Below are 54,990 nucleotides of genomic sequence, written 5' to 3' on the forward strand. Positions count from 1 at the left end.
TGCTCGCCACCCGCAAGGTGAGCCTGCACCAGACCGGCTTCCAGGAAATCCTGGGCCTGCTGACCCTGCGCGGCCGGTTGCCGAGCCGCATCGTGCTGGTGGGCGTGCAGCCGGAGCGGCTCGACGACTACGGCGGCGGCCTCACCGCCACCATTTCCGCGCAGATCGCACCGGCCGCGGCCCGCGTCATCAAGGCGCTGCGCGCGGATTTCAACGTCTGGGCCACGCCGCGCGCGGAGGCCCCCGATGGCCTGATCGCCGCCCCCATCGCCCGCGATCCCTACGAAGCCGGCCGCCCCAGCGCCGAGGACGCCTGCCGCATCGGCGATCCGCGCATCCTCACCCGCTCCTGAGCCGCCGCTGGAAAGATACTGACCATGTGTCTCGGCCTGCCCATGCGCATCGATGCCACCGACGGCACCTTCGCCACCTGCTCCGCCGCCGGCCGCAGCGAGACCGTGGACCTGATCCTCGTGCCCGAGGCCGCGGTGGGCGAGCATGTCCTGGTGTTCCAGGGCACCGCCCGCCGCCGCCTGGATGCGGACGAGGCCCGCCTTATCACCGAGGCCCTGGCCGGCGTCGCCGCCGTGATGGCGGGGGATACCGACCCCGCGCTCATCGACCGCGCCTTCGCCGACATCGCCAACCGCGAACCGGAGCTGCCGCCCCATCTCGCCGCCGCCTATGCCGCCGGCCGAAAGGAAGCCTGATGTCGCAGGACACCGCCCCGACCAACACGCCCGCCCCGCTGCACCCGCTGGTGAACCGGCTGCTCACCGAGCGCGCCTACACATGGCTCGCCGCCGCCGAGGACGCCGCCGCCCTCGACGCCCGCGACCACATGGTGCTGTTGCCGGCCCACGGCAAGGCCCACCTGGAAAGCCCGGACATCGCCGTGGTGCTGCCCGAGCTGGTGAAGGCCCTGGGCGGCGAGGCCCGCATCGGCGGCGCGGTGGCCGGGCCGGCGGCGGAAGCCACCTTCCGCGAAGCGCTGAACCTGGCTCTGCCCGCCATCGTGGTGCTGCGCGGCGGGGTGCCGCTGGGCGCCATCTCCCGCATGCGGGACTGGGATGAATATCTCGACCGCCTGGGCGCGCTGATCGGCCCGCCCTCCCCCGTCACGCACTGAACCCGCCGCCCGTCCCGGCCGGGCCGCCCCGGTCCGAACCCGCGCTCCGAAAGGCCGCTCCATGTCGTCCAGTCCGTTCGCGACCCAGGCCCCCTTCGGGTTCGGCCCCGGCAGCCAGCCCACCATCGAGGACGAGGGCCTCGCCTACCTGCCGCTGCCCTCGGGCATGCGCACGTTCGAAGCCCACCTGCCGGAGGTGGCGGACAAGGCCCGCCTCGCCCCCGCCCTGGCGGCGCTCCAGGACATCATCGACGCCCTGCACAACTGGACTCCCGGCGCCAGCCTCACCATCCCGCTGTCCCATCTCGACGCGGAAAACCTGGCGCTGGTGGACGAAACCCTCGGCGAGGGCGAAGTGGCGGTGAAGGTGGCGGCGCCAGGCCGCGCCATGGCCATCCAGGAAGCCACCTTCGCCGGCGTGTGGCGGCTCTCCGGCAGCGAGGGCGCCGACCGGGTGGAGGTGTCCGCCTTCCCCCGCGGCGCCATCCTGCGCGCCCATGACGAGGGCTGGGCCATCGACACCGCGGCCCTGGCGGCGGAGGCCGGCCCCGGCATCTTCAATGCGCCGACCCTGCTGGTGGAGATCGACCACCGCGCCCGCACCCGCCTGCCAGGCGATGCGCCCCACGTCATCAACCTCTCGCTGCTGCCGCATACGCCGGAGGACCTCGCCCTGCTCGACGCCCGGCTGGGCCAGGGCGCCACGGTGGTGCTCTCGCGCGGCTACGGCAACTGCCGCATCGACGCGGCGGCGCTGAAGGGGGTGTGGCGGGTGCGCTTCTACAATTCCACCGACCTGCTGATCCTCGACACCATCGAGGTCTGCGACATCCCCGCGGTCGCCTGCGCGGCGCCGGAGGACATCGCCGATTCCGCCGAGCGGCTGGTGGAAGTGCTGCAGGCCATCGCGTGAGGGCATGATGAACGCCGTCCCCCATGCCCGCTTCGAGGGCTCCTATCTCGGCGACCGCGCCCGCCTCGCCCCCACCGCGCGCCTTGAATGCAAGGTGTGCTGGCACGTCTACGATCCCGCGCAGGGGTGCGAGACCTGGCAGGTGCCGCCCGGCACCGCCTTCAATGACCTGCCCGAGCACTGGCGCTGCCCGGTGTGCGACGGCGCCCGCGACCAGTTCATGGTGCTGGACGGCGGCAGCGTCGGCACTGCCGCCGTGACGGTGGCGCCCACCCCGAGCGAGGCCGCCCTGGCCGCCACCCTCGCCACCGCGCCGGAGCGTTTCGAGGCGGTGTTCCGCGAAATCCATGCCGCGCGCATGAAGGGCGTGCCGTTCGTCAACGGCGCCCTGTCGGTGAAGGCGGTGGGCTTCCGCATCCACGACGGGCGGGTGCTGGGCGTGCTGGTGACGCCCTGGTTCATGAACGTCATCGTGCTGCCGGCGCCGGACGAGGACTGGTCGGGCCTGCCCACCGGCACCCGCGAGATGATCGCGTTTCCCTCGGGCGCCTATGAGTTCCTCTCCGCCGAGCGGCCGGAAACCGGCCCCTACAAGGCCTGTTCCCTGTTCTCCCCCATGTTCGACTTCGCCTCCATGCTGCAGGCGGTGGAGACCGCCCAGGCGGTGATCCCGGCGCTGCTCGATCCCGCCAACCGCGCCGAGGGCAGCCGTGCCGGCGAGATCCGCCGTCGCGCCGAGGACGCCGCCGCCCAGCAGGCCGAGCGCGAGCGCGCCGCCCTGGCCGCGGCGGAGGCCGGCCCCGCCGTCGCGCCGCCCGCCGCGCTGTCGCGCCGAGCCATGATCTTCGGCCCCGGCCTTGCCCCGCGCGAGGACGAGGCGCCGCAGCCCGGCCCGGTGGACACCCAGCCATGACCGGGGCCACCCTCCAGCGCATCGCCATCGTCTGCGATCCCGCGCATGCCGCCGCGCCCTGGCGTGTCGCGCGCACGCTGGGGCCGGACCCGGCGCGCGCCCTGGAGGGCCGCCCCCCCGAAGAGGTGGCGCGGCTGGTGCCGCGCGTGTTCAACCTGTGCGGTGCCGCCCACGGCTTCGCCGCCGCCCGCGCCCTGGGCCTGCCGGCGGTGGCCGATACCCTGGCCATGATGCGCGAGAGCGTGCGCGACCATGCGCTCGCCATCCTCCACGGCTGGCCCACCCTGCTCGACGGCGCCCCGGACCGCGCCGCCCTGCGCGCCCTGGCCCGGCCGGGGGAGGACGGCGCCCGCGCCATCACCACCGCGCTCGTGGGCGCGCCGCTGGCGGACCACGATTTCGGCACCCTGACCGGGGCAGAGCTCGACGCCTGGCTGGTGGCCGGCGACACCGCCACCGCCCGCATCCTCGCCCGCCTGCGCCGCCTGGACCCCGCCGAGGGCCGCGCCGGCCTGCCGGAGCTGGGCGCGGTGGACATCCTGCGCGCGCTGTCGGCGCGACTCGCTCCGGACGCCGGCCCCAGCGGCGAGGCCGCGCCGGCGCACCGCGAGACCGGCGCGCTGGGGCGGGTGGCCGCCACGCCGCTGTTCGCCGGCCTGATCGCCCATGAAGGCCCCAGCCTGTTCGTGCGCCTGCTGGCGCGGCTGGCCGACCTGCTGGCACTGCTGCGGGCGCCGCCCCCGGCCTGGCCGGAGTCCCCGCCCGGGCTCGGCCTGGCGGAGGCGGCGCGCGGACTGCTGGGCCATGCCGCGCGCGTCGAGGCCGGGCGGGTCACGCACTATCGCATCCTCTCCCCCAGCACCTGGAACCTCACCCCCGGCGGCCTGCTGGACCGTGCCTTCGCCGCGCTCTCGCCCTCGCCTGATGCGCCGCTGCTGGCCCGCTTCCTCCTCAGCGCCCTCAACCCGTGCGTGCCGGTCACGCTCGATTTTCAAGGAGCCCGCGCCGATGCATGAGATGGCCCTGTGCGAGAGCCTCAGGAGCGCGCTGGAGGATGCCGCCCGCGCCCAGGCCTTCGCGAAGGTCACCCGGGTGCGGCTCGCCGTCGGCCGCTTCGCTGGGGTGGAGGTGGAGGCGCTGCGCTTCGGCTTCGACGTGGTGATGCGGGGCTCGCTGGCCGAGGGCGCGGAACTGGTGGTTCTGGAGGAGCCCGGCACCGCCTGGTGCTTCAGTTGCGATGCCACCGTGCCCCTCGCCCACCGGCTCGACCCCTGCCCCCGCTGCGGCGGCGAGCGGCTGCTGCCCAACGGCGGCACCGAGATGACCATCAAGGACCTGGAGGTGATGTGATGTGCACGGTGTGCGGCTGCGGCGGCGACGGCGCCACGATTTCCCATCCCCAGGGCCACGAGAGCGGGCACGCTCACGGGACCGGCGGCGCGCATGTGCATACCCATGCGGACGGCACCACCCACAGCCACGCCCACGGTGATCCCCATGGTCATGCCCATGCCCACCCGCATGACCACCCGCAGGGTCATGACCATGGCCGGCACGGGCACACCCACCCGCACGGGCACGCCCACCCGCACGACCACGCCCCCCACGACCACGCCCCCCACGACGGCGGCGGCACGCTGGACTATGGCCAGGGACCCGCCCGGGCCCATGCGCCGGGCTTGTCCCAGGCGCGGATGGTGGAGATCGAAACCGGCATCCTCGCCAAGAACGACGCCTATGCCGACGCCAACCGCGCCCGCCTCGACGCCGGCGGCATCCTGGCGCTGAACCTGCTGTCGGGCCCCGGCGCCGGCAAGACCACGCTGCTGGTGGAAACCCTGAAGACCATCGCCGGGCGCCTGCCCTGCGCCGTGGTCGAAGGCGACCAGCAGACCGACAACGACGCCGCCCGCATCCGCGCCGTGGGCGTGCCGGCGGTGCAGATCAACACCGGCAAGGGCTGCCACCTCGACGCCCACATGGTGGGCCGGGCGCTGGACAAGCTGCCGCTGCCGCAGGGTGGTCTGCTGTTCATTGAGAATGTGGGCAACCTGGTGTGCCCCGCCGCCTTCGACCTCGGGGAAGCCGCCCGCGTCACCCTCATCTCGGTCGCGGAGGGGGACGACAAGCCCCTGAAATATCCCGACATCTTCGAGGGGGCCGAGCTCGTGCTCATCACCAAGGCCGACCTTGCCCCGTATGTGGACGCCGACCTTGCGGCGCTTGAGCGCAACATTGCCCGCGTCAACCCGAAAGCGGAGATCCTGCGCGTGTCGGCGCGGGGCGAGGTGGGCCTGTCGCGCTGGATCGGCTGGCTGGAGCGCCGCCGCGCGACCCGCCTGGAGGCCCTGGCCGCCGCCGCCGAGGCCCGGGCGCGGACCCTTCGCGCCGCCGCCGGCGTGATGCGGCCCGTCCCCCCCGCCGGCGCGGCTGACGGCGCGGGCGCGGTTCGGGAGGCGCAGCGATGAGCCGCCGCCCCGCGCTCCTGGTGGTGGACGACGAGCCACGCTCGGTGGAGGTCATCGCCCGCGTGCTCGACGAGGAGTTCGACGTCTTCACCGCGCTCAACGCCGACGACGCCCGGCGCATCCTGGAGAACGAGTGGATCCAGGTGATCTTCTGCGACCAGCGCATGCCCGGCACCTCCGGCGTCGCCTTGCTCACCGAGGTGCGCGCGCGCTGGCCGGACATCCTGCGCATCATTGTCACCGGCTACAGCGAGCCGGAGGACATGATCGGCGCCATCAACGCCGCCGGCATCTACCAGTTCATTCCCAAGCCCTGGCACCCTGACCAGCTGCTGCTGGCCGCCCGCAACGCCGCCCATCTGTTCGATCTGCAGCGCGAGCACGAGCGGCTGAGCCTGGAAATGAAGCTCACCGCCGCCACCGCCGAGGCGCGGCTCGCCGCCCAGCGCGAGCGGGTGGCGCAGATCTTCCATTTCGACACCCTGATCCGTGCCCCCGGCAGCCCGTTGTCGCTGACCTGCACCCGCGCCGCCCAGGTCGCGACCTTCGACGTGCCGGTGCTCATCCACGGCGAAACCGGCACCGGCAAGGAGCTGCTGGCCCGCGCCATCCATTATTCCAGCCTGCGCTCAGACCGGCCGTTCTTCGCCGTCAATTGCGGGGCTATACCCGACGAGCTGCTGGAATCCGAGCTGTTCGGCCACAAGAAAGGCGCGTTCACCGGCGCCCACGTCACCCGCGTCGGCCTGCTCGACCAGGCCGACGGCGGCACCATCCTCTTGGACGAGATCGGCGACATCTCCCCCGCCTTCCAGGTGAAGCTGCTGCGGTTCCTGCAGGAAGGCGAGATCCGCCCGGTCGGCTCCAACGACTCCAAGCGGGTCAACGTGCGGGTGCTCGCCGCCACCCATCGCGACCTGCATGGGGAGGTGGCGCGCGGGCGGTTCCGCGAGGACCTCTATTACCGCCTCGCCGCCATGGTGCTGACCCTGCCGGCCCTGCGCGAGCGCCCGGGCGACATCGCGGTGCTGGCGCAAAGCCTCCTCGATGCGCTGAGCGCCCAGCACGGCAAGCGCGTCAAGGGCTTCAGCGCCGAGGCCCTGGGCTGCATGGGGGCCTACGGCTGGCCCGGCAACGTACGCGAGCTGCAGAACGAGATCACCCGCATGCTGGTGCTCGCCGACCGCGACGTGCTGGGCGCCGACCTGCTCTCGCCGCACGTGCTGCGGGCCGCCGCCGCCACCGCCGCCCGGGCCGAGCCGGACGCCATCGCCGTGCCCGACGGCGGGCCCCTCAAGGACCGCATCGAGCGGATGGAGGCTTCCATCCTCACCGAGACCCTGGTGCGCTGCCGCTGGAACAAGAGCCGCGCCGCCGAGGAACTCGGCCTGTCGCGGGTGGGCCTGCGCGCCAAGCTCGACCGCTACGGCATTTCCCGAGACCACACCTTCGCCAGCGCGCACTGACACCGGACAGGAGAGCCCCCATGTGCCTCGGCATTCCAGGACGGATCGTCGCCGTCGCCGATGAAGACGCCATGCTGTGCGTGGTGGATGTCTCCGGCGTGCGTCGCGCCGTGGACGTGGTGTGCGTGGCGCCGCCCGGCGCGCCCCTGGCCGATCTGGTGGGCGCCTGGGTGCTGGTGCACGTCGGCTTCGCCATGAGCATCATCGACGAGGCGGAGGCCGCCGCCACCTTGAAGGTGCTCACCGAAATCGGCGAGGCGGCGGCGGAAATGGAGGCGCTCGCCACCGGCAGCGTCGACCTCCTTGCCTCCCAGCCGGCCCGGTAGGAGAGCCCCCATGCGCTTCGTCGACGAATTCCGCGATCCCGTCCTCGCCAAGGCCCTGGTGCAGGAGATCGAGACCCTCTCCGCCCGGCTGGAGCGCGGGCGCGACCGGCCGCTCGCCATCATGGAGGTGTGCGGCGGCCACACCCACGCCATCTTCCGCTACGGGCTGGAAGGGCTGCTGCCGGACCTGGTGGAATTCGTGCACGGCCCCGGCTGCCCGGTGTGCGTGCTGCCCATGGGGCGGGTGGACGATTGCGTTGCCATTGCCGAACAGCCGGGCGTGATCCTGGCCACCTTCGGCGATGCCATGCGGGTTCCGGGATCGAAAAAGAGCCTGCTTCAGGCCAAGGCCGACGGCGCCGACGTGCGCATGGTCTATTCGCCCCTCGACGCGCTCGCTCTGGCCCGGCGCAACCGCGACCGGCAGGTGGTGTTCTTCGGCCTGGGGTTCGAGACCACCATGCCCTCCACCGCGTTGACGGTGCTGCGCGCGGCGCGCGAGGGGGTGGAGAACTTCTCCCTGTTCTGCAACCACATCACCATCATCCCGACGCTGCGGGCGCTGCTGTCCCAGGATGATTTCGGCATCGACGGCTTCATCGGCCCCGGCCATGTCTCCATGGTCATCGGCACCGCGCCCTACCGCTTCATCGCCGAAGAGTTCGGCAAGCCGCTGGTGGTGGCCGGGTTCGAGCCCATCGACCTGCTGCAATCGCTGCTGATGGTGCTGCGGCAGATCGAGGCGGGACAGGCGAAAATCGAGAACCAGTACGCCCGCGTGGTGCCGGAGCACGGCAACCCCGCGGCGCTGGAGGCGGTCCGCGCCGTCTACACGCCGCGCGCCACGTTCGAGTGGCGCGGCCTCGGCTCCATCGCCGGGTCCGGGGTGCGGCTCGCCGACGCCTACGCCGCCTTCGACGCGGAGCGGCGGTTCGCCGTGCCCGACGTGAAGGTGGCGGACCCGGCCCAGTGTCGCTGCGGCGAGGTGCTCACCGGCGCGGCCAAGCCCTGGGCCTGCCCCGAGTTCGGCAAGGGCTGCACGCCGGAAACCCCGCTCGGCGCCCTCATGGTGTCGTCGGAGGGTTCGTGCGCCGCCTATTACCAATATGGCGGCCTGCGGGGAGAGGCGGCATGAGCGCCCCTCCCGGCCCGGCCCGCCGCGCGCTGGCGGCCAAGACCATCACCCTCGCCCACGGCGGCGGCGGCAGCGCCATGCGCGACCTGATCGACGACGTGTTCCTGTCCGCCTTCTCCGGCGACGGCCGCGCCGCGCCCGAGGACCAGGCGCGGTTCGAGCTTTCGGCGCTGGCGGCGCGGGGCGACCGGCTCGCCTTCACCACCGACAGCTTCGTGGTGGACCCGCTGGTGTTCCCCGGCGGCGACATCGGCACCCTGGCGGTCTGCGGCACCGTGAACGACCTGGCGGTGGGCGGCGCCGAGCCGGTGGCCCTGTCGTGCGCCGTCATCATCGAGGAGGGGCTGGAGGTGGAGACCCTGCGCCGGGTGGTCGCCTCCATGGCCCGCACCGCGCGCGAGGCGGGGGTCGCCATCGCCACCGGCGACACCAAGGTGGTGGCACGCGGCGCCTGCGACAAGCTGTTCATCACCACCACCGGCATCGGCGTGGTGCGGGCCGGGCTCGACGTGGGCATCGCCAAGGCGCGCCCCGGCGACGTGCTGCTGGTCAACGGCCTGCTGGGCGACCATGGCGCCGCCATCCTCAACGCCCGCGGCGACCTCGCCCTGGAGACCGCCATCGCAAGCGACTGCGCCCCGCTCAACGGCCTCATCGCCGCGCTCATCGCCGCCGCCCCCGGCATCCGCATGATGCGCGACGCCACCCGCGGCGGCCTCGCGGCGGTGGTGAACGAGCTGGCGGAGGCGAGCGCGGTGGGCATCGCGCTCGACGAACTGGCGCTGCCCATGCGGGCGGAGGTGCGGGGCTTCTGCGAAATTCTCGGCCTCGATCCGCTCTATCTCGCCAACGAGGGCAAGATCCTGGCGGTGGTGCCGCCGGACCAGGCGGGCGCGGCGCTGGCCGCCCTGCGCGCCCATCCCCTCGGCCGGGAGGCCGCCATCGTCGGCACGGTCGCCGCCGGGCGTCCCGGCCGCGTCACCCTTCGCACCCGCTTCGGCGGCGAGCGCATCGTCGATATGCTGGTTGGCGACCAGTTGCCCCGGATCTGTTGACCCCTTTCCAGAAGCAGAACAGCACTCAAAGGAGCCCGTCCATGCGTCATCTCTCCCGCACCGCCGTGGCGGCGGCGATCCTCACCGGCCTGCCCACCCTCGCCTTCGCCCACACCGGGGTCGGCGCCACCCACGGCTTCGCGCACGGCTTCGCCCATCCGCTGGGCGGCCTCGACCACCTGCTGGCGATGGTGACCGTGGGCATCTTCGCCTGGCAGCTCGGCGGCCGCGCTATCTGGGCCGTGCCGGCCACCTTCGTCGCCCTGATGGCGGTGGGCGGCGCGCTCGGCATTTCCGGCGTGGACGTACCGTTCGTGGAACTGGGCATCGGCCTGTCGGTGGTGGTGCTGGGCGCGGTGGTGGCGTTCGGCCTCAAGGCGCCGCTGGCGGTGGCCATGGCCGTGGTGGGCTTCTTCGCCATTTTCCACGGCCACGCCCACGGCGCGGAAATGCCGGCGGACGCCTCGGGCCTGGCCTATGGACTGGGCTTCATGAGCGCCACGGCCCTGCTGCACCTGGCGGGCCTCGGCCTTGGCATGGCCATCGGCCGCTTCGGCGAGACCCACGGCGAAAAGTATGTGCGCGGCGCCGGCGCGGCGGTGGCCGTGGCCGGACTGGCCCTGGTCGGCGGCCTGATCTGACGATCCCCCCTGCGACGCCCGCCCCGCGTGAAGCACGCCGGGCGGGCGTTGCCGTTTCCGGTCCCCGCGCGGCGCCCCGGAGGCCGCCCCGGCGCTACGGCACCGCCCCCGCCGCGAAGCGCCGGCCCCGGCCTCACACCACCGCCATCTCCTCCAGCGCCATCAGCGATTCCGGCAGCACCTGGCCACCGTCGATCACCAGGGTCTGGCCGGTGATGTAGCCGGCCTCCTCGGAGGCGAAGAACAAGGCGGCGTTGGCGATGTCGTCCACCCCGCCCAGCCGCTTCAGCGGGATCGAGCCTTCCATCTTCGCCAGGTAGTCGGCGCCGAGGCCGTCCAGCCCCTCGGTCCTGATGTTGCCCGGCATCACCGCGTTGACGGTGATGCCCCACGGCGCCAGCTCGATGCAGGCGGTGCGCACGAAGCCAAGCTGGCCGGCCTTCGAGGCGCCGTAATGGGCCCAGCCGGGATAGCCGGTGAGGGGGCCGGTGATGGAGCTGGTCACCACGATCCGCCCCCACCGGGCCGCTTTCATGGCCGGCATCACCGCCGCCACCGACAGGAACGTGCCCTTGAGATTGACGCTCATGACGGCGTCGAAATCGGCTGCGGTCATCACGTCCAGCTTGGCGGCGGGGAAAATGCCGGCATTGGCGCACAGCACGTCGATGCGGCCATAGCGATCGAGCGCCGCCTGGGCGAACGCCGCGCACTGCTCCGGGTCCGACACGTCGGCGGCGAAGCCCGAGGCGTTGGGACCGATGGCGGCGGCGGTGGCCTGCGCCTCCGCAAGCGAGCGGGACACCACCAGCACATTGAGGCCGGCCGCGCCAAAGCGCCGGGCGATGCCCTTGCCGATCCCCTTGCTGCCGCCGGTGACGATGACCGTGCGACCCGCGAGCGCCTTCAACATGACGTGCTCCTGTTCCTGGTTGCGTTTTGTGCAGATCCGCCGCATGGCGCGAAAGTCGGCAAAAGCAGCTTGCCCGGCAAAAAAGATGTTGTAAAGCCCACGCCATGGCGCTTAGCATCCAACATAGTTCAACAAGAGTCCCACATTCGAGCACCACCACCGACCGCCCGGAGGCCCCGGCGCGGCAGCGGGAGAGGCATGGCTCAGGGACCCCCTTCCAGACGCGCGAGCAGCCAGAGGCACACTCCATGACGATCAATCGGCGGTCGGTTCTCAAGGGCATGGCAGCGGGGGGCCTCGCCCTCGCCGGCGGGCCTTTCCTCAATCCCGGCAAGGCCTTCGCGGCCCGGGACAAGGAGCTGAACATCCTGTGCTGGGAGGGCTACAATTCGGCCCAGGTGCTGGACCCGTTCCGCAAGTCCACCGGCGCCACGGTGAAGGCGGAGAGCCTCACCAACGATCCCACCATGATCAACCGCCTCCGGGCGGGCGAGACCAATGTGTGGGACCTCATCAACGTGAACAATCCCTGGGCCCGCAAGGTCATGTTCCCGGAGAAGCTGATCAAGCCGCTCCCACGCGCGACCTTCGAGCCCTATTTCGACAAGATGCTGCCCCAGTTCAAGCCGCCCTATAAATGGGCAATGGACGACAGCGGCAAGGACCTGCTGGGCATGGTCCAGCGCTTCGGCCCCTATTCCTTCGTGGTGAACACCAAGAAGATCCCCCGCAAGACCGCCGAGGAGGTGGGCTGGGACCTGTTCAACGATCCCAAGCTGGCCGGCCGGTACGGCATTCTGGAGTCGGATGACTGGAACGTGTTCGGCCTGTTCGTGGTGGCCGGTATCGACCCGTTCAAGATTCACACGCCGGCCGAAATGGCCAAGTTCGAGGAGACCGCCAAGCGCGTGTTCAAGGGGGCCAAGCTCATCGGCGATGCCGCCGCCATGAACCAGGCCCTCATCTCCGGCGAGATCGACCTTCACCTCACCGGCGGCACCTATTCCGTCTCCCCGGCCCGCGCCGACGGTTATCCGGAAATGCGCGGCATCACCCCGCTCAAGGGCCCCATGGCCGGCGGCAAGGGCGGCATCGCCTGGATCGAGGTGACCTCCCTGGTCAACAATCCCCAGCTCTCGCCGCTGGCGGAGACCTTCCTGAAATACGTGCAGCAGCCGGACGTCGCGCACACCGTGGCGTTCGCCGAGGGCACCTTCAACCCGGTCGCCCAGATGGGCAATCCGGACTGCTTCAAGCTGTTCACAAAGGCCGAGCTGGAGGCCATCCAGTGGGACAGCCTGGACGAGGAGATGGCGCGCTCGGTGGAATACGACATCGTGCCCGACTACGACCGCGCCCTCGACATCATGACCGCCGCAAAGCGCGTGCGCGGCTGAGCCGAACACCCTCCTCCACACCAGGCCCTGCCCTGTTCTCCCGCGCGGGGACGGGGCGGGGCGCCGACGGCGCGGGCGTCCTTCCAGTTCCAGCCCCGCCGCCGGCCCAGGCACGGATGACACACATGAGCGAGACGACGGTGAGCGCCACCAAGGACAGAAAGCCCATCCTTCAGCTCGTGGGCGTGCGCAAGACATTCAACGACTTCGCCGCCGTGGAGAAGATCGACCTCGACATCCTCGAAGGGGAATTCTTCACCATCGTCGGCCCCTCCGGCTCCGGCAAGACCACCATGCTGCGCATGCTGGCCGGCATGGAGGCGCCGAGCGAGGGCAACATCACCCTGCACGGCGAGCGCATCAACGACGTGCCCGCCAACAAGCGCCCCACCTGCCTGGTGTTCCAGTCGCTGGCCCTGTTCCCCCACATGAGCGTCGGTCAGAACATCGAGTTCCCCTTGAAGATCAAGGGCGTGGATGCCGCGAGCCGAAAGGCGCGGGCGCTGGAGCTGATGGCCGTGGTGCGCCTGCCGGCGAACTATTACGGCAAGAACGTCATGAAATGCTCCGGCGGCGAGCGCCAGCGCGTGGCCCTGGCCCGGGCGCTGGCCTATGACCCCGAAGTGCTGTTCTTCGACGAACCACTCTCCGCTATCGACTACAAGCTCAAGAAGGTGCTTGAGAAAGAACTCAAGGACCTGCACCGGGAGACCGGCAAGACCTTCATCTACATCACCCATTCCCTGGAGGAGGCGATGGTGATGTCGGACCGCATCGGCGTCATGCGCGCCGGCCGCCTGGTGCAGGTGGGCACCCCGGAAGAAATCTATGCCGCCCCCGTGGACCGCTTCGTGTCCGAGTTCGTGGGCGAGGTGAACGTGATCGAGATGACGCGCGAGGGCGAGGGCTGGCGCGGCGTGGACGTGCCCGGCGCCTTCCGTGCCGCTGCCCCCGACGGCCTCCCCCAGGCCGCCTCCGCCTTCGTCGTCATCCGCCCCGAATACCTGCGCTTCCTGAAGGACGGCGAGCATGCCGACAACGTCCTGGAAGGCGTGGTCTACAATGAATATTCCCTGGGCTCGCGCATCCAGTACCAGGTGCGGGTGGGCGACAAGGTGATGCTGGTGGAGCTCTCCCGCGCCAATGCCCTCGGCACCGCCGCAAACCGCAACGTCCGGCTCGGCTGGGACGTGGCCGACGCCATCTCGGTGAAGGCATGAGCGCCATGAGCGAGGCCACCCTCTCCGCCGCCGCCCCGGCCGGCCCCGCGCGGGCGGCGCCCGGCGCCCGGTTCGCCGCGCTGTGGGCCGCCGCCGGCGCCCGCTGTGCCCTGCCCGTCATCGTGCTGCTGGCGGCCGGCTTCCTGGCGCCGCTGGTGGCCATCCTCGCCTATTCGTTCGCGCCGCCGCGCTCGTTCGACGTGTTCCGCGCCTTCACCCTGGCCAATTACGCCGAGCTGTTTTCCCCCGGCAACACGGTGTGGCTGTCGTTCGCCTGGTCGGTGGGCTTCGCGCTTCTCACCTGCGCGCTGCTGGCGGTGGTGGCCTATCCCATCGCCTATGGCCTAGCGTTCGTGTTCGGGCGCTGGTCGTCGCTGGTGTCGGTGCTGTTCGTGTTCCCGCTGTTCGTGTCGGAGAACGTGCGGCTCTATGGCTGGGTGCTGTTCTTCATCAAGAACGGCGTGCTCGACGGAAGCCTGAAATGGCTGGGGCTGGAGGGCGCGCCGACACTGCTCTACACCCCGGGCATGATCCTCGCCGGCATGGTCTACACCTACCTGCCGTTCATGCTGTTTCCGCTCACGCTGGGCCTGTCCATGGTGCCGCGCGACCTCATCGACGCCGCCCGCGACCTCGGCGCCAACCGCTTCCAGATCTGGCGCGACGTGGAAGTGCCGCTGGCCATGCCGGGCATCCTCATCGGCATGCTGCTCACCTTCGTGCTGGCCATCGGCGCGGTATCGGAGGCCAAGATTCTCGGCGGGCAATCGGTGATCGTCATCTCCCACGACATCGAGATCGCCTTCACCTATGCCCAGAACTGGCCGCTCGGCTCGGCGCTGGCGGTGCTGGTGACGGCCTTCATCGGCGCCCTCACCCTGGCCGTGTTCGCGCGGCTCGACCTCGACCGGCTGCTGGGGAGGCGCTGATGGAACAGGACAAGCTCAGGTCCCGCGTGCTCATCGCCGGCTGGACCGCGTTCGTGGTGCTGCTGGTCTATCTGCCCATCGCCTGCGTGGCGCTGGCGAGCGTCACCAAGGCCCGCTACTTCGCCTTCCCAGTCCGCGCCTTCTCCACCGAATGGTGGAGCAAGACACTGGATTCCATCGAGATTTCCATGATCGTGCAAAACTCGCTGCTGGTGGCGGCGACGGTCACGGCGCTGTCGGTGGTCATCGCCTTCTTCGGCGCCCTCGCCTTCGCCCGCTATGAGTGGCGGGGCCGCAGGCTCTATCAAAAGCTCATCCTGCTGCCGGTGTTCTTCCCCCAGCCGGTGCTGGGGCTGGCGCTGCTGCTGGCCTATTCGGCGCTGGGCATCACCACATCCTGGATGACCGCCGTGTTCGCCCACATGGTGTGGATCGTGCCGGTGGTCACCCTGGTCATCGCCATCAAGGTCTATGGCTTCGACCCGAGCCTGGAGGAAGCCGCCTTCGACCTCGGCGCCTCCCGGCTGCAGGTGATGCGCGAGGTGACCCTGCCGCTGCTGTGGCCAGGCATCTGGTCGGGCGCCCTGTTCGCCTTCCTTTTGTCCTGGGGCAACTTCCCGCTTTCGCTCTACACCGCCGGCGCCGATTCCACCGTGCCGAAATGGCTGTATGCGAAGATGGTGGCGGGCTACACGCCCATGGTGCCGGCGCTTGGCACCATGGCGACGCTGGCGGCGGCGGTGCTGCTGCTGGGCGGCGGCCTCGCCGGCCTCATTCTCAGGAGGGCACGGGCGGCATGACCACCGACGACCTGACCCCGCCGCCGGACGCGCCCGAGGCCGAACCGGCCCGCCTCTCCAAGAAGGCCCGGCACGAGCGCATCGTGCGCGAGCTGATGGCCTCCTCCACCCTGCGGGTGTCGGAGCTGGCGGCCGAGCTCGGCGTCTCCACCGAGACCATCCGGCGCGACCTGTTCGAGCTCGGCGAGAAAGGCCTCATCAACCGCACCTATGGCGGCGCGGTGCGCCCGCTGGGCACTGAGCCCGCCGTCAGCGAGCGCCATCAGCTGATGGTGGCGGAGCGCGAGGCCATCGCCGCCGCCACGGCAAGGCTCATCAAGCCCAACGAGGTGGTGGCCATCGGCGCCGGCGCCACCACCACCCATGTGGCGCGGCGGATGGCGGCGGAGTGCCGCGACATCACCGTCATCACCCACTCGTTCTCGGTGGCCACCGTGCTGGCGGCCAATCCCACCATCGCCGTGCTCATGTGCCCCGGCCGCTACAACGGCCGCGAGGGCATGATGGTGGGCGCGGAAACCTGCGAGTTCCTGCAGGCCTACAACGCCAACTGGGCCATTCTCGGAGCCAGCGGCATCACCGCCGAGGGCCTGTGCGAGGCCGAGGCCGCCGCCGCCTCGGTCTACAAGGCGATGATGCTGCGCGCGGTGGAGACCATCGTCGTCGCCGACCACACCAAGTTTTCCCAGCAGGCGCTGGCGATCTGGGGCCGCTGGCACGACATCCAGCACCTCGTCACCGACCAGCCGCCCCCCCTTGCCATCGCCCGGGCCATGGAGCGGGCGCGGGTGGAGGTGGTGATCGCCCGCAAGCGAGGCGACCAATGACCGAGCACCCGCGCAACGGCTGGAAGACCCGCCACCGCTCCTTGTACTACGCCACCGCGCCGGAACCGGACGACCCGGACCTCGCCCCCGCCACCACCGCCCTGCTCGTCATCGACGTGCAGAACACCTATCTGGAGCGCCCCGCGCGCGAGCGCCTGGCGCCCGGGGAACAGGCCCATTTCGATGCCTGGACCCCGTTCCACGCCCGCATGAGGGAGGTGGTGATCCCCAACATCGCCACCGCCCTCGCCACGTTCCGGGCCCGCGGCATGGAGGTGCTGCACGCCCGCATCGCCTGCGCCACCGGCGATGGGCGCGAGCGCTCGCTCAGCCAGAAGAAGCCCGGCTTCAACAACCTGCTGCTGCCGAAGGACGCGCCCGCCAGCCAGATCGTCGGCGCGGTGGCCCCGCAAGGCGACGAGATCGTGGTGACCAAGACCACGGATTCCGCCCTCACCGGCACCAACCTGCGGCTCATCCTGCACAATCTCGGCATCCGCACGGTGGTGTGCGCCGGCATCTTCACCGACCAGTGCGTCGCCTCCACGGTGCGCAGCCTAGCCGACGAGAGCTTCGACGTGGTGGTGCTGGAGGATTGCTGCGCCGCCGCCAGCATGGCCCTGCACACGGCCGAGCTCGAAATCATCAACATGATCTATTGCAACGTGATGGAGCTGGAAGAGTTCAAGGCGTTGCTGGACCGGCAGCCGCAAGAGGGGGTGGAATGCTCTACGACGACGATTTCCTGAAGCGGCTCGAAGACGGCGTGCGCGGCGCCCTGCCCCGATGGGGGCTCGGGTCCGACGCCGACGTGAAACTGCTCACCATCTCCGAGAACGCCACCTTCCGCGTCACCGACAGGGCGGCCGGCCCGCTGGTGTTCCGCGTCCACCGGCCCGGTTATCACAGCCGCGCGGAGATCGCCTCCGAGCTGGCCTGGATCGCCGCGCTCCGGGCGGACGAGGTGATCACCACCCCGCGCCCCATTCCGCTGGCCGATGGCGGGCTGATCGCCGACATCGCCGACGCCGGCACCACCCGCCATGTGGTGGCCTTCGAGTTCCTCCAGGGCCGCGAACCGGCGGAGGGGGAGGACCTGGTGGGCTGGTTCCGCCAGCTCGGCGCCATCCACGCCCGGCTCCACGCCCACGCCCGGGGCTGGACCCGGCCGGAGGGCTTCACCCGCAAGGTCTGGAACTTCGACACCACCCTCGGCGACACCCCCCATTGGGGCGACTTCCGCGCCAGCCTGGGCCTCGACGCCGAGGGCCGCGCCCTGCTGGAGCGCACCGCGGCGCTGCTCAAGGAGAGGCTGTGGCCGCTCTCGCAGCCCGACAGCTTCGGCCTGGTGCATGCCGACCTGCGGCTCGCCAACCTGCTGGTGGACGGCGACGCACTGGCGCTGATCGACTTCGACGACTGCGGCTTCTCCTGGTTCCTGTTCGATTTCGCGGCGGCGATCTCGTTCCTGGAGCACGAGTCCTATGTCCCGGCGCTGAAGGCAGCCTGGATGGAGGGCTACCGCGCCGAAGCGCCGCTGCCGGCGGATGCCTCCAGCCAGCTCGACCTGTTCGTGATGCTGCGGCGCATCCAGCTCACCGCCTGGGTCGCCTCCCATGCCGAGACGCCCACCGGCCAGGCCATGGGCCTGCCCTACACCGAAGGCACGCTGGCCCTGGCCGATGCCTTCCTCGCCCGCCACGGCTGATCGGCCCGCACGGCCGGCCCCCTCGACAGAATAGGTGCACCCATGGGCCAGACGGCTCGCGCGAAACAGCAGATCCTCGCCCTCAACGCGTTCGCCGCGGACAACGGCGCCGCCCTCGCCGACGATGTGGCGGCGCTGGTGGCCCGCCGGCGCCAGAGCTTCGGCGCCACCTCCGTGCTGTTCTACGAGCAGCCGCTTCACGTGGTGGCCGCCAGGGGAGCGGAGATCTTCACCGCCGACGGGCGCGCCTATCTCGACCTCTACAACAACGTGCCCTCGGTGGGCCATTGCCATCCCAAGGTGGTGGAAGCGGTGGCCCGCCAGATGGGGCGCTACAACACCCACACCCGCTACCTGTTCGACGAGGTGCACGATTATGCCGAGCGGCTGCTGGCCCATTTCCCGGCGCCGCTCACCAACGTCGCCTTCACCTGCACCGGCTCGGAGAGCAACGACCTCGCCCTGCGGCTGATCCGTGGCGCCACCGGGGGCCTGGGCATCGTCGTCACCGAGACCGCCTACCACGGCAACACCACCGCCGTGACCGAGGTGTCGCCCTCCTCCTACAAGAGCGGAGCGCCGCCGGCGCATGTTCGCACCGTGCCGCCGCCCCATTCCCGCCACTATGCCGGCGACGTGGGGGCCGGCTTCGCCGCCGCCGTCACCGCCGCCGCCCAGGCCATGGCGGCGGACGGCATCCCCTTCGCCGGCCTGCTGGTGGACACCATCTTCTCGTCCGACGGGGTCTACGCCGATCCGCCCGGCTTCCTGGCCCCGGCCTTCGACGCGGTGCGGGCGCTGGGCGGCATGGTGATCGCCGACGAGGTGCAGCCGGGCTTCGCCCGCACCGGCACCCACATGTGGGGCTTCGCCCGCCATGGGGTGGTGCCGGACGTGGTGACCATGGGCAAGCCCATGGGCAACGGCTTTCCCATGGGCGGGGTGGTGACCCGGCCGGAACTGCTGGCGCGGTTCGCCGATGCGTTCGGCTATTTCAACACTTTCGGCGGCAACCCGGTGGCGAGCGCCGCGGGGCTCGCCGTGCTCGACGCCATCGCCGAGGACGGGCTGATGGAGAAGGCCCGGACCGTCGGCGCCCACATCGTCGCGCGGCTCGGCGCCGCCCGCGGGCGCTGCCCGGCCCTGGGGGAGGTGCGCGGGGCCGGGCTCTACCTCGGGGTCGAGATCGTCTCGCCCGGCGACGGCGCGGCCGACCCGGCGGGTGCCACGGCCCTCATCAACCGGCTGCGGGACAAGGGCATTCTCATCGGCGCCGCCGGTCCTCTCGGCCATGTGCTGAAGGTGCGCCCGCCTTTGTGCCTGACGATCGACCAGGCCGACCGCTTCGCCGACGCCATGGAAGTGATCCTCTCGGCGTGAGGCCCGGCGGCGGCGCCTTTCCTGTGGCGTCCGGGCGCCGCTGCCGTGACAGCGCCGCAACCCTGGGCTAAGGCCGTGCCCCCGCACTCAAGCGTCGAGGAGCCCACATGGCCGTCCCAGCCCGAGGTGATACCGAAGCGATCGCCCGCATCATCGCCGGCGAGATCAGCGCCCGCCCGGCGCAGGTGAACGCCGCGGTGGGCCTGCTGGATGAAGGCGCCACCGTGCCCTTCATCGCCCGCTATCGCAAGGAGGTCACCGGCGGCCTGGACGACACCCAGCTGCGCACCCTGGAGGAGCGCCTTGCCTACCTGCGCGAGCTGGAAGCGCGCCGGGCCACCGTGCTCGCCTCCATCGAGGGCCAAGGCAAGCTCTCCGACGCGCTGCGCGCCAAGATCGTCGCCGTTGCCACCAAGGCCGAGCTTGAAGACCTCTACCTGCCCTACAAGCCCAAGCGCCGCACCAAGGCCGAGATCGCCCGCGAGAAGGGGCTGGGGCCGCTGGCCGAGACCCTGCTCGCCGACCGCCGGGCGGTGCCGGCCGAGCTCGCCGCCCGCTTCCTGAACGAACAGGTTGCCGATGTGAAGGCCGCCCTCGACGGCGCCCGCGACATCCTGGTGGAGACCTTCGCCGAGAATGCCGAGCTGGTGGGCCGCCTGCGCAGCCACATGAAGACCAGCGCCGTGCTGAAGGCCAAGGTGGCCGAGGGCAAGGAGGAGGCGGGCGCCAAGTTCCGCGACTATTTCGACCACGCCGAGAAGTGGGCCACCGCCCCCAGCCACCGCGTGCTGGCCATGCTGCGCGGCCGCAACGAGGAGATGCTCACCCTCGACCTGGTGGTGGACGAAGACGCCACCGCCCCGGTCAAGCCGGTGGAGCGCATCGTCGCCGAAGCCTATGAGATTCCCCTGGCGAACGGCGGCCCGGCCGATGCCTTCCTGCTGGACGTGGCGCGCTGGGCCTGGCGCGTGAAGCTCTCGCTTCACCTCACCATCGACCTCATGGGCGAGCTGCGGGACAAGGCGGAAGAGGAAGCGATCCGCGTTTTCGCCCGCAACCTCAAGGACCTGCTGCTGGCGGCCCCGGCCGGATCGCGGGCCACCATGGGGCTCGACCCCGGCATCCGCACCGGCGTGAAGGTGGCGGTGGTGGACGGCACCGGCAAAGTGCTGGCGACCAGCACGGTCTATCCGTTCCAGCCGCGCAACGACGTGCAGGGCGCCAGCGCCGAGCTGGCCCACCTCATCCGCAAGCATAGCGTGGAGCTGATCGCCATCGGCAACGGCACCGCCAGCCGCGAGACCGACAAGCTCGCCGCCGACCTGCTGGCGGCGCTGCCGGCGGATGCGGCGGGCCGAAAGCCCATCAAGGTGGTGGTGAGCGAGGCCGGCGCCTCGGTCTATTCCGCCTCCGCCACCGCCGCCGCCGAGATGCCGGACCTCGACGTGTCGCTGCGCGGCGCCGTCTCCATCGCCCGCCGCCTGCAGGACCCGCTGGCGGAGCTGGTGAAGATCGAGCCCAAGTCCATCGGCGTCGGCCAGTACCAGCACGACGTGGACCAGGCGCGCCTCGCCAAGGCCCTCGACGCGGTGGTGGAGGATGCGGTGAACGCCGTGGGCGTGGACCTCAACACCGCCTCTGCCTCCCTGCTGGCGCGGGTGTCGGGCCTTGGCGCGTCGCTGGCGGAAGCCATCGTCGCCCATCGCAACACGGTCGGCGCCTTCAAGACCCGCAAGGAGCTGCTGAAGGTGTCCCGGCTCGGCCCGCGCACCTTCGAGCTGGCGGCGGGCTTCCTGCGCATTCCCGACGGCGCCGAGCCGCTCGACGCCTCGGCGGTGCACCCGGAAGCCTATGCGGTGGCCAAGAAGATCGTTGCCGCCTGCGGCCGCGACGTGCGCGCGCTGATGGGCGACACGGCGGCGCTGAAGGCGCTGGACCCGCGCACCTTCGTGGACGAACGGTTCGGCCTGCCCACCGTGCGCGACATTCTGTCGGAGCTGGAAAAGCCCGGCCGCGACCCGCGCCCGGCGTTCAAGACCGCCACCTTCGCCGAGGGGGTGCACGAGATGAGCGACCTCAAGCCCGGCATGGTGCTGGAAGGCACCGTGACCAACGTGGCCGCCTTCGGCGCCTTCGTGGATATCGGCGTACACCAGGATGGGCTGGTCCACGTCTCGGCGCTGGCCGACCGCTTCGTCAAGGACCCCCACGAGGTGGTCAAGGCCGGCGACGTGGTGAAGGTGCGGGTGGTGGACGTGGACGTGAAGCGCAAGCGCATCGCCCTCTCCATGCGCAAGGACGATGCGGGCGCACGCCCCGCCGGCAGCAGCGGCGATGGCAGGGCGCGCGACGGCGCCCCCTCTGGCACCGGCACCCGCGATCCGCGCCACGGCGGTCGCGACCCGGGCAAAGGCCAGGGGGCGGGCCAAGGATCCGGCCAAGGATCCGGCAAGGGATCCGGCAAGGGATCGAGCCAGGGCGCATTCGGCGCCGCATTGGCCGAAGCCATGCGCCGCAAGGACAAGTGACCGGCCGACGCCGGACCCAAGCCGACGCCGGACCCAAGCCGACGCTGGACCAAGGCCGGGACCGGTGACGGGCCAACAGCCGTGACGGGCAAGGGATCAGTCGGAGACACGATCCCGTCACAGGCGAGGGCACTCCGGGACGGAGCCGCTGAGCGGCGACAAACGCCAACCCGCCCCTGCCGGCAGCTGCCGGCGGGGCCTCGGCCCCATCCCCTCCCGCCGGCGCGGCACTGCGCGCTGGCGGTGGCCCGGGCTCAGCGGCCGGCGACGACCTTGACCGTCCGCGGCACGAGACGCGTCAGCACCCGGCGGCCGCGCGGCGGCTCCTCGCCATCGCTCATGAGCATCACGGCGAACCCCATCTGCACGCTGCCGAAGGTGACGCCCAGACCGAACGTGAGCAGCACCAGCGCCAACGCACCGTCCTGGGACGTGCGCAGCAGCGTGCCGAGACTGGCGACATCGAACGCCACCAGGGCGCCGACGAACAGCACCGCCAGCGACACCCCAACCGCCGCGTGAACAACCAGGAACCTGACGAGAAAAGGCATCGTCCCTTCCCCTCGAAACGCACGCCCGGCGGGACCTCGACCGCCGCTTTCCCAAGGCCGGGCGCAACTGGAGCTCATATCGTCTCACGTGCGCGGCCCGCGATGCAAGCGCCGGCTCTCCCCGGCGGCCGGTCCCGCCCGTCCCCGATCGGCCACCACGGGCCTTTACGGCGCCGGCCTTCCGGCGGAAGCTTCACATGGCGCTCCGCGCCGGTCATCGACCGTGCCGGGCCGCCTAAGAACGGGGCTTGATCCGGCGCAAGGCGCGGCCGGCGCGCTGGGCCAAGTCTGGAGGACACGCGCGAAGCCGCCCCGGAAGGCGGGACGCGCAAGCGGAAACCGAGGAGAAACGTCATGGGTGCGCTCAGCAACTCGAACCGCCTGGTCGTGGTGGCCGATGGCGCCAAGGCGCTGCTGCTGGCTGATTCGGGCATCGCCCCGCAGCCCAGGCTGGCGGTGGTCGAGACCTTCGCGGAGCCCCACGCCAGCACCGCGGCGCAGGGCACCGACCGGCCCGGCCGCGTGCACGAATCGGCCGGCGTGTCGCGCAGCGCCGTGGAGACGACGGACCTGCACACCGAGGCCGAGACCGCATTCCTGAAGCGGCTGGCGCAGCGGGTGGATGCGCTCGCCGGCGCCGGGGACGTGCGCCGCCTGCTGCTGGTGGCGCCCCCCAAGGCCCTTGGCGTCCTGCGCGAGGCCCTCGGCGCACAGGCCAGGGCCCTCGTGGTCGGCGAGGTGGCGAAGGATCTGGTGAAGCTGCCGGTGGACGAGATCGCCCAGCACATCGCAAAGTGACGGCGGGGCCAAGCCCAGGTCGCATGCGCCGCGCCGGCGGGCGCGGCGCCCAGCTGGAGCCTGTGCCGTGACATCAAGTTCATTCCTTTCCCCGTTTGGCGGGGCCGTGCTGCGGCTCGCCGCCTGCGTGGCCCTGGTCACGGTGGTCGCCGCCATCGGCGGCGCCGTGACCGCGCCCGCCATTCCCGGCTGGTACGCGGGACTCGCCAAGCCCGCCTGGACACCGCCCAACGCCGTCTTCCCCGCGGCCTGGACCCTGCTCTACCTGCTGATGGCGCTCGCCCTGTGGCGGCTGTGGAGCCGCCCGCCGGCCGTGCCCGGACGGCGGGCAGCGCTCGGCCTCTTCCTGCTCCAGCTCGCGCTCAATGCCCTGTGGTCGCCGGTGTTCTTCGGCCTTCACGCGCCGGCGGCCGGCTTCGCGGTCATCCTGGCGCTGGCGGCCGCCCTCGCCCTGGCCCTCCACGCCGCGTGGCGGGTGGACACCCTCGCCGGGGTGCTGCTGGTGCCGTATCTTCTTTGGGTATGCTACGCCGCCAGCCTCAACGGAGCGATCGTCGTCCTCAATTGACGCGGCGCCGCGTCCGGCACGCGGGGAGCGAACGCAGGCCGCGGCCGGCGCCACCAGCGCCGGAGCGTGGACAAGAATGAAATGCGTGCCGGAAAAACCGGTGCGCGAAGGAGACGCCGCCATGCTGCACTGGTCGATCTACCTCTTCATTCCGCTCGCCCTCGCCGCCGTCGCCGGTGTTCTGGTGCTGGGCCTCATCACCTTCGCCACCGGCGGCTCCCCCCGCCGCACCCAGCGGCTGATGCGTCTGCGCGTGCTGTTCCAGCTTATCGCCGTGGTGCTGGTGGCCGCCACCGCGCTGGCGCTCCATGGCTGAGCCGCGTCCCGCTCCGCCACCTTCCCCATCCTGACGAGGAAAGCAGACCGTCCATGGTGAAACTGAACAAGATTTACACCCGCACCGGCGACGACGGCACCACCGGGCTCGGCACCGGCGCCCGGGTGGCGAAATACGACCTGCGGGTCGCGGCCTACGGCTCCGTGGACGAGACCAATGCCGCCCTCGGCATCGCCCGGCTGCATCTGGCGGGGGAGCCGGCCCTGGATGTCATCCTGAACCGCGTCCAGAACGACCTGTTCGACCTTGGCGCCGACCTGTGCACCCCCGCCGCCGACAACGAGGCGCCCGGCGCCGCCCTGCGCATCGTGCCGGCCCAGGTGGAGCGGCTGGAACAGGACATCGACGCGCTCAACGGCGCGCTCGCCCCCCTCACCTCGTTCGTGCTGCCGGGCGGCTCGCCGGCCGCCGCCCACCTGCACCTCGCCCGCACCATCTGCCGGCGCGCCGAGCGCGAGATGGTGGCGCTGTCCCACAGCGCGGACGAGGCCGTGGGCGCGCCCGCCATCCACTACATGAACCGCCTCTCGGACCTGCTGTTCGTGGCGAGCCGCTACGCCAACGGGCGCGGCGCCGGCGACGTCTTGTGGGTGCCGGGCGGCGGGCGCTGAAGCCGCGCACGCCTGGCCGGCTCATGACGGGCCAGGCGCCGCCTTGCCCCGGTTCCCCCCATCGCCGCGGTGCGGTAGGCTCGCCAGCCTGCCCGGCAGGCCGCCCCCGCGCCGAGGCCCGCCATGTTCGTGCCCATCGCCGACATCAACCCGCTGGAGCATGTGCGCCGGCCCTATGTGACCTATGCCCTCATCGCCCTCAACGTGGCGGTGTACGCCCTGCTGCAGCAGGGTTTTTCCGGGGCGCCGGTGGAAGCCGGGCTGATCTCGTTCGGCGCCATTCCGGCGGTGGTCTGCGGCGCCGCGGTGCTGCCCGAGGGCTATCTGGCGCCACCGCCCGACCTGACCCTGGCGACCTACATGTTCCTGCATGGAAGCTGGCTGCATCTCGCCGGCAACATGGCGTTCCTGTGGGTGTTCGCCGACAACGTGGAGGATGCCATGGGCCACCTGCGCTTCCTCGCCTTCTACCTGTTGTGCGGGGTGGCGGCCGGCCTCGCCCACGTGCTGGCGCAGCCGCACTCGGAAGCGCCGCTGGTGGGGGCCTCGGGCGCGGTGGCCGGGGTCATCGCCGCCTATCTGGTGCTGCACCCGAACATCCGGCTGTGGGCGCTGGTGTTCCTGAAGCTGCCGCTGCGGGTGCCGGCCTATCTGGTGATCGGCGCCTGGCTGGCGGTGCAGATCTGGCAGGCGGTGGCGGCCGGGGACCAGGACACCGCCTGGTGGGCCCACCTGGGCGGCTTCGCGGCGGGCGCGGCGCTGGTGACGGTGATGCGCCGGCCCGGTGTCGCCCTGCTCGACCCGGATCCGTCCGGGGTGCCGTCCGTCCCGTGCGAGCGCCGGCGCGACCACTGAACCTTTGCGCGCGTGCCGCAACGATTTCGCGAGCGTTGACAGGTTTTCGGCCCCCTCCTACGTTGCCGGCCCCAAGGTTTGCTGCATCGCAGGGAACCCGAGGGAAGGGGAGCATCCGGCGCGGCTCGCGCGCGTCCGGACTTCCATGTCGTCAGACGGGGAGCACGCCTTTATGAAGATCCTGGTGCCCGTGAAGCGGGTGGTGGACTACAACGTCAAGGTGCGGGTGAAGTCGGACGGCTCGGGCGTCGAGCTGGCCAACATCAAGATGTCGATGAATCCGTTCGACGAAATCGCGGTGGAAGAGGCGCTGCGCCTCAAGGAAGCCGGCAAGGCGACCGAGGTGGTGGCGGTGTCCATCGGCCCGGCCCAGGCTTCCGAGACCCTGCGCACCGCGCTCGCCATGGGCGCCGACCGCGGCATCCTGGTGAAGACCGACGCCGTGGTGGAGCCGCTCGCCGTCGCCAAGATCCTGAAGGGCGTGGTGGGCGAGGAAGCTCCCGGCCTCGTGATCCTCGGCAAGCAGGCCATCGACGACGACGCCAACCAGACCGGGCAGATGCTCGCCGCGCTGCTGGGCTGGCCGCAGGGCACGTTCGCGTCCAAGGTGGTCGTGGAAGACGGCGGTTTCGCCATCACCCGCGAGATCGACGGCGGCCTGCAGACCATCAAGCTGAAGGGCCCGGCCATCGTCACCACCGACCTGCGCCTCAACGAGCCGCGCTATGCCTCGCTGCCCAACATCATGAAGGCCAAGAAGAAGCCCATCGCCGACAAGACCCCGGCGGACTACGGCGTCGACGTGGCGCCGCGCCTCCAGGTGCTCAAGACCGCGGAGCCGGCCGGCCGCAAGGCGGGCGTGAAGGTGGCCTCGGTGGCCGAACTGGTGGCGAAGCTCAAGGACGAGGCGGGGGTGATCTGATGGCGACTTTGCTTCTGGCGGAACACGACAATTCCACCCTCAACGGCGTCACCGCCAAGGCCCTGACCGCCGCCGCCGCGCTCGGCGCGCCGGTGGACGTGCTGGTGGCCGGCAAGGACGCCAAGGCGGTGGCCGAGGCCGCCGCCAAGCTCGAAGGCGTCAACAAGGTGCTGCTCGCCGACGATGCGCTCTATGCCCATCGCCTGGCCGAGCCGCTGGCGGCGCTGATCGTCTCGCTGGCGGGGGGCTACGACGCCATCGTCGGCCCCTCCACGGCGGCGGCGAAGAATGTCCTGCCCCGCGTCGCGGCCCTGCTCGACGTGATGCAGGTCTCCGACATCATCAAGGTGGAGTCCGCCGACACGTTCGAGCGTCCCATCTACGCCGGCAACGCCATCCAGACCGTGAAGTCGACCGACCCCAAGAAGGTCATCACGGTGCGCACCGCCTCCTTCGCCGCCACCGCAGAGGGCGGCGCGGCGCCGGTGGAGAGCGTGGCGGTGGCGGCCGACCCGGCCCTCACCACCTTCGTGGAGGAAGCCATCGCCGCCTCCGACCGGCCCGAGCTGACCGCCGCCAAGATCATCGTATCGGGCGGCCGCGCGGTCGGCTCGCGCGAGCGGTTCGCCGAGCTGATCGAGCCCCTGGCGGACGAGCTGGGCGCCGCCGTCGGCGCCTCGCGCGCCGCCGTGGACGCCGGCTACGCGCCGAACGACTGGCAGGTGGGCCAGACCGGCAAGGTGGTGGCTCCCGAGCTGTATATCGCGCTCGGCATTTCCGGCGCCATCCAGCACCTGGCGGGCATGAAGGACTCCAAGGTCATCGTCGCTGTCAACAAGGACGAGGAGGCGCCCATCTTCCAGGTCGCCGACTACGGTCTCGTGGGTGACATCAACGTGGTGGTACCAGAGCTCAAGGCCGAGATCGCCAAGCTCAAGGGCTGACGCCCGGCACGCCGGCCGCTCCCGCGAGCGGCCGGTCCCGGCGGCGCGCGGGAGCTTGCGCATCCGCGCCTGCCGGTGGACATCACGACCGCCGCGGGGCCCCTGCCCCCGGCCCTCCTCATCCGGGCGCCGCTCCCCGGCCCCCCAAGGCGAAACGAGAGAATCATGCCGATCGAGATCAAGAAGGTCGGGGTTATCGGCGCGGGCCAGATGGGCAACGGCATCGCCCACGTGTCCGCCCTGGCCGGCTACGACGTCTTCCTCAACGACGTCGACCCCGAGCGCATCAAGGCCGGCATCGCCACCATCAACGGCAACATGGCGCGGCAGGTCTCGAAGGGCCATATCACCGAGGACGCGCGCCAGGCCGCCATCGCCCGCATCCACGCCGCCCCCACCACCGAGGACCTGCTTCCCGCCGACCTGGTGATCGAATCGGCCACCGAGCGGGAAGAGGTGAAGCACAAGATCTTCAGCGGCCTGTGCAAGGTGCTGCGGCCGGAAACGCTGCTCGCCTCCAACACCTCCTCCATCTCCATCACCCGCCTCGCCGCCGCCACCGACCGGCCCGAGCGCTTCATCGGCGTTCACTTCATGAACCCGGTGCCGATCATGGAGCTGGTGGAGCTGGTGCGCGGCATCGCCACCGACGACGCCACCTTCGAGCTGGCCAAGGGCTTCGTCTCCAGCCTGCACAAGACCTATGCGGTGGCCGAGGACTTCCCGGCCTTCATCGTCAACCGCATCCTGCTGCCGATGATCAACGAGGCCATCTACACGCTGTACGAAGGCGTGGGCTCGGTGGATGCCATCGACAAGGCCATGCGGCTCGGCGCCAACCACCCCATGGGCCCGCTGCAGCTCGCCGACTTCATCGGCCTCGACACCTGCCTCGCCATCATGCAGGTGCTGCACGAGGGGCTCGCCGATTCCAAGTATCGCCCGTGCCCGCTGCTGGTGAAGTATGTCGAGGCCGGCTGGCTCGGCCGCAAGACCCAGCGGGGCTTCTACGACTATCGCGGCGAAAAGCCGGTGCCCACGCGCTGAACCGAACGCCCTCACCGTTCCCGAAGGCCCGGCCCGCGCGCCGGGCCTTTGCATGCGCGCCGGGTCGTCCCGCCCCCGGCGGCTTCACCGGAGCGGCGCGGTCATGCTCCGGAAGGCTCCGCCTCCGGCGCCACCGCCGGCAGTTCCACCCGCTGCACCAGCCCGCCGCCGGGCCGGTTCACCAGGGTGAGCCGGCCGCCGTGGCGGCCGATGATCTCGTTGGCGATGGCCAGCCCCAGGCCAGCGCCGGGGATCTTCGCCTGGCGCGCCGGATCGACCCGGAAGAACGGCTCGAACACCTGCCCCATCAGGGCCTCGGGAATGCCCGGCCCGTCATCCTCGATGCTCAGCACCGCCCGCGCGCCGCCCCCCTTCCCGCACAGGGGGGCACCGACCGGCCGGCCGGTGCCTTTAGACCCCCCGCCCCTGGCATCGAGCAGCACCGCCACCCGCGCCCCACCGCCATGGGTGGCGGCATTGACCACGAGGTTGCGCACCGCCCGCTTCAGCGACAGCGGCCGGCCGGGCACGGTGGCCGGCTCGGCCTTCAGCAGCACCGCCGGCCGGCCGGCCTCGGCCAGCTCCGCCACCACCTCCGCCACCAACAGGTCGAGGCGCACCGGCTGGCCGGGTCCCGCCTCCACCTCCTCGCGCACCAGGCGGATGGCGCTGTCGGCGATGCGATCGAGCTCGGCGAGATCGGACAGCCATTGCGCCCGCTCCTCGTCGTCGGCGATGAACTCGGCGCGCAGGCGCATGCGGGTCAGCGGGGTGCGCAGGTCGTGGGCGGCCCCGGCGACGATGCGCATGCGGCTGTCCATGGCCGCCTTCAGCCGCGCCGACAGCCGGTTGATGGCGGCGGCGGCGGCCCGCACCTCCGCCGGCCCCTCCTCCGGCAGCACCGGCGGCTCGCCATCCGGCCCGATCTGCGCCGCCACATCCTCGATCAGGGAAAGCGGCTTCATGATGCGCCGCATCACCACCACCACCACCAGGGTGATGCCTGCCACCATCAGGATGAACCAGGTGGCGAGGGAGAGCTTCCAGCCAGGAGGCCCGGGAGCGCCCGGCGGCGGCAACGGGCCACGGAAGCCGCTCCGCATGACCAGCCATCGGCCATCGGGGAGCTCAGCCGCCGCCAGCGGCGGCCCGCCCTCCCGCGGGCTCACCACCCGCACCGGGAACGGCTTGCCGAGCCGCGCCAGCGCCTCCCCCAGCTGCCGGGTGGCGAACGCATTGATCTCGCCCTCCGGCGGCAGCGCGCGCAGCCCCGCCGCGGCCCCGCCGACCAGCTCCCCATCCAAGCCGGCCCGCGCCGCCAGATCGGCCGCGAACGCCATCTGCGCCGCGGCGTCGTCGGCCATGTCCGGCGGCGGGCCGGGGGGCGCGGCGATGAAGAAGGAGGCCACGTTGGCGAACGCCACCACCAGCACCATCGCCACCACCAGCACCGCCGTGACCTGGGCGCGCAGGGTCTTCACGACGCCTCCTCCAGTTCCACCCGCACCGCGAGCTGGTAGCCGCCATTCCGCAGCGTCTTGAGGATCTGGTAATTGCCCTGGTCGCCGAGCTTGCGGCGCAGGCGGCTCACCAGCACATCCACCGAGCGGTCGAACGGGCCCGCCTCGCGGCCCTTGGTGATGTCGAGCAGCTGGTCGCGGGAGAGAATGCGCCCCGGCCGCTCCAGGAACGCCATCAGCAGATCGAATTCGGCGCCGGTGAGGGCCACCTCGCCCCCGTCCGCCGCGGTGACGCGCCGCAGGTCCGGCTCGGCGCGGAAGCTGGCGAAGCGGAAGGCGCGCGGCGCCGACGGCTCCGGCTCGCTCGGCGCGCTCCGCCGCAGCACGGCGCGGATGCGCGCCACCAGCTCGCGCGGGTTGAAGGGCTTGCCGAGATAATCGTCGGCGCCGATCTCGAGGCCGATGATCCGGTCCACATCCTCCTTCAGCGCCGTGAGCAGGATGACCGGCACCGCCGAGGTGCCGCGCAGATCCCGGCACAGGTCGAGGCCGGAGGCATCGGGCAGCATCAGGTCGAGCACCACGAGGTCGATCCGCTGGGTGGCGAGCTTCTCGCCCATCTCCCGCCCATCCCCGGCGGTGGTGACGCGAAAGCCCTGGCCCACGAGGTAGCGGCCCAGCAGCTTGCGGATTTCCTGGTCGTCATCGACGACGAGAATATGGGCACCACTCTCCACGGGTCTCATGCTCCTGCCTCCCCGCGACCATAGCCACGCCACCCGTGCGCCGGCACCGTCCCGTGCAACAGTCCTTTGCCAGGCCCGCCAGGGCAACATTGGGTTACAAATCCGGGCGCGGCAGACACCTTGGGATACCGGCAGACCTTCGGCGGCAACAGGAGCGAGCGACAGTCGGCCCATCGCAATGAACGAGAGGCGATCGAGATGACGCTTCGAAGCGCACGGGTCCTGCTGCTGGCCGGCGTGGCGGTTTGCCTGGTGGGCGCCGCCGCCGCGCAGAGCAGCTCCGGCAAGACCCAGGATCGCCTGCCCATGTCCGCCTCCGGCCCGATGCGGATGGCGGCCCTGGAAGCGCCTTTTGCCGCGCCGCCGATGCCCGGCCCCGGTGGCCCGCGCCTCGCTTCGGGCGACCTGCGCCCGGAGCCGCCGCGCGGCCCCCCCTCCTTCGACCGCCCCCGCGATCACCGCGCGGGTCCTCCCGGCCGGCGGCCCGATCCGCTCGGCTTCGCCCGGGCCCTCGCCAGCGCCGAAACCGCCATCGGCATCCGCGCCGACCAGCTCGACGCCTGGCGCGATTTCACCGACGCGCTCCAGGCGAGCGCCCCGCCGCCACCTCCGCCACCGCCGCCACCTCCGGGCGGCCCGGCGCCCGCCGTCGCCCCGGCGACCTCGCCGGCGGCGTTCGCCGCCATCGAGACCCTCGCCGACACCCTGCAGGCGCAGGGCCGCGCCGGCGAACGCCTCGCCCGATCAACCGCCGCGCTGAAGGCCAAGCTGTCCCCCCAGCAGCTGGAGCGCGTAGCCCGTCTGGGACCGTCCCTGTTGCCGCCGCCTCTTGGGGGCCGGTTCCTCCCTCCACCCCCGCCGCCGCCCCCCGGCGGCGGGGGACCGGAGGACGAAGACTGAGATCGCCGCCCGGGGGAACACATCCCCGGGCGGCTCCCGGAAGGAAGGGATTCTCGCCGCCCTGATCGTCCCTTCCTCGCGGCGGGTGGGCTTCGGCACACCCGCCGCCCTCCTTCATCTGGCGCATTCATCTGGCGCAGCCGCCATCCGCCCATGGCCCGAAAGGCGTTCCCCCGCCCGGGCCCCGGCGCGCCGTCACATCGCCTGCACCGGCAGGCTTCGGCACAGGAAGGGATTCTCGCCGCCCTGATCGTCCCTTCCTGCGGCGGGTGCGCTTCGGCGCACCCGCCGTCTCCTATCCGCGATCCGGATGCCCACCCCCGGGCCGCCTGACGCCCGCCGGGTCCGGCATCCCCGGCAGGAAGCTGCCGCCCTCCTCGGCCAGGAAGGCCTGAAGCGCCCGCCCCGCCGGCAGCAGCCGCTTTTCCCGCGCCCGCACCACCAGCCATTGCCGCATCACCGGCAGGCCGGCCACGCTCAGCACCGAGAGGCGCCCGTCGGCCACCTCCGCCGCCACCGTGTGGGCGGAGATGAACGAGAGGCCGAGCCCAGCCATGACCGCCTGCTTGATGGTCTCGTTCGAGCCGATCTCCATGGCGATGGGCGGCGGCGGCGCTCCCGCCGCGTCGAACACCCGTTCCATCAGGATGCGGGTGCCCGAGCCCTGCTCGCGCACCAGGAACGGCTCCCGCGCCAGGTCGTGGGGTGACAGGCCCCGCCGCCGCACCAGCCGGTGCTCGGGCGGCGCGATCACCACATGGGGATGATCGCCGATCACTTCGGTCTCGGCGTCCAGCTCGGCCGGCGGGCGGCCCATCACAGCCAGGTCGAAATCGAGGCTCTCCAGCCCGGCGATGATCTCCGAGCGGTTGCCGATGGCGAGCTTCAGCTCGATGCCGGGATGGCGCCTGCGGAACGCGGCCAGCGCCATGGGCGCGAAATACTTGGCCGTGGACACCACCCCCACCACCACCGAGCCGGCGTCCGGGCTCTTCAGCGCCGCGATCGCCCGTTCGGCGTCGGCCAGCGCCTGGGAGACACGCTGCGACGCAGCAATCAGCTCACGTCCCGCGGCGGTCGGTCGCAGCTTGCCGGCGATGCGCTCGAACACCGGCACCCCCAGCCCATCCTCAAGCGCCTTCATGCGGGCGGTCACCGCCGGTGGGCTCAAACCCAGCTCCTGCGCGGCTTTCGCATAGGAGCCGGAGGCCGCGGCGAGGGCCACGAGGCGCAACTGCTTCAAGGTCCAGTGCACCGCCATATTCAATTTTCCTGAATACGTTGTTCAGCTCATTCAACTTTACCTAAATCCGGACCTCATGCAACTTTCGTCCAACAAAACAGGAGGGCCGCCATCATGGGTGCCGACGCCGCCATCGGGCAGATCAAAGACTCCAAGAAGAGGTACGCCGCCGGCGTCCTGAAGTACGCCCAGATGGGCTACTGGGACGGTGACTACCAGCCCAAGGACACCGATGTCCTCGCCTTGTTCCGCATCACCCCGCAAGAGGGCGTGGACCCCATCGAGGCCGCCGCCGCCGTCGCCGGCGAAAGCTCCACCGCCACCTGGACCGTGGTGTGGACCGACCGCCTCACCGCCGCCGACACCTACCGCGCCAAGGCCTACAAGGTGGAGCCGGTGCCGGGCCAGCCGGGCCAGTATTTCTGCTGGGTGGCCTACGACCTCGACCTGTTCGAGGAAGGCTCCATCGCCAACCTCACCGCCTCCATCATCGGCAACGTGTTCTCGTTCAAGCCGCTGAAGGCCGCGCGCCTGGAAGACATGCGGTTGCCGGTGGCTTATGTGAAGACGTTCCGCGGCCCGCCCACCGGCATCGTGGTGGAGCGCGAGCGCCTCGACAAATTCGGCCGCCCGCTGCTGGGCGCCACCACCAAGCCGAAGCTCGGCCTGTCCGGCAAAAACTATGGCCGCGTGGTGTACGAGGGCCTGAAGGGTGGCCTCGACTTCGTGAAGGACGACGAGAACATCAACTCGCAACCGTTCATGCACTGGCGCGACCGTTTCCTCTACTGCATGGAGGCCGTCAACAAGGCCCAGGCCGAGACCGGGGAGGTGAAGGGGCACTATCTCAACATCACCGCCGGCACCATGGAGGAGATGTATCGCCGCGCCGACTTCGCCCGCGAGCTCGGCTCCTGCATCGTGATGGTGGACCTGATCGTCGGCTGGACCGCGATCCAGTCCATCTCCAACTGGTGCCGCGAGAATGACATGGTGCTGCACATGCACCGCGCCGGCCACGGCACCTACACCCGCCAGAAGAACCACGGCATCTCGTTCCGCGTGATCGCCAAGTGGCTGCGCCTGGCCGGCGTCGACCACCTGCACACCGGCACCGCGGTCGGCAAGCTGGAAGGCGACCCGATGACGGTCCAGGGCTACTACAACGTGTGCCGCGAGACCACCACGCGCACCGATTTGACCCGCGGCCTGTTCTTCGACCAGGACTGGGCCGGCCTGCGCAAGGTGATGCCAGTGGCCTCCGGCGGCATCCACGCCGGGCAGATGCACCAGCTCATCGACCTGTTCGGCGAAGACGTGGTGCTGCAGTTCGGCGGCGGCACCATCGGCCATCCAGACGGCATCCAGGCCGGCGCCATCGCCAACCGGGTCGCGCTCGAAACCATGATCCTCGCCCGCAACGAGGGCCGGGACATCAAGAAGGAAGGGCCGGAAATCCTGATCGACGCCGCCAAGTGGTGCGCGCCGCTCAAGGCCGCCCTCGATACCTGGGGCGAGGTGAGCTTCAACTACGCCTCCACCGACACGTCCGACTACGTGCCCACCGCCTCCGTGGCCTGAGGAGAAGACCCATGCGCATCACCCAAGGCACCTTCTCCTTCCTGCCGGACCTCACCGACACGCAGATCAAGGCCCAGGTCCAGTATTGCCTGGAACAGGGCTGGGCGGTCTCGGTGGAGCACACTGACGACCCGCACCCGCGGAACAACTACTGGGAGATGTGGGGCCTGCCCATGTTCGACCTGCGCGACTCCGCCGGCGTGTTCGGCGAGGTCAAGGCCTGCCGCGCCGCCTTCCCCGATGCCTATGTCCGGGTGAATGCCTTCGACTCCAGCCGGGGCTGGGAAACGGTGCGCCTGTCGTTCCTGGTGCAGCGCCCGGCCAAGGAAGAGGGCTTCCGCCTCGACCGCACCGAGGACGCGGGCCGCAACCAACGCTACGCCATGCGCCACCGCGCCCAGTTCGAGGCCCGCTGACCGCCGCGACCTGCCCGCCACCGGCGGGCAGGTCTCCCGAGCCGGCGCCCCCGCGCGAGAGCGAGAGCCCCACCCCTTCACCCGCGCGGCTGTTCCCACCGCGCAACTCCACCGAGGATCGAGCCATGCTTGACGTCCCCCTTTCCGCACCGACCGCCGAGTTGCCGGCAAGGGATGCCGATGGCACGCTCGACCTCGGCCTTCTTTTCACCGAGAGTGAGGTGCCCGAGTTCCTGGCCGAGCTCGAAAGCGATCTCATCGGCCTCAAGCCGGTGAAGCGCCGCATCCGCGAAATCGCAGCCCATCTCGTCATCGGCCGGGCCCGCGAGGCGCTCGGCCTGACCTCCGGGGCACCCACCCTGCACATGGCCTTCACCGGCAATCCCGGCACCGGCAAGACCACGGTCGCGCTCAAGATGGCGCGCATCCTGCACCGGCTGGGCTATGTGCGGCGCGGCCACCTGGTCTCGGTCACCCGCGACGACCTGGTGGGCCAGTACATCGGCCACACCGCGCCCAAGACCAAGGACATCCTGAAGAAGGCCATGGGCGGCGTGCTGTTCATCGATGAGGCCTATTATCTCTACCGGCCCGAGAACGAACGGGACTACGGCCAGGAGGCCATCGAGATCCTGCTTCAGGTGATGGAGAACCAGCGCGACGACCTGGTGGTGATCCTGGCCGGCTACAAGGACCGCATGGACCGCTTCTTCGAGAGCAACCCCGGCTTCCGCTCGCGCATCGCCCACCACATCGACTTCCCCGACTATGAGGATGACGAGCTGGTGTCCATCGCCCGGTCCATGGCCGCGGCCGCCGACTACCAGTTCAGCCCGGAGGCGGAACGGGCCCTGGCGGAATATGTGAGCGTCCGCCGCACCCAGCCCAATTTCGCCAACGCCCGCTCCATCCGCAACGCCTTCGACCGCATGCGCCTGCGCCAGTCGCTGCGCCTGTTCGACACCGGCGGCCTCGCCGACCGCGCGGCGCTGGAAACCCTCACCGAAGGCGACGTGCGCGCCAGCCGCGTGTTCGCGGGCGGTATCGACGCGCCGCGCCCCGCCACCACAGTGTAAGACCAAAGTTCGAGCCACCGCTTAAAACCGAATGTAAACAAAGCGATGACGGCCCGCCGAACGGGCCGCGGGGCAACGACCCTCAGGGAGATAACGCCATGTTGGAGCCGAACGCCGATCATCATGCCGCCCCCGGCATCACGCTGGCTGCCGCCCTGGACGAATGGGCCGGCGCCGAGCGCGGGCGGCAGCAGGTGGCCTTGACCCTCACTGCGCTGGCGCAAGGCGCCGTGGCCCTTGCCGCCAGGATCGCCGAGGGGCCGCTTGGCGGCGACTTCGCCGCCACCCTCTCCTCCGGCGAGGCCGGCGAGGGCCAGAAGGCTCTGGACGTGATCGCCAACGACCTCGTCATCGGCGCCCTCGCCACCGCTCCCGTCGCCGCCGTGGCCTCGGAGGAGAACGAGGCGCCGGTGGTGCTGGCCGCCGACGCGCCGCTGCTGGTGGCCATCGACCCGCTGGACGGCTCCTCCAACATCGACACCGACCTGTCGGTGGGCACCATCTTCTCGGTGTTCCGCCGCCCCGAGGGCGTGTCCGGGGCCGATGCCGCCGCCTTCTTCCAGAGCGGACGCGACCAGCTCGCCGCCGGCTACGTCATCTACGGCCCCCATGTGGCGCTGATGCTGACGGTGGGCGCCGGCACCTGGCACTTCGCGCTGGACCGCACCGGCACCTTCCGCCTCGCCGACCCCGCCACCCGGGTGAAGGAAGGCACCGCCGAGTTCGCCATCAACATGTCGAACTACCACCATTGGGACGAGCCGGTTCGGTCCTATGTGGACGATTGCCTCGCGGGCCGGAAGGGCCCGCGCGAGCGCGAGTTCAACATGCGCTGGGTCGCCTCCATGGTGGCCGACGCCCATCGCATCTTCCGGCGGGGCGGCATCTACCTGTATCCCGGCGACAGCCGCAAGGGCTACCACCAGGGCCGCCTGCGCCTGCTCTACGAGGCGTTCCCCGTCGCCTTCCTGATGGAGCAGGCCGGCGGCGCCGCCACCGATGGCCAAGCCGCCATCCTCGATCGCACCGCCAACGCCGTGCACCAGCGCGTGCCGTTCATCTTCGGCGCCCGGGACGAGGTGGGCCGCGTCGCCCGCTACCACGTGTCGTCCGCCAGCCACGGCGAGCGCTCTCCCCTGTTCGCACGGCGCGGCCTGTTCATCTGATTTTCGCTCGGGGCTCAAAATGTCGGTCAAGCATCCCATCATCGTCGTCACCGGCTCGTCGGGCGCGGGCACGACCTCGGTCAAGCGCACCTTCGAGCAGATCTTCCACCGCGAGGGCGTGAAGGCGGCCTATGTGGAGGGCGACGCCTTCCACCGGTACGACCGCTTCGAAATGCGCGAGCTGATGGCCGCTGAGGCGGCCAAGGGCAACAAGCACTTCAGCCACTTCTCCCCCGACACCAACCTGCTCGGCGAGCTGGCGACGCTGTTCAAGGACTACGGCGCCACCGGCTCCGGCCGCGCCCGGCACTATGTGCACGACGCTGGCGAGGCCAAGGCCTACGGCACCGAGCCCGGCCGCTTTACCCCCTGGGAGGACGTGGAGGGCGGCACCGACCTGCTGTTCTACGAAGGCCTGCACGGCGCGGTGGTGACCGACGACATCAACCTCGCCCAGCACGCGGACCTGAAGATCGGCGTGGTGCCGGTGATCAATCTGGAGTGGATCCAGAAGATCCACCGCGACAAGGCCACCCGCGGCTATTCCACCGAGGATGTGACCGACACCATCCTGCGCCGCATGCCGGACTATGTCCGCTATATCTGCCCGCAGTTCACGGAAACCGACATCAACTTCCAGCGGGTGCCCACGGTGGACACCTCCAACCCGTTCATCGCGCGCTGGATTCCGACGCCCGATGAATCCATGGTGGTGATCCGCTTCCGCGACCCGCACGGCATCGACTTCCCGTACCTGCTGTCGATGATCCACAACAGCTTCATGTCGCGGGCCAATTCCATCGTCATCCCCGGCAACAAGCAGGATCTCGCCATGCAGCTCCTGCTGACCCCGCTCATCATGAAGCTCATCGAGCGCAAGCGCCGGGCCGAGTGAGACCCGCGCCCCGGCGCACCCGCCCGACGCGGGGCCGCCCCGCCGGCGCGACACCGACATCGCAGCCCGCCCGACGCCGGGCCGGCCGCGGCACCCGCTCCCGCGCGTGGGGGAGGCAGGGGGAGGATGGCACGTTCCATGAGCCCTGGGACGCGTGGCAACCATCCTCCCCCGCGTCTCGTCCCGGCGGCGACGGGCGGCGACCTTGTCCCGCCCCGTCCGGGCGGGCCTCCGGCGGAGGGCCGGTGCCACCCCCCGAAACCGGCGATACCTAACCATAACGGCCAACCATAACGGCACCCCAATGGCCCGCCTTGCCCCCTCTCCCGCCGCAAAGCGGGCGAACGCCGCGAGGAGGGCGAGGTGATGAAGGGAGAGACAGGATGACCGCTCACGCCGTGCTGACCGAACCGGCCCTCGACCGTTCCCCCGGCTCCCTCGCCTGGCCCGTGACCGCCGCCGTGCGGGCGCTGGCCATGGACGGGGTGGAGCAGGCCAAATCGGGCCACCCCGGCGCCCCGCTGGGCATGGCGGAGATCGCCGCCGTGCTGTGGCGCGAGCACCTGCGGCACAATCCCGCCGACCCCGCCTGGCCCGACCGCGACCGCTTCGTGCTGTCCAACGGGCACGGCTCCATGCTGCTCTATGCGCTGCTGCACCTCACCGGCTACGACCTGCCCATCGCCGAGCTGAAGCGCTTCCGCCAGCTCCATGCCAGGACGCCCGGCCATCCCGAGGTGGGCATGACCCCCGGCATCGAGACCACCACCGGGCCGCTCGGCCAGGGGCTGGCCAATGCGGTGGGCATGGCGCTGGCCGAAAAGACGCTGGCGGCGCAGTTCAACCGCCCCGGCCTCGCCATCGTCGATCACCGCACCTTCGTGTTCCTGGGCGACGGCTGCCTCATGGAGGGCATCAGCCACGAGGTGTGCTCGCTGGCCGGCCGGCTCGGCCTCGGCAAGCTGGTGGCCTTCTATGACGACAACGGCATCTCCATCGACGGCAAGGTGGAGGAATGGTTCCCCGACGACACCCCCGCCCGCTTCGAAGCCTATGGCTGGCAGGTGCTGCGGAACGTGGACGGCCACGACCCCAGGGCCATCGGCGCCGCCGTCGCGGCCGCCCTCGAAGAGACCGGCAAGCCCAGCCTCATCTGCTGCAAGACCGTGATCGGCCGCGGCGCGCCCACCAAGCAGGGCCACCAGGACACCCACGGCGCCCCGCTCGGACCCGAGGAGATCGCCCGCACCCGCGCCGCCATGGGCTGGAGCCACGCCCCGTTCGAGGTGCCGGACGAGGTCTACGCCGCCTGGGACGCCCGCAAGGCCGGCGCCGCCCGCCAGCAGGCCTGGGAGGCGCGCATGGACGCCTATGCCCGCGCCTACCCGGCGGAGGCGGCCGAATTCCGCCGCCGCCTCGCTGGCGACCTCTCGGCCGCGTTCGAGCCCGCCTTCGCCGCCGCCCTCGCCGCAGCGGTGGAGAAGAAGGAAACCATCGCCACCCGCAAGGCCAGCCAGCAGGCGCTGGCGGCGCTCGCCCCCGTGGTGCCGGAATTCCTGGGCGGTTCGGCGGACCTCGCCCACTCCAACCTCACCACCTATCCCGGCGCCACCCCGGTGACGCGCAACCCGGCCGGCAACCAGGTGCTCTACGGGGTGCGCGAGTTCGGCATGTCGGCCATCGCCAACGGCATCGCCCTGCACGGCGGCTTCATCCCCTTTGTCGCCACCTTCCTGGTGTTCTCCGACTATGCCCGCAACGCCATGCGCATGAGCGCGCTGATGGGCCAGCGGGTGATCTACATCCTCACCCACGATTCCATCGGCCTCGGCGAGGACGGCCCCACCCACCAGCCGGTCGAGCACGTGGAGAGCCTGCGCCTCATCCCCAATCTCGACGTCTGGCGGCCCGCCGACACGGTGGAGACGCTTGAGGCCTGGCATGCCGCGCTCACCCGCAGGGATGGCCCCACGGCACTGATCCTGTCGCGCCAGAACCTGCCGGTGCCGGCGCGCGACACCGCGCAGGTCGCCGCCATCGCCGACGGCGGCTATGTGCTGCGCGAGAGCGCGGAGCCGGCGCGGGCGGTGCTGGTGGCCACCGGCTCCGAGGTCAAGCTGGCGCTGGCGGCGGCCGACACGCTCGCCGCCGAGGGCATCGCCACCCGCGTGGTCTCCATGCCCTGCCGCGAGCGGTTCGAGGCGCTGTCCGCCACCGCCCGCGCCGCCGTGTTCCCGGCTGGAACGCCCATCGTCGCGGTGGAGGCGGGCGTGACCCGGGGCTGGCGCGGCCTGGGAACCTCGGGCATTACCGCCATCGGCATCGACCGCTTCGGCGAATCCGCGCCGGAAAAGGACCTGTGGCCCCTGTTCGGCTTCACCCCCGAGACGGTCGCCGCGGCCGTGCGGACCGCCATCGCCTGAGCGCGAAAGCCCGTCCCGTTCATCCGCCCGCCGCCCGCCCCTGGGCGGTCGGGGCGACCGATACACGCGAACCCTCAAGGAGAGGATGATGGCCCTCGTGTCCATGCGCCAGCTGCTCGACCACGCGGCGGAGCATTCCTACGGCCTGCCGGCTTTCAACGTGAACAACATGGAGCAGGTGAAGGCGATCATGGAGGCGGCCCGCGCCACCTCCTCGCCGGTGATCCTGCAGGGCTCGGCCGGCGCGCGCAAATATGCCGGCGAGCCGTTCCTGCGCCACCTCATCGCCGCCGCCGTCGAGGCCTATCCGGAGATCCCGGTGGTGATGCACCAGGACCACGGCGCCTCCCCCGCCGTCTGCCTCGCCGCCATCAAGTCGGGCTTCTCCTCGGTGATGATGGACGGTTCGCTGAAGAGCGACGGCAAGACCCCGGCCGACTACGACTACAATGTCGCCGTCACCGCCAAGGTGGTGGAATTCGCCCACGCGGTGGGCGTCTCGGTGGAAGGCGAGCTCGGCTGCCTGGGCTCGCTGGAAACCGGCAAGGGCGAGGCCGAGGACGGCCACGGCGCCGAGGAGGCCCTCGACCATTCCAAGCTGCTGACCGACCCGGACGAGGCCGCCCAGTTCGTCAAGGCGACCCAGTGCGACGCCCTCGCCATCGCCATCGGCACCTCCCACGGCGCCTACAAGTTCACCCGCAAGCCCACCGGCGACATCCTGGCCATCGACCGGGTGAAGGCCATCCACCAGCGCATTCCCACCACGCACCTCGTGATGCACGGCTCGTCCTCGGTGCCCCAGGAACTGCTGGAGGAGATCCGCGCCCATGGCGGCGACATCAAGGAAACCTATGGCGTGCCGGTGGAGGAGATCCAGGAGGGCATCCGCTACGGCGTGCGCAAGGTGAACATCGACACCGACATTCGCCTCGCCATGACCGCCGCCATCCGCCGCGTGGCCAACAAGAACAGATCCGAGTTCGACCCGCGCAAGTTCCTCGCCGCCGCCATGGATGAGGCCAGGAAGGTGTGCATCGCGCGCTTCGAGGCGTTCGGCTCGGCCGGCCAGGCGGAGAAGGTGCGCCCCATCGAGCTCGACGACATGGCCCGGCGCTACGCCTCCGGCAGCCTCGCGCAGACCGTGCACTGACGCGGCCGGCGCGCGGCCGGGGCCCGGGGGCCGACCTCCCCCTGGGCCCCGGTCGGCGGGGCCACACGCAGGTTTCATCGCCGCGCGGCGCGCCCCGACGTGGAGAACCGGCCCGAGGCCGGGTATGAAGACCGAAGTTCGAAGACCATCAGGAGGCTGCCATGGCCCGCGCCCATCCCATCATTGCCCCGTCCATTCTGTCGGCGGACTTCACCCGCCTCGGCGCCGAAGTGGACGCGGTGCTCGCCGGCGGCGCCGAGTGGATCCATTTCGACGTGATGGACAACCATTACGTGCCGAACCTCACCATCGGCCCGCTGGTGCTGCAGTCCCTGCGCAAGGCCACCCCCGCCTTCATCGACGTGCACCTGATGGTGAAGCCGGTGGACGGCATGATCGAGGCGTTCGCGGCCGCCGGCGCCAACCTCATCTCGTTCCACCCGGAGGCGAGCGAGCATGTGGACCGCTCGCTCCAGCTCATCCGCTCCAAGGGCGTCAAGGCCGGCCTGGTGCTCAATCCGGCGACCCCGCTCTCGGTGCTCGACTACACCCTCGATGCACTCGACCTGGTGCTGGTGATGTCGGTGAACCCCGGCTTCGGCGGCCAGGCCTTCATCCCCAGCGCCCTCGACAAGCTGAAGGCGATCCGCGAACGCATCGATGCCAGCGGGCGCGACATCCGCCTGGAGATCGACGGCGGCGTGAAGGTGGACAATATCGGCGCCATCGCGGCGGCGGGGGCGGACACCTTCGTCGCCGGCAGCGCCATCTTCGGCGCCAAGGACTATGCCGCCACCATCGCCGCCATGAAACGGGAGATCACCGCCGCCACCGGCACCGCCGCGGCGGCCTGATCGCCCCCGGCGCTCCCCTTGCCCGGCCGTCGCTCTCTCCGTAGGCGGCCGGGCGGCCCTCTCCCCATCGGGGAGAGGGCATCTTGCGTCCATGGCCCGCCGCGTCAGGCGATCTTGCGCGCCGCGGCGGCGTGCATCGAACCAGTCTCGCGCGCCCGCACATGCCAGGAGAGCGCCTCCTCGATAACATGGGGCGTATGCCCGCCACGCGCGACGGCGCGGGCGAAATAGTCCTCCATCTCGGCGCGGAAGCTCGGGTGCACGCATTTGTCGATGATGACGCGCGCGCGCTCGCGTGGCGCCAGCTCGCGCAGATCGGCGAGGCCCACCTCGGTGATGAGGATGTCCACGTCGTGCTCGGTGTGGTCCACGTGGCTGACCATCGGCACCACCGAGGACAGCGCGCCGCCCTTGGCGATGGACTTGGTGACGAACACCGACAGATAGGCATTGCGCGCGAAATCGCCCGAGCCGCCGATGCCATTCATCATGTGGGTGCCGCCCACGTGGGTGGAGTTCACATTGCCGTAGATGTCGAACTCCAGCGCCGTGTTGATGCCGATGAGGCCGAGCCGGCGGATGATCTCCGGATGATTGGAAATCTCCTGCGGCCGCAGGATGAGGCGCGACTTGTAGTCGGTGATGTGCGGCATCACCTGGTCGTGCTTGGCCTTCGACAGGGTGATGGACGATCCGGAGGCGAAGTTGAGCTTGCCGGCGTCGAACAAATCAAAGGTCGAGTCCTGGAGCACCTCGGAATACATGGTCAGGTCATGGAACGGGCTCTCGATGAAGCCGTGCATGACCGCGTTGGCGATGGTGCCGATGCCGGCCTGGAGCGGCTGCAGGCGCTCGGTGAGGCGGCCGATTTTCACCTCGTGCTTCAGGAAGTCCATGAGGTGAGCGGCGATGGCCGCGGTCTCATGGTCGGGCGGCAGCACGTTGGAGGCTGAATCCAGCTTCTCGGTGATGACGATGGCGGCGATCTTCTCCGGCGGGATCGGGATGAAGGGCAGGCCCACCCGGCTCTCGGGCGTCACCACCGGGATCGGCTCGCGGAACGGCCGGCGGGTGGGGATGTAGATGTCGTGCAGGCCTTCCAGTTCGGCCGGCTGGGTCAGGTTGATCTCGACGATCACCTTCTCCGCCAGGATGGCGAAAGTGGCCGAGTTGCCCACCGAGGTGGTGGGCACGATGCCGCCGGATGCGGTGATACCCACCGCCTCGATCACCGCCACGTCGATGGGGCCGAGCTGGTTGGTGCGCAGGTGCTCCACCGTCTCGGACAGGTGCTGGTCGACGAACATCACCTCGCCGGCGTTGATGGCCTTGCGCAGCGCCGGGTCGGACTGAAACGGGATGCGGCGTGACAAGAGGTGGGCTTCCGCCATCTGCTTGTCCAGGTCATTGCCCAGCGAGGCGCCGGTGATGAGGGTGATCTTCAGCGGCTCGTCGCGGCCGTGCGCCACCTTGGCCCGGGCGGCGAGCGCCATGGGAACGGCCTTGGCCTCGCCGGCGCGGGTGAACCCGCTCATGCCGACGATCATCCCGTCCTGGATATGGCTGGCCGCCTCCTCGGCGGACACGATCTTGTCACGCAGGGAGGCGAGGCGGATACGATCTTGAGGCATGGCGGCGTTCCCCCGAGGGTTTCCTCAGCACACTCTATCCCGCCGCGCATAGCGAGCGCGCGGGCGTCCTCGGAATTCGACTAAAGGCAGGATGCCGATCAAACCGTGAGGCAGATGGGCAGGCCGAAAATGTCGCGCTCGGGCGGGTCGGGAAAGCGCAAAGCCTTGCCATATGCCACTCTTTTGGCGCTCCAGGCGCACGCGCACGCATCGATGAGGTCGTCGAGCCCCGCTTGCAGCGCAAGGGCGCTTTGCGCTGCAAGCGCATCCACGGGTATCCCCTGGGACGCGAGACGGCCGATCCGCAGGTCGAGGCCGGGCGGATAGGGGCGGCTCCTCGCCGTCTTGGGCTCCCTCAGCGCCGCCCGTCCGTTCATGGCCCAGAACGCCACCTCGGGATGGCATTCATGGAGATGGGGCAGCGGGTCCGGCCGGCCGCGCAGCAGGGTGTCCGCCTCTACGATCTTCGCGAACAGGTGGAAGCACGGCTTGGCCACCGCCTTCGGCGGATCGGAGGTGGCGCGCGCCACGGCGCGGGCGGCGCCATAGCGGTGCCCTCGTCCGCGCCCGGAGCCAGGCCCACCATCACCACCGCCCGCGCCGACATAGAGAACACCGAAGATTGACGCCCGCCCAGCGGCGGACGGACCAGCCACACGGGGGGCGCGCCCGCGCGGCCCCACCCGCTCCGGCAGGCCAATGGGAATGTCGATGGCGACCAGGGGATGGGGCCGCGGCGCGAGCAGGTCGCCCAGACGGTGGACGCGGCTGAGCGCCAGTCCCGCCGCGCCGTCCTGGCGGGCGCAGATCCAGCCGCCGCGACAGCCATCCAAGCCGACGAAGGACGCGCGGACCTCCGCCACGACCTCTCAGTCCTCGCCGGCCCGGGCCTGGGGCAAAGGAATGGTCGAGGGCTGCGGAACGGGCGCCGAATAATATTTGCGCCGCGGCACCGAGCCGGTGACCTCGACCGGGCCGCCCTTGCCCGGGGCATAGGACATGGGCCCCGGCGCACGCATGCCTTCCGGCCCCACCTGCCAGCCGGGGGGAAGCTGGTTCGGGCCGGGACGGGCCGCCGGCGCCCGCGCCGGCTGGGGCCGCGGCACCTGAGCCTGGGGCACCGGCGGGAGGGGTGGCGGCTCGGGCGGGGGAAGCGGCATCGACTGCACCTGCGGCGGAGGCGGCGGCGGCTCGTAGACCGCCGGCGGCTCCACCGCCTGCGGGCGGGGCGGTGCCGGTTCCGGCGCGGGTGCAGAGAACGGTGCGAACAGCGCCGGGGCGGGCGCGGGCGGCGGCGGCTCGGGCGCGACGGCGGGCGGCGCCGGCGGCAACGGCTGGCCCAGCGCCGCCATGGCCGGGGCCGGCATGGGCTTGGGCGCCGGCTTGCAGATGGTGCGGCCCTTGGCGTGGCGCATCAGGTCCACGTGGATATGGTCATAGTGGAACACGTTGGACCCGGGCGCGAGCACGGTGGTGAAGCGCTCGCACGCCCCCGCCTGCACCTGCAGCAGGAAACCGCGTTCCTCCGGCTTGCCCTTCCAGCCGTCCTTGACCGTGATCCAGCGCCCATCGGCGGTGCGGAAGGCGCCCACGTCCAGCGCGTTGCCGAACGCATGCTCGGAAATCTTCGGATTGGCCTGGCCATTGTTCATGTTGCGGCAGGAATAGGAGGACATCTGGCGGATCGCCACCACCGGCTGGCCCAGCCAGGCCTCGGCGGCGGGCTCCACCACCTCCTTCACCCAGGAATCGACCTCGTGGATCACCGGGCAGGCGAGCCGCGCGGAAGGCTCCACCACCACGTTGCCCTCGGCCAAAGCGTGCACCCGGAAGGGATATTCCATGCCGCACGCGCCGTCGCCATTGATGGCCGACAACGGCTCCATGAACGCCGAGGGCACCACGCCCTTCGCCGCCAGGCACTGCTCTTCAGCCTCCGTGCGCCAGGGGTCCCGCCCGCTGTCGCCGAAACGACAGCCGGACAGGAGCACAGCACAGGCAAGTGGAGCAATGAGATACCAGTGAACGCCGCGCATCATGGGCGGCACAGTGGCCGAGCGGCCGTTGCGGAGAAGTTAAGGCGGCCACGTTTTTACCAGCAGGGACACCACGGGCGCCCGCCCGATCCGCGCGCTACCCCTGGCCCGAGGGGTCGGCCACCGCCGTGGCGGGGGCCTCGGCCTCCGCGCCGGACGCGGGCGCCGGCGAGGGGCGCGGCGCCTCCGGCCCGGACGGCCGCGCCTCCACCGCCGACTGCAGCTGCAGCGCAAGGCTGCGCAACTCCTCCGGCACGTCTTCCTGAATGTAGCCCTCGAACAGCTGCCGCAGCTCGCGACCGAGAAGATCTTGCCGCGCGGAAATGTCGCGTCGATGGGGAATGCGCATACCGCCGGTCTCTTTCTGGTCCTGCCTGGTCATGGCGAAAGGCAATCTGAAAAGGGCTGAAACGCCGCAACATGGGGAATAGCCGCGCCTGCGAGAGCAAGCGCGGCCGAAGTGGCAGGCCTCCGCGCCGCAGATCCGGCCAAAGGCTCGGCCGCCGCGCGGGTTGGATCGACGCGGCGCACCGCGCCTGCGTCACGCCACCGGCGGCGGGCGCCACGGTGTGACACCCTCCCGCCGGAGTTTCAATTCGTGAAGACCCGCATCCCGGGCCTCCTCTGCCGCCTGCGCCGGCTCAGTCCCGGTACAGGCGACTTGAACCGTCGACCATCGGTTCCACGTCCACGCCCGGCGGCGCATCCGCAGCCGTGGAGCCGACATCGCGCGCCGCCTCCCCGTCGTCGCCCCGCACGGGAGTGGCGTCGGAGAAGGCGGCGGTGACACGGCGCAGCATGGCCCGCTCTTCGTCCGCCATCCGCACCCGCCGCGGACGCCGCACCACGAAACGGGGAAAGTCGCGCGCGCACTCCTGCGGCGAGAACTCAAGCGCGTCATAGCCGCGGGGCATATCCCCTTCCACGCCCCCGGCCGGGGGGAGAGGGGCAAGGGCCGGCGCGACCGGGGCGGACGCTCCCATCCGGGATTGCGATCCTGTCATGGCTTCCTCCGTGCTGGTGATCGAAACCTTAACGCCCGATCGCCGCCCTGGTTCCCCACCGCGCGCCGTCACCCGCCCACCGCCGGCAACCGCCCGGCCGCCGGGGAACCATCCGGCGGCCAGACGGTTCTCGAAATCGAGCGGTCGCGCAAGATCAGCCGGCTCCGAAGACGAGGCCTTGGAGATGATCATCCTTCCTGAAGCCCGTTCCGGCTGCGTCCGACCACAGAGTTTCAGACATCCACCGCTCAAGACCAGGAGGATTCCATGCTGAGCTGGGCCATCACCTTTCTCGTCGTCGCCCTCATCGCCGCCGTTCTTGGGTTCGGCGGCATCGCCGGGACGGCGATCGAGATGGCGAAACTCGTCTTCTTCGTCGCCATCATCCTGTTCGTGGCGTCGGCCGTGATCGGCCTGCTGCGCCGGGGGCGCGGGCCGACGCTGCCCTGAGCCGCAGCCAGGGGGCGCCCTCCGGCCGCGGCAACAAAAAAGGGCGCTCACCGAGCGCCCTTTCGTCATCCGCCCATCACGCCCGGATCAGGGGCACTGCACCCGGTAGCGGTTGCCGTAGGCATCGCGCGCCCAGCACGCCTTGGGGGTGGTCTCGGCACCGATGATGGCGCCGGTGCCGGCGCCGATCAGGCCGCCCACCAGGGCGCCGGTGCCCGTGCCGGTCGCCGCCGCGCCAATGGCCGCGCCCGCGCCACCGCCGAGCAGGGCGCCGCCGACGGCGCGATCCTGGCGGGAATACTCACTGCACCCCGTGAGGGCGAGCGCCAGGGCGCCCACGATGAGAGCCGCTTTCATTGTCTTCTCCTTGTCCGTGATCCCGCCTTGGAAGGCCGAGTCATCCAGTCGAAGCCTATAAAGACCCCGCCCTCCCGGCTCCAGCGGCCGATGAGCGAAGTTGAGCCCGGTTCAGAACAGGGCTCGACGCAACGGCATATAGCATATCGCCGGCCGCGCCGCCCACAGGCCGCGCGGGTGCCGTGGCGCATCGAGGACAACCGGCCAGCCGCCCGGGCGTTCCGGCCCGTTCTTCACCGGCTACCGTCTCCTGCGCCGTTCAGTGGGCGAGCTGTGTCTTCACCAGCCGGCTGTAAAGCCCCCCGGCCGTCAGCAACTCCTGGTGCCCACCCTGCTCCACGACGCCGGCGCCGGTCACCACCACGATACGGTCGGCATGGCGCACGGTGGACAGGCGGTGGGCGATGACGAGGGTGGTGCGGCCCCTGGCCAGCACCGCCAGCGCCTGCTGGATCTCCCATTCCGTTTCCGCGTCGAGGGCGGAGGTGGCCTCGTCGAGGATGAGGATCGGCGGGTCCTTCAGGAACATGCGGGCGATGGCGAGGCGCTGCTTCTGGCCGCCGGAGAGCTTCACCCCGCGCTCGCCGACCACCGTGTCGAGGCCGGCGGGCAGGCTGGCGATCAGGTCGTCGAGCCGGGCGCGGGCGGCGGCGGCGCGGATCTCCGCCGCGCTGGCCTCCAGCCGGCCATAGGCGATGTTCTCGCGGATGGTGCCCGCGAACAGGAAGACATCCTGCTGGACGATGCCGATGGAGCGGCGCAGCGAGGCCAGCGTCACGTCGCGCACGTCCTGTCCGTCGATGGTGACGCGGCCGGCGGTGGCCTCGTAGAAGCGCGGCAGCAGCGCGCACAAGGTGGTCTTGCCGGCGCCCGAAGGGCCCACGAAGGCCACCGTCTCGCCGGCGGCCACCTGCAGCGACAGATCCTTCAGCACCGGCCGGCCGGGCGTGTAGCCGAAGCTGACGTCCTCATAGCGGATTTCGCCGCGCACCTTGCCGCCGTCGGCAAGGTCGCGCGCGCCGGGCCGGTCGGCGATCTCGGGCCGGGTGGCCAGGAACTCCAGGTAGGAGCGGAAGCCGGCGATGCCCTTGGGATAGATCTCCACCACCGCCGCGATCTTCTCCAGCGGCCGGAAGAACACCCCCACCAGCAGCAGGAACGACACGAAGCCGCCGTTGGAGAGCTCGCCGCGGATGACGAACCAGGTGCCCGCCAGCATCACCACCACCTGGGTGAGGCGCATGCCGAGATAGCTCAGGGACATGTTGCCCGCCATCAGCCGGTAGGCGGCGAGCTTGGTGGCGCGGTAGCCGTCGTTGGCATCGGCGAACAGGCGCCGCTCGTGGTCCTCGTTGGCAAACGCCTGCACCACGCGGATGCCGCCCACATTCTCCTCGATGCGCGCGTTGAAGGCGCCCACCTTGTGGAACAGCTCGCGGAAATTCTGCGTCATCTCCCGCCCGTAATGGGTGGTGGCGAAGGCCACCAGGGGCACGATCGCCCCGGTGACGAGGGCGAGCGGCACATTCACCGTCAGCATCAGCACGAAGGCGCCGATAAAGGTCATCACCGCCAGGAACACATCTTCCGGGCCGTGATGGGCGATCTCCCCCACCTCCTCCAGATTGGTGGTGAGCCGCCCCACCAGGTGGCCGGTCTTGTGGCTGTCGAAGAAGGAGAAGGACAGCTTCTGCACGTGGTCGAACGCCCGCCGGCGCATGTCGGTCTCAATGTTGATGCCAAGCATGTGCCCCCAATAGGTCACCACCGCCATCAGCGCCGTGTTGAGCACGTAGATGGCCAGCAGCCCCAGGGCGGCGAGCAGGATCAGGTTCCAGTCCTGGGCCGGCAGCAGGTGATCCACGAACACGGCCACCGCCATGGGAAACGCCAGCTCCAGCACGCCGGACAGGATGGCGCAGGAAAAATCCAGCAGGAACAAGCCTCTGTACGGAGCATAATAGGAAAAGAACTGGCGCAGGACGGTCATGTCGAACAGGTTCTCTCAAGCCAGGGCGAGAGGATGCCATTGCATCCGTCCCGTGAAGAAGCGCCCGCGCGGCGCGGCATCACTCGCCGACATCCACCCCCGCATGGCCAAGGCGCCAATAGGCGGCGATCATGCAGCGGGTCTTGTCGATGCCGGAACGCGGTGGCACGAGCGCCCGCAGGCGCCGGGCGGTGGCCTGCTCGCAGCCGGCGAACACCCGGCCGGCGGCGGGATCGTCGGGAAACGCCACCGCATCGATCGCGCGGTCCAGCAGCCGGGTGGTGCCGGCCGGCGCCCCGCCCCGGTGCAGCCAGCGCAGGTCCACACTGGCGGGCGAGGCCAGCGCCTGCTCCTCGGCCGGATCGGCCACCTCGATGCGCACCACCGCCCGCGCCCCGGCCGGCAGTTCCTCCAGCAGGCGCGCGATGGCCGGCAGCGCCGTCTCGTCGCCGGCATAGAGCTGCCAGGGCGCCGGTTCCGGCGCCGCGCCGCCGGGACCGAGCAGGCCCACCCGGTCGCCCGGCGCGGCGGCGCGCGCCCAGCGGGCGCCGGGGCCCTCGTGCAGGGCCACGTCGAGAGCGATCTCGCCGCGCACGGTGTCGACGGCGCGCACGGTGTAGACCCGCGGCACCAGGGCATCCGCCCCCTGCGGCCACACCATGCGCCCCTCGGCATCCGCATGAGGCCACACCGGCGCCCGGCCGGCCGGTGGAATGAGCACCCGCGCGTGCAGCCCGCCGCGCGCGAAATGGGCGGCATCGCCCGCCAGCACCACGCGGCGCAGGCGCGGCGTCACCTGGAACGCGCCGGCCACAACCATCTCGCGGAAGAAGGGCAGGTCGCGGGCCCCGGCGGCATCGCCGGTCCAGGCGAACGCGGGATGCTCCGGCGCCAGGGCCGCCAGCGCCTCGGCCACCGCCATCTTGCCCCAGCCGAGGGCTGCCGCCGAGGGCGCGGCGCACCCCACCGCCAGCGTCCGCGCCGCCACCGCGAGGGTGAGAACGCCGAGGCGCGGATGCCGCACCACCGCGCCGGCGGGCGTCGTCTCCACGGCGCCGCCGAGACGCGCCACCAGCGCCGGCAGCAGGCCGGCGGGATCGGCGAGCGAGAGGCGGGCCTCGGCGCACAAGATATCAGCCACGGCTCGGCCCTCCCCTTTGCAGCAGCCAGATGAGATAGGGCCCGCCCACCAGGGCGGCGAAGAAGCCGACCGGAATCTGGTAGGGATAGGCCACGTTGCGCCCGAGCCAGTCGGCGAGCATCACCAGATCCGCGCCGATCGCCGCCGCCGCGAACAGGAACACCGGCCCGCCAACGAAGCCCAGCAGCCGCGCCAGGTGCGGCGCCAGCAGGCCGGCGAGGCTCAGCGGCCCCACCACGAAGGTGGCCGCCGCCGTCATCAGCGCCGCCAGCAGCGACAGCAGCAGCCGGCTCGCGGCCACCGGCACGCCCAATGCCCGCGCCACCGGCGCGCCCAGGGGCAGGATATCGATCCAGCGCCCGAGCAGCGGCAGCGGCGCCAGCAGCGCCAGCGCACACAGCGCCAGCCCCGCCGCCTCCGCCATCTCCACCTTGTCGGTGGAGCCGGCGAGCCAGCCCAGCAGCAGGAAGGTGTTCCAGCCCCCGGCGGCGAACACCGCCGACAGCACCGCGAGGCACATGCAGCCGAGCGCCACGCCCGCCAGCAGCATCCTGTCCGGCCCGAACCCGGCACGGGCGCCGAGGGCCAGGATGAACACCAGGGCGCACAGCGCACCGATGCCACTCGCGGCCAGCAGCACGCCAGAGCCCGGCGCATCGAACACCAGCAGCGCGGCGGCGATGCCCACCCCCGCCCCGGCGCTCACGCCCAGCACCTCCGGCCCGGCCAGCGGATTGCCGGTGAGACGCTGCATCAGCCCGCCGGCGGTGCCCAGCAGCGCCCCCGCCGCCCCGGCCGCCAGCGTCCGCGGCGCGCGGAAGGCCAGCAGGTCGGCCATGAGATCGCCGCCGGCGAACGACCAGCCCTGTGGCCCGGCCCCGAGCGTCAGCGTGACGGCGGCAAGCCCGGCGCCGGCACCGGCCAGCAGCGCCAGCGCCCGCCCCGGCCGCGCCAGCCGCCGCCCCGCCGCCGGAGTCGCCTCCGCCGGCGGGGCATGGGGCGTGGCCCGTGGCAGCAGCCACAGCAGCAGTGGCCCACCGAGCAATCCCACCATCGCCCCGGTGGGGATGAGATCACCCCGCGCGCCGGCGGTGGCCTGCACCACGCCATCGGCCAGGGCCAGCAGTACCGCGCCCATGAGCGGCGCCTTCAGCAGCAGCGCGTGCGGCGTGCGCGCCCCGGCCAGCCGCGCGAACGCCGGCGCCGCCAGCCCGACGAAGCCGATGACGCCCACTTCCGAAATCACGCTGACCGCCAGCCACACCGCCACGCCGATGACGAGGCCGCGCAGCGCCGTGAGCGCCACGCCAAGGCTGCGCGCCGCCGCGTCGTCGAGGGCCAGCACCGCCAGCGGCCGCAGCAGCACGGCGGCAGCGGCGGCGCCCAGGGCCAGCCGGCCGCCGATGGAGAGCGCGCTGTTCCAGCTCTGCTGGTGCAGCGAGCCGGCGCCCCAGATGAACACCGAGAGCACATATTCGCCCCGCGCCAGCACCAGCGCCGCGCTGGCCGCCCCAGCCATGAGCGACACCGTCATGCCCGCCACCACCACGGTGATGGGATCGAGCCCGCGCCGCGCGCTCATGGCCAGCACCAGCGCCACCGCCGCCGCCCCGCCGGCCAGCGCGACCCCTTCCCGCGACCAGGCGAGCAGCCCCGGCGCGAACGCCAGCGCCAGGGTCAAGGCAAGCTGGGCGCCGGAGGCGATGCCGAGGGTGGAGGGATCGGCGATGGGATTGCGCAGCACCCGCTGCAGCAGCGCCCCCGCAAGGCCCAGCGCCGCCCCCGCCAGCAGCGCCGTGGCGATGCGCGGCAGCAGGCTGTGCCAGAACAGCGCCTCCCGCAGCAGCCGCGCGGTCTCGAGGTCGCCGGCGATCTCCAGACGCCGGGCGAGCACCACCGCCAGCAGCGCCACCGCCAGGCCGGCGAGGCCCAGCCAGAGGCCGGCGGCCCGGCGCGGCGGCGTGGCGAACCAGGACATCTCAGCCAAGGCCCGCCCCCGTGGGATGCAGCAGCGCGGCGCTCAGCAGCCGCGCGAAGCGGGCCGCCGTGGGCAGGCCACCGAACGGGTTCATGGAGCCGAGGGTGACCACCCGCCCGTCGCGCACATTGGGCAGCGCCTGCCACAACCGGCTTTGCGGCAGCAGGCGCCGGGCATCGGGCGGCACCGGCGGCAGGACCACGATCTGCGCCGCCCCGAACCCCGCCAGCGCCTCCAGCCCCACCGGCGCCGAGGCGGCATAGGAGGTGCCGTCCTGCCATGCATTGGCGAGCCCGAGGCGCGCCAGCACCTCGCCGAACATGCTGTCCGACCCGAACACCCGGAAATGGCGGGCATCGCCCAGGTTGATGACCAGCACCGGCCGCGCCGGCCACGCCTTCAGCGCGGCGCCGCAGCGCTCCAGCACCTCCCGGGTGTCGGCAAGAAGCGCGGTGGCGGCCGCCGGCCGTCCCACCGCCGCGGCAAGGCGCACGGCGGCGCCCTCCGCGCGGGCGAAGGGCCGGCCGCCGCGCTCGTAGATGGAGATGGTCTCCACCGGCGCGATCCGGCGCAGCTTGGGATCGGCGGCGCTGTAGTAATTGGAATTGAAGATGAGATCCGGCCGCGCCCGGAGCAGAGCCTCGAAATTGGGCGCGCCACGCAGGCCGATGTCAACGACGCTGGCGGGAACCGGCGGCTCCACCGCCACCTGGCGGAACAGCACCAGTTCCGCCGCCGCCACCGGCACGATGCCCATGGCCAGGAGGGTTTCGAGAAGGGCCCAGTCCAGCGTCGCCACCCGCGGCCCCTCATCCGCCCGCCCGCCCGCCGGCATCGCAGCGGCGAGCAGGCCGGCGCCGAGCAGGGCGCGGCGGGTGAGAACCGGCACCGGCCGGCGCATCCCCGCGCTCACAGCACGAACCCCAGCGGCGCGCCGGACACCGGATGGGGCAGGATGCCCATGTCGAGGTCGTAGATGGCCTTCAGGGTGTCGCCGGCCATGATGTCGCCCGCGGCCCCGCGCGCCACCAGCCGCCCGGCCCTGAGCGCCACCAGCTCATGGCAGGTGCGGGCGGCGAGATTGATGTCGTGCAGCACCACCACCACCGTCATGTCGCCGCCCTCGCCCACCAGCGCCCGCACCAGGGTGAGCACCTCCATCTGGTGGGCGATGTCGAGGGCGGAGGTGGGCTCGTCCAGCAGCAGGCAGCGCGTGCCCTGGGCCAGCATCAGCGCCAGCCAGGCCCGCTGCCGCTCGCCACCGGAAAGGGTATCCACCAGCCGCCCGGCGAACGCCTCGAGCCCGGTGCGGCGGAGCGCCGCCTCCACCGCCGCCGCGTCCGCCGCGCCGAAGCGGCCGAGGGCGCCATGCCAGGGATAGCGGCCGAGGGCCACCAGCTCGCGCACGCTCATGCCCTGGGTGGCCGGCGTGAACTGCGGCATGTAGGCCACCTTGCGGGCGAAGGCCCGCCCGCTCCATTCCGCCAGGGGGCGCCCCTCGAACCGCGCCGCGCCGGCGTCCGGCACCACCTGGCGGGCGAGGATCTTCATCAAGGTGCTCTTGCCCGACCCGTTGGGGCCGATGAGGCCATAGACGCGGCCGGCCTCCAGCTCCAGCGTCAGCGGCGCCAGGATCTGCCGCGCGCCGATGCGCACGGCGAGCCCCTCCAGCGCCCAGAGCGGCGGAGGGGCGCCGGCCGCGCCGATCACCATTTGTAGGTCACCTGGGCGACCACGGTGCGGCCGTCGCCATAATAGCAGCCGAAGTAGCCACAGCTCGCCACATAGGTTTCGTTGGCGATGTTGTTGACGTTGATCTGGGCCTTGAACGCGCCCTTCTCGTAATGCACCGCGGCGTCGAGCAGCGTGTTGGCGTCGAGGAACACGTCGTTGTTGTCGAGGGCGTAGCGCGAGCCGACGTAGCGCACGCCGCCGCCGAGCCCGAAGCCGGTGAGCGCGCCGCTCTTGAAGGTGTAGTCGAGCCAGACATTGGCCATGTTCTGCGGCACGTTGCCGGGGCGGTTGCCGGCATATTGGCCCTGCGTGATCTCGGCATCCATGTAGGTATAGTTGGCGATGAGGTTCAGCCCCTCGGCAAGGCTTGCGGTG

At 71.2% G+C, this 54,990-nt stretch carries 57 protein-coding genes (2 of these 57 cut by a window edge); 40 read left to right on the forward strand and 17 right to left on the reverse strand.

The features are described 5' to 3' along the window. The 13 genes from V5F53_RS14865 to V5F53_RS14925 all read left to right on the forward strand — a co-directional run. Nucleotides 1–353 carry the 3' portion of a HyaD/HybD family hydrogenase maturation endopeptidase gene (locus V5F53_RS14865; RefSeq protein WP_393995080.1) on the forward strand. 289 nt of this gene lie to the left of the window's left edge, so only the last 353 of its 642 coding nucleotides appear in the window; its start codon lies beyond the left edge, outside the window; its stop codon occupies nt 351–353. A gap of 24 nt (nt 354–377) precedes the next feature. Next, nucleotides 378–710 carry a HypC/HybG/HupF family hydrogenase formation chaperone gene (locus V5F53_RS14870; RefSeq protein WP_393995079.1) on the forward strand — a complete coding sequence of 111 codons (333 nt, stop codon included), beginning with the start codon at nt 378–380 and terminating at the stop codon, nt 708–710. After that, nucleotides 710–1,129 (forward strand): thioredoxin domain-containing protein, encoded by a 420-nt coding sequence (locus tag V5F53_RS14875; protein WP_393995078.1) that lies wholly within the window; start codon nt 710–712, stop codon nt 1,127–1,129. The genes V5F53_RS14870 and V5F53_RS14875 overlap by 1 nt, the downstream gene beginning before the upstream one ends. A 61-nt stretch (nt 1,130–1,190) precedes the next feature. Then, entirely contained in the window at nt 1,191–2,042 is an 852-nt protein-coding gene (locus V5F53_RS14880) for a hydrogenase expression/formation protein (protein ID WP_393995077.1), read from the forward strand. A gap of 4 nt (nt 2,043–2,046) precedes the next feature. After that, entirely contained in the window at nt 2,047–2,955 is a 909-nt protein-coding gene (hybE, locus tag V5F53_RS14885) for a [NiFe]-hydrogenase assembly chaperone HybE (RefSeq protein WP_509212416.1), read from the forward strand. After that, nucleotides 2,952–3,971, forward strand: a complete 1,020-nt coding sequence (locus V5F53_RS14890; protein ID WP_393995075.1) for a nickel-dependent hydrogenase large subunit — start codon at nt 2,952–2,954, stop codon at nt 3,969–3,971. The genes hybE and V5F53_RS14890 overlap by 4 nt, the downstream gene beginning before the upstream one ends. Beyond that, the gene (gene hypA, locus V5F53_RS14895; RefSeq protein WP_393995074.1) at nt 3,964–4,305 is read left to right on the forward strand and encodes a hydrogenase maturation nickel metallochaperone HypA; all 342 of its coding nucleotides are present in this window, start codon (nt 3,964–3,966) and stop codon (nt 4,303–4,305) included. The genes V5F53_RS14890 and hypA overlap by 8 nt, the downstream gene beginning before the upstream one ends. Next, nucleotides 4,305–5,423 carry a hydrogenase nickel incorporation protein HypB gene (hypB, locus tag V5F53_RS14900; protein WP_393995073.1) on the forward strand — a complete coding sequence of 373 codons (1,119 nt, stop codon included), beginning with the start codon at nt 4,305–4,307 and terminating at the stop codon, nt 5,421–5,423. Before hypA ends, hypB begins: the two co-directional genes overlap by 1 nt. Continuing rightward, the gene (locus tag V5F53_RS14905; protein ID WP_393995072.1) at nt 5,420–6,889 is read left to right on the forward strand and encodes a sigma-54-dependent transcriptional regulator; all 1,470 of its coding nucleotides are present in this window, start codon (nt 5,420–5,422) and stop codon (nt 6,887–6,889) included. The genes hypB and V5F53_RS14905 overlap by 4 nt, the downstream gene beginning before the upstream one ends. A 20-nt stretch (nt 6,890–6,909) precedes the next feature. Next, nucleotides 6,910–7,215, forward strand: coding sequence for a HypC/HybG/HupF family hydrogenase formation chaperone (locus tag V5F53_RS14910; RefSeq protein ID WP_393995071.1), 306 nt, complete (start codon nt 6,910–6,912; stop codon nt 7,213–7,215). A gap of 10 nt (nt 7,216–7,225) precedes the next feature. Further along, nucleotides 7,226–8,350, forward strand: coding sequence for a hydrogenase formation protein HypD (gene hypD / locus V5F53_RS14915; protein ID WP_393995070.1), 1,125 nt, complete (start codon nt 7,226–7,228; stop codon nt 8,348–8,350). After that, complete coding sequence (gene hypE, locus V5F53_RS14920) at nt 8,347–9,405, forward strand: hydrogenase expression/formation protein HypE (protein WP_393995069.1); 1,059 nt, start codon at nt 8,347–8,349, stop codon at nt 9,403–9,405. The genes hypD and hypE overlap by 4 nt, the downstream gene beginning before the upstream one ends. A gap of 41 nt (nt 9,406–9,446) precedes the next feature. After that, on the forward strand, nt 9,447–10,046 hold the full coding sequence (locus V5F53_RS14925) for a HupE/UreJ family protein (protein ID WP_393995068.1): 600 nt from the start codon (nt 9,447–9,449) through the stop codon (nt 10,044–10,046). 133 nt (nt 10,047–10,179) lie between these two features. Here the strand turns inward: V5F53_RS14925 and fabG are convergent, their stop codons facing one another. Continuing rightward, a complete protein-coding gene (fabG, locus tag V5F53_RS14930; protein ID WP_393995067.1) occupies nt 10,180–10,959 on the reverse strand; it encodes a 3-oxoacyl-ACP reductase FabG in 780 nt (259 codons plus the stop codon). A gap of 248 nt (nt 10,960–11,207) precedes the next feature. On the opposite strand from fabG, the gene V5F53_RS14935 reads away from it, so the two are divergent. The 9 genes from V5F53_RS14935 to V5F53_RS14975 all read left to right on the forward strand — a co-directional run bounded on the left by V5F53_RS14935 (nt 11,208) and on the right by V5F53_RS14975 (nt 21,748). Then, nucleotides 11,208–12,356, forward strand: a complete 1,149-nt coding sequence (locus V5F53_RS14935) for an ABC transporter substrate-binding protein (RefSeq protein ID WP_393995066.1) — start codon at nt 11,208–11,210, stop codon at nt 12,354–12,356. A 125-nt stretch (nt 12,357–12,481) separates the two neighbouring features. Then, complete coding sequence (locus tag V5F53_RS14940; RefSeq protein WP_393995065.1) at nt 12,482–13,576, forward strand: ABC transporter ATP-binding protein; 1,095 nt, start codon at nt 12,482–12,484, stop codon at nt 13,574–13,576. A 5-nt stretch (nt 13,577–13,581) separates the two neighbouring features. Next, nucleotides 13,582–14,505: an ABC transporter permease subunit gene (locus tag V5F53_RS14945; protein WP_509212420.1), complete on the forward strand. Its 924-nt coding sequence runs from the start codon at nt 13,582–13,584 to the stop codon at nt 14,503–14,505. Continuing rightward, complete coding sequence (locus tag V5F53_RS14950) at nt 14,505–15,305, forward strand: ABC transporter permease (RefSeq protein ID WP_393995063.1); 801 nt, start codon at nt 14,505–14,507, stop codon at nt 15,303–15,305. The genes V5F53_RS14945 and V5F53_RS14950 overlap by 1 nt, the downstream gene beginning before the upstream one ends. Further along, complete coding sequence (locus V5F53_RS14955; protein ID WP_393995062.1) at nt 15,302–16,132, forward strand: DeoR/GlpR family DNA-binding transcription regulator; 831 nt, start codon at nt 15,302–15,304, stop codon at nt 16,130–16,132. The genes V5F53_RS14950 and V5F53_RS14955 overlap by 4 nt, the downstream gene beginning before the upstream one ends. Next, nucleotides 16,129–16,881 carry a cysteine hydrolase family protein gene (locus tag V5F53_RS14960; RefSeq protein ID WP_393995061.1) on the forward strand — a complete coding sequence of 251 codons (753 nt, stop codon included), beginning with the start codon at nt 16,129–16,131 and terminating at the stop codon, nt 16,879–16,881. The genes V5F53_RS14955 and V5F53_RS14960 overlap by 4 nt, the downstream gene beginning before the upstream one ends. Then, nucleotides 16,857–17,840: a phosphotransferase enzyme family protein gene (locus tag V5F53_RS14965; protein ID WP_393995060.1), complete on the forward strand. Its 984-nt coding sequence runs from the start codon at nt 16,857–16,859 to the stop codon at nt 17,838–17,840. The genes V5F53_RS14960 and V5F53_RS14965 overlap by 25 nt, the downstream gene beginning before the upstream one ends. Nucleotides 17,841–17,882: 42 nt before the next feature. Beyond that, complete coding sequence (locus V5F53_RS14970) at nt 17,883–19,220, forward strand: aspartate aminotransferase family protein (RefSeq protein ID WP_393995059.1); 1,338 nt, start codon at nt 17,883–17,885, stop codon at nt 19,218–19,220. 107 nt (nt 19,221–19,327) lie between these two features. Then, entirely contained in the window at nt 19,328–21,748 is a 2,421-nt protein-coding gene (locus tag V5F53_RS14975) for a Tex family protein (protein WP_393995058.1), read from the forward strand. A 254-nt stretch (nt 21,749–22,002) separates the two neighbouring features. On the opposite strand, the gene V5F53_RS14980 is transcribed toward V5F53_RS14975, so the two are convergent. After that, nucleotides 22,003–22,299: a hypothetical protein gene (locus tag V5F53_RS14980; RefSeq protein WP_393995057.1), complete on the reverse strand. Its 297-nt coding sequence runs from the start codon at nt 22,297–22,299 to the stop codon at nt 22,003–22,005. Nucleotides 22,300–22,653: 354 nt separating this feature from the next. On the opposite strand from V5F53_RS14980, the gene V5F53_RS14985 reads away from it, so the two are divergent. From V5F53_RS14985 to V5F53_RS15020, 8 genes are all read left to right on the forward strand, one after another. Next, a complete protein-coding gene (locus V5F53_RS14985) occupies nt 22,654–23,097 on the forward strand; it encodes a host attachment protein (protein ID WP_393995056.1) in 444 nt (147 codons plus the stop codon). A gap of 67 nt (nt 23,098–23,164) precedes the next feature. Next, nucleotides 23,165–23,665 carry a TspO/MBR family protein gene (locus V5F53_RS14990; protein WP_393995055.1) on the forward strand — a complete coding sequence of 167 codons (501 nt, stop codon included), beginning with the start codon at nt 23,165–23,167 and terminating at the stop codon, nt 23,663–23,665. A gap of 121 nt (nt 23,666–23,786) precedes the next feature. Then, entirely contained in the window at nt 23,787–23,981 is a 195-nt protein-coding gene (locus tag V5F53_RS14995) for a twin transmembrane helix small protein (RefSeq protein WP_509212424.1), read from the forward strand. A gap of 53 nt (nt 23,982–24,034) precedes the next feature. After that, complete coding sequence (locus tag V5F53_RS15000) at nt 24,035–24,613, forward strand: cob(I)yrinic acid a,c-diamide adenosyltransferase (RefSeq protein ID WP_393995053.1); 579 nt, start codon at nt 24,035–24,037, stop codon at nt 24,611–24,613. 123 nt (nt 24,614–24,736) lie between these two features. After that, nucleotides 24,737–25,468 (forward strand): rhomboid family intramembrane serine protease, encoded by a 732-nt coding sequence (locus V5F53_RS15005; protein WP_393995052.1) that lies wholly within the window; start codon nt 24,737–24,739, stop codon nt 25,466–25,468. 172 nt (nt 25,469–25,640) lie between these two features. Further along, entirely contained in the window at nt 25,641–26,390 is a 750-nt protein-coding gene (locus tag V5F53_RS15010) for an electron transfer flavoprotein subunit beta/FixA family protein (protein ID WP_393995051.1), read from the forward strand. Continuing rightward, nucleotides 26,390–27,334, forward strand: a complete 945-nt coding sequence (locus V5F53_RS15015; RefSeq protein WP_393995050.1) for an electron transfer flavoprotein subunit alpha/FixB family protein — start codon at nt 26,390–26,392, stop codon at nt 27,332–27,334. Before V5F53_RS15010 ends, V5F53_RS15015 begins: the two co-directional genes overlap by 1 nt. 165 nt (nt 27,335–27,499) lie before the next feature. After that, the gene (locus V5F53_RS15020) at nt 27,500–28,381 is read left to right on the forward strand and encodes a 3-hydroxybutyryl-CoA dehydrogenase (protein ID WP_393995049.1); all 882 of its coding nucleotides are present in this window, start codon (nt 27,500–27,502) and stop codon (nt 28,379–28,381) included. A 101-nt stretch (nt 28,382–28,482) separates the two neighbouring features. Here V5F53_RS15020 and V5F53_RS15025 read toward each other — a convergent pair whose 3' ends face one another. Both V5F53_RS15025 and V5F53_RS15030 read right to left on the reverse strand, forming a co-directional pair. Continuing rightward, nucleotides 28,483–29,862, reverse strand: a complete 1,380-nt coding sequence (locus V5F53_RS15025) for an ATP-binding protein (protein WP_393995048.1) — start codon at nt 29,860–29,862, stop codon at nt 28,483–28,485. After that, on the reverse strand, nt 29,859–30,587 hold the full coding sequence (locus V5F53_RS15030; protein ID WP_509212427.1) for a response regulator: 729 nt from the start codon (nt 30,585–30,587) through the stop codon (nt 29,859–29,861). Before V5F53_RS15030 ends, V5F53_RS15025 begins: the two co-directional genes overlap by 4 nt. A 198-nt stretch (nt 30,588–30,785) precedes the next feature. On the opposite strand from V5F53_RS15030, the gene V5F53_RS15035 reads away from it, so the two are divergent. Next, on the forward strand, nt 30,786–31,487 hold the full coding sequence (locus V5F53_RS15035) for a hypothetical protein (RefSeq protein ID WP_393995047.1): 702 nt from the start codon (nt 30,786–30,788) through the stop codon (nt 31,485–31,487). 295 nt (nt 31,488–31,782) lie between these two features. Here V5F53_RS15035 and V5F53_RS15040 read toward each other — a convergent pair whose 3' ends face one another. Further along, nucleotides 31,783–32,748, reverse strand: coding sequence for a LysR family transcriptional regulator (locus tag V5F53_RS15040; protein ID WP_393995046.1), 966 nt, complete (start codon nt 32,746–32,748; stop codon nt 31,783–31,785). A gap of 96 nt (nt 32,749–32,844) precedes the next feature. Between V5F53_RS15040 and V5F53_RS15045 the strand changes: the two genes are divergently transcribed. From V5F53_RS15045 to rpe, 8 genes are all read left to right on the forward strand, one after another. Beyond that, entirely contained in the window at nt 32,845–34,311 is a 1,467-nt protein-coding gene (locus tag V5F53_RS15045; protein WP_393995045.1) for a form I ribulose bisphosphate carboxylase large subunit, read from the forward strand. An 11-nt stretch (nt 34,312–34,322) separates the two neighbouring features. After that, a complete protein-coding gene (locus V5F53_RS15050) occupies nt 34,323–34,727 on the forward strand; it encodes a ribulose bisphosphate carboxylase small subunit (RefSeq protein WP_393995044.1) in 405 nt (134 codons plus the stop codon). A 125-nt stretch (nt 34,728–34,852) separates the two neighbouring features. Continuing rightward, nucleotides 34,853–35,803, forward strand: a complete 951-nt coding sequence (gene cbbX, locus V5F53_RS15055; RefSeq protein ID WP_393995043.1) for a CbbX protein — start codon at nt 34,853–34,855, stop codon at nt 35,801–35,803. A gap of 98 nt (nt 35,804–35,901) precedes the next feature. Continuing rightward, the gene (locus V5F53_RS15060; RefSeq protein WP_393995042.1) at nt 35,902–36,969 is read left to right on the forward strand and encodes a class 1 fructose-bisphosphatase; all 1,068 of its coding nucleotides are present in this window, start codon (nt 35,902–35,904) and stop codon (nt 36,967–36,969) included. A gap of 19 nt (nt 36,970–36,988) precedes the next feature. Beyond that, nucleotides 36,989–37,864, forward strand: coding sequence for a phosphoribulokinase (locus V5F53_RS15065; RefSeq protein WP_393995041.1), 876 nt, complete (start codon nt 36,989–36,991; stop codon nt 37,862–37,864). 383 nt (nt 37,865–38,247) lie between these two features. After that, on the forward strand, nt 38,248–40,287 hold the full coding sequence (gene tkt, locus V5F53_RS15070; RefSeq protein ID WP_393995040.1) for a transketolase: 2,040 nt from the start codon (nt 38,248–38,250) through the stop codon (nt 40,285–40,287). 88 nt (nt 40,288–40,375) lie between these two features. Continuing rightward, on the forward strand, nt 40,376–41,440 hold the full coding sequence (fba, locus tag V5F53_RS15075; protein WP_393995039.1) for a class II fructose-bisphosphate aldolase: 1,065 nt from the start codon (nt 40,376–40,378) through the stop codon (nt 41,438–41,440). Between the two features lie 161 nt (nt 41,441–41,601). Further along, nucleotides 41,602–42,294: a ribulose-phosphate 3-epimerase gene (rpe, locus tag V5F53_RS15080; protein WP_393995038.1), complete on the forward strand. Its 693-nt coding sequence runs from the start codon at nt 41,602–41,604 to the stop codon at nt 42,292–42,294. A 104-nt stretch (nt 42,295–42,398) separates the two neighbouring features. Here rpe and scpC read toward each other — a convergent pair whose 3' ends face one another. From scpC to V5F53_RS15105, 5 genes are all read right to left on the reverse strand, one after another. After that, the gene (gene scpC, locus V5F53_RS15085) at nt 42,399–43,925 is read right to left on the reverse strand and encodes a succinyl-CoA:acetate CoA-transferase ScpC (RefSeq protein WP_393995037.1); all 1,527 of its coding nucleotides are present in this window, start codon (nt 43,923–43,925) and stop codon (nt 42,399–42,401) included. A 98-nt stretch (nt 43,926–44,023) separates the two neighbouring features. Further along, nucleotides 44,024–44,788 (reverse strand): DUF429 domain-containing protein, encoded by a 765-nt coding sequence (locus tag V5F53_RS15090; RefSeq protein WP_393995036.1) that lies wholly within the window; start codon nt 44,786–44,788, stop codon nt 44,024–44,026. 6 nt (nt 44,789–44,794) lie between these two features. After that, a complete protein-coding gene (locus V5F53_RS15095; RefSeq protein ID WP_393995035.1) occupies nt 44,795–45,964 on the reverse strand; it encodes an extensin-like domain-containing protein in 1,170 nt (389 codons plus the stop codon). Between the two features lie 94 nt (nt 45,965–46,058). Beyond that, nucleotides 46,059–46,343: a hypothetical protein gene (locus V5F53_RS15100; RefSeq protein ID WP_393995034.1), complete on the reverse strand. Its 285-nt coding sequence runs from the start codon at nt 46,341–46,343 to the stop codon at nt 46,059–46,061. A gap of 259 nt (nt 46,344–46,602) precedes the next feature. Continuing rightward, complete coding sequence (locus tag V5F53_RS15105) at nt 46,603–46,875, reverse strand: hypothetical protein (protein ID WP_393995033.1); 273 nt, start codon at nt 46,873–46,875, stop codon at nt 46,603–46,605. 357 nt (nt 46,876–47,232) lie between these two features. Between V5F53_RS15105 and V5F53_RS15110 the strand changes: the two genes are divergently transcribed. After that, nucleotides 47,233–47,415, forward strand: coding sequence for a DUF1328 domain-containing protein (locus V5F53_RS15110; RefSeq protein WP_393995032.1), 183 nt, complete (start codon nt 47,233–47,235; stop codon nt 47,413–47,415). An 87-nt stretch (nt 47,416–47,502) separates the two neighbouring features. On the opposite strand, the gene V5F53_RS15115 is transcribed toward V5F53_RS15110, so the two are convergent. The 7 genes from V5F53_RS15115 to V5F53_RS15145 form a co-directional block, all read right to left on the reverse strand. Then, entirely contained in the window at nt 47,503–47,772 is a 270-nt protein-coding gene (locus tag V5F53_RS15115) for a YMGG-like glycine zipper-containing protein (RefSeq protein WP_393995031.1), read from the reverse strand. Between the two features lie 259 nt (nt 47,773–48,031). Beyond that, complete coding sequence (locus tag V5F53_RS15120; protein WP_393995030.1) at nt 48,032–49,762, reverse strand: ABC transporter ATP-binding protein; 1,731 nt, start codon at nt 49,760–49,762, stop codon at nt 48,032–48,034. Nucleotides 49,763–49,841: 79 nt separating this feature from the next. Next, on the reverse strand, nt 49,842–50,903 hold the full coding sequence (locus tag V5F53_RS15125) for a siderophore-interacting protein (protein WP_393995029.1): 1,062 nt from the start codon (nt 50,901–50,903) through the stop codon (nt 49,842–49,844). Then, nucleotides 50,896–52,881 (reverse strand): Fe(3+)-hydroxamate ABC transporter permease FhuB, encoded by a 1,986-nt coding sequence (fhuB, locus tag V5F53_RS15130; protein WP_393995414.1) that lies wholly within the window; start codon nt 52,879–52,881, stop codon nt 50,896–50,898. Before fhuB ends, V5F53_RS15125 begins: the two co-directional genes overlap by 8 nt. Nucleotide 52,882: 1 nt before the next feature. After that, complete coding sequence (locus V5F53_RS15135; protein WP_393995413.1) at nt 52,883–53,782, reverse strand: ABC transporter substrate-binding protein; 900 nt, start codon at nt 53,780–53,782, stop codon at nt 52,883–52,885. Between the two features lie 8 nt (nt 53,783–53,790). Then, on the reverse strand, nt 53,791–54,594 hold the full coding sequence (locus V5F53_RS15140; RefSeq protein ID WP_393995028.1) for an ATP-binding cassette domain-containing protein: 804 nt from the start codon (nt 54,592–54,594) through the stop codon (nt 53,791–53,793). Further along, a protein-coding gene (locus V5F53_RS15145; protein WP_393995027.1) for a TonB-dependent siderophore receptor crosses the window boundary here: on the reverse strand, nt 54,588–54,990 show its final stretch. Its footprint extends 1,763 nt past the window's final position; only the last 403 of its 2,166 coding nucleotides appear in the window; the start codon falls outside the window, past its right edge; the stop codon is at nt 54,588–54,590. Before V5F53_RS15145 ends, V5F53_RS15140 begins: the two co-directional genes overlap by 7 nt.

This window comes from Xanthobacter cornucopiae, assembly GCF_043195065.2.
GTDB lineage: Bacteria > Pseudomonadota > Alphaproteobacteria > Rhizobiales > Xanthobacteraceae > Xanthobacter.

What these genes read in the sequence shown, in the direction of transcription:
- V5F53_RS15105 (WP_393995033.1), bottom strand. Translation starts at nt 46,875, where the DNA reads ATGCCCCGCGGCTATGACGCGCTTGAGTTCTCGCCGCAGGAGTGCGCG.
- V5F53_RS14905 (WP_393995072.1), top strand. Translation starts at nt 5,420, where the DNA reads ATGAGCCGCCGCCCCGCGCTCCTGGTGGTGGACGACGAGCCACGCTCG.
- V5F53_RS15005 (WP_393995052.1), top strand. Translation starts at nt 24,737, where the DNA reads ATGTTCGTGCCCATCGCCGACATCAACCCGCTGGAGCATGTGCGCCGG.
- V5F53_RS14950 (WP_393995063.1), top strand. Translation starts at nt 14,505, where the DNA reads ATGGAACAGGACAAGCTCAGGTCCCGCGTGCTCATCGCCGGCTGGACC.
- scpC (WP_393995037.1), bottom strand. Translation starts at nt 43,925, where the DNA reads ATGCCTCAAGATCGTATCCGCCTCGCCTCCCTGCGTGACAAGATCGTG.
- fabG (WP_393995067.1), bottom strand. Translation starts at nt 10,959, where the DNA reads ATGTTGAAGGCGCTCGCGGGTCGCACGGTCATCGTCACCGGCGGCAGC.
- V5F53_RS15030 (WP_509212427.1), bottom strand. Translation starts at nt 30,587, where the DNA reads ATGAGACCCGTGGAGAGTGGTGCCCATATTCTCGTCGTCGATGACGAC.
- V5F53_RS14870 (WP_393995079.1), top strand. Translation starts at nt 378, where the DNA reads ATGTGTCTCGGCCTGCCCATGCGCATCGATGCCACCGACGGCACCTTC.
- V5F53_RS14910 (WP_393995071.1), top strand. Translation starts at nt 6,910, where the DNA reads ATGTGCCTCGGCATTCCAGGACGGATCGTCGCCGTCGCCGATGAAGAC.
- V5F53_RS14880 (WP_393995077.1), top strand. Translation starts at nt 1,191, where the DNA reads ATGTCGTCCAGTCCGTTCGCGACCCAGGCCCCCTTCGGGTTCGGCCCC.
- V5F53_RS15100 (WP_393995034.1), bottom strand. Translation starts at nt 46,343, where the DNA reads ATGACCAGGCAGGACCAGAAAGAGACCGGCGGTATGCGCATTCCCCAT.
- hypB (WP_393995073.1), top strand. Translation starts at nt 4,305, where the DNA reads ATGTGCACGGTGTGCGGCTGCGGCGGCGACGGCGCCACGATTTCCCAT.
- hypD (WP_393995070.1), top strand. Translation starts at nt 7,226, where the DNA reads ATGCGCTTCGTCGACGAATTCCGCGATCCCGTCCTCGCCAAGGCCCTG.
- V5F53_RS14965 (WP_393995060.1), top strand. Translation starts at nt 16,857, where the DNA reads ATGCTCTACGACGACGATTTCCTGAAGCGGCTCGAAGACGGCGTGCGC.
- hypA (WP_393995074.1), top strand. Translation starts at nt 3,964, where the DNA reads ATGCATGAGATGGCCCTGTGCGAGAGCCTCAGGAGCGCGCTGGAGGAT.
- V5F53_RS15115 (WP_393995031.1), bottom strand. Translation starts at nt 47,772, where the DNA reads ATGAAAGCGGCTCTCATCGTGGGCGCCCTGGCGCTCGCCCTCACGGGG.
- V5F53_RS14985 (WP_393995056.1), top strand. Translation starts at nt 22,654, where the DNA reads ATGGGTGCGCTCAGCAACTCGAACCGCCTGGTCGTGGTGGCCGATGGC.
- V5F53_RS14875 (WP_393995078.1), top strand. Translation starts at nt 710, where the DNA reads ATGTCGCAGGACACCGCCCCGACCAACACGCCCGCCCCGCTGCACCCG.
- V5F53_RS15040 (WP_393995046.1), bottom strand. Translation starts at nt 32,748, where the DNA reads ATGGCGGTGCACTGGACCTTGAAGCAGTTGCGCCTCGTGGCCCTCGCC.
- cbbX (WP_393995043.1), top strand. Translation starts at nt 34,853, where the DNA reads ATGCTTGACGTCCCCCTTTCCGCACCGACCGCCGAGTTGCCGGCAAGG.
- V5F53_RS15045 (WP_393995045.1), top strand. Translation starts at nt 32,845, where the DNA reads ATGGGTGCCGACGCCGCCATCGGGCAGATCAAAGACTCCAAGAAGAGG.
- V5F53_RS15020 (WP_393995049.1), top strand. Translation starts at nt 27,500, where the DNA reads ATGCCGATCGAGATCAAGAAGGTCGGGGTTATCGGCGCGGGCCAGATG.
- V5F53_RS15135 (WP_393995413.1), bottom strand. Translation starts at nt 53,782, where the DNA reads ATGCGCCGGCCGGTGCCGGTTCTCACCCGCCGCGCCCTGCTCGGCGCC.
- V5F53_RS15035 (WP_393995047.1), top strand. Translation starts at nt 30,786, where the DNA reads ATGACGCTTCGAAGCGCACGGGTCCTGCTGCTGGCCGGCGTGGCGGTT.
- V5F53_RS14890 (WP_393995075.1), top strand. Translation starts at nt 2,952, where the DNA reads ATGACCGGGGCCACCCTCCAGCGCATCGCCATCGTCTGCGATCCCGCG.
- V5F53_RS14960 (WP_393995061.1), top strand. Translation starts at nt 16,129, where the DNA reads ATGACCGAGCACCCGCGCAACGGCTGGAAGACCCGCCACCGCTCCTTG.
- V5F53_RS15095 (WP_393995035.1), bottom strand. Translation starts at nt 45,964, where the DNA reads ATGATGCGCGGCGTTCACTGGTATCTCATTGCTCCACTTGCCTGTGCT.
- V5F53_RS14975 (WP_393995058.1), top strand. Translation starts at nt 19,328, where the DNA reads ATGGCCGTCCCAGCCCGAGGTGATACCGAAGCGATCGCCCGCATCATC.
- V5F53_RS14940 (WP_393995065.1), top strand. Translation starts at nt 12,482, where the DNA reads ATGAGCGAGACGACGGTGAGCGCCACCAAGGACAGAAAGCCCATCCTT.
- rpe (WP_393995038.1), top strand. Translation starts at nt 41,602, where the DNA reads ATGGCCCGCGCCCATCCCATCATTGCCCCGTCCATTCTGTCGGCGGAC.
- V5F53_RS14980 (WP_393995057.1), bottom strand. Translation starts at nt 22,299, where the DNA reads ATGCCTTTTCTCGTCAGGTTCCTGGTTGTTCACGCGGCGGTTGGGGTG.
- V5F53_RS14995 (WP_509212424.1), top strand. Translation starts at nt 23,787, where the DNA reads ATGCTGCACTGGTCGATCTACCTCTTCATTCCGCTCGCCCTCGCCGCC.
- V5F53_RS15140 (WP_393995028.1), bottom strand. Translation starts at nt 54,594, where the DNA reads ATGGTGATCGGCGCGGCCGGCGCCCCTCCGCCGCTCTGGGCGCTGGAG.
- V5F53_RS15010 (WP_393995051.1), top strand. Translation starts at nt 25,641, where the DNA reads ATGAAGATCCTGGTGCCCGTGAAGCGGGTGGTGGACTACAACGTCAAG.
- V5F53_RS15050 (WP_393995044.1), top strand. Translation starts at nt 34,323, where the DNA reads ATGCGCATCACCCAAGGCACCTTCTCCTTCCTGCCGGACCTCACCGAC.
- tkt (WP_393995040.1), top strand. Translation starts at nt 38,248, where the DNA reads ATGACCGCTCACGCCGTGCTGACCGAACCGGCCCTCGACCGTTCCCCC.
- fba (WP_393995039.1), top strand. Translation starts at nt 40,376, where the DNA reads ATGGCCCTCGTGTCCATGCGCCAGCTGCTCGACCACGCGGCGGAGCAT.
- V5F53_RS14925 (WP_393995068.1), top strand. Translation starts at nt 9,447, where the DNA reads ATGCGTCATCTCTCCCGCACCGCCGTGGCGGCGGCGATCCTCACCGGC.
- V5F53_RS15110 (WP_393995032.1), top strand. Translation starts at nt 47,233, where the DNA reads ATGCTGAGCTGGGCCATCACCTTTCTCGTCGTCGCCCTCATCGCCGCC.
- V5F53_RS14955 (WP_393995062.1), top strand. Translation starts at nt 15,302, where the DNA reads ATGACCACCGACGACCTGACCCCGCCGCCGGACGCGCCCGAGGCCGAA.
- V5F53_RS15000 (WP_393995053.1), top strand. Translation starts at nt 24,035, where the DNA reads ATGGTGAAACTGAACAAGATTTACACCCGCACCGGCGACGACGGCACC.
- V5F53_RS14970 (WP_393995059.1), top strand. Translation starts at nt 17,883, where the DNA reads ATGGGCCAGACGGCTCGCGCGAAACAGCAGATCCTCGCCCTCAACGCG.
- hypE (WP_393995069.1), top strand. Translation starts at nt 8,347, where the DNA reads ATGAGCGCCCCTCCCGGCCCGGCCCGCCGCGCGCTGGCGGCCAAGACC.
- V5F53_RS15015 (WP_393995050.1), top strand. Translation starts at nt 26,390, where the DNA reads ATGGCGACTTTGCTTCTGGCGGAACACGACAATTCCACCCTCAACGGC.
- V5F53_RS15120 (WP_393995030.1), bottom strand. Translation starts at nt 49,762, where the DNA reads ATGACCGTCCTGCGCCAGTTCTTTTCCTATTATGCTCCGTACAGAGGC.
- V5F53_RS14935 (WP_393995066.1), top strand. Translation starts at nt 11,208, where the DNA reads ATGACGATCAATCGGCGGTCGGTTCTCAAGGGCATGGCAGCGGGGGGC.
- V5F53_RS15065 (WP_393995041.1), top strand. Translation starts at nt 36,989, where the DNA reads ATGTCGGTCAAGCATCCCATCATCGTCGTCACCGGCTCGTCGGGCGCG.
- hybE (WP_509212416.1), top strand. Translation starts at nt 2,047, where the DNA reads ATGATGAACGCCGTCCCCCATGCCCGCTTCGAGGGCTCCTATCTCGGC.
- V5F53_RS15060 (WP_393995042.1), top strand. Translation starts at nt 35,902, where the DNA reads ATGTTGGAGCCGAACGCCGATCATCATGCCGCCCCCGGCATCACGCTG.
- fhuB (WP_393995414.1), bottom strand. Translation starts at nt 52,881, where the DNA reads ATGTCCTGGTTCGCCACGCCGCCGCGCCGGGCCGCCGGCCTCTGGCTG.
- V5F53_RS14945 (WP_509212420.1), top strand. Translation starts at nt 13,582, where the DNA reads ATGAGCGAGGCCACCCTCTCCGCCGCCGCCCCGGCCGGCCCCGCGCGG.